This is a genomic window from Marinilabilia salmonicolor JCM 21150 (assembly GCF_000259075.1).
Lineage (GTDB): Bacteria > Bacteroidota > Bacteroidia > Bacteroidales > Marinilabiliaceae > Marinilabilia > Marinilabilia salmonicolor.
This window is the reverse complement of record NZ_AJKI01000046.1, coordinates 1-57,671: the sequence shown is the minus strand read 5'-3', so window position 1 is coordinate 57,671 and position 57,671 is coordinate 1. Positions and strand designations below refer to the sequence as shown.

Here is a 57,671-nt window from a genome sequence, read left to right as displayed (position 1 = left end):
AAGACACAACATACTAACTAGTGCCTGTCTATAAACTAAGCAAATTCTGTTTTTAGGGCTGTGTCTGTTCAGAAAGTGCCAGTTACAAGGCTTGCGAAGTCCGAAAATACGGAGTTTACTTTTCGTAAATGAGTACTTTTCGGACAAGCGTAACGCAGTAAATGGTACTTTATGGACAGACACTAACTAAGAATCCTTATGCAAACCTATTTTCATCATCCAATAAAACCAAAACCATGAAAAAGAATAAAAACTCAAGAAGAGAATTCATCAAAAAATCGGCTTTGGGTGCTGCAGGGCTCACGATAGCCGGAATGGGTATGAGCTCTAAAAGCTATGCCGGAATAATGGGAGCCAACGACCGGCTGAATGTGGCCATTATTGGCCTGGGTCGCCGGTTAGGAGCCTACATTCCCCCTATTGCCGACCCAAAAAGCAATGTCCGCTTACTGTATCTGTGCGACGTGATGCAAAGTCAGATGGACAATGCAGCCAAAAGATTTGGGGAAGTCCTTGATTACAGACCAACACTTGAAGAAGATTTCTTCAAAGTAATTGACGACAAAGATGTGGATGCCATATTTCTGGCCACCCCCGATCACTGGCACGCACCCGGAACCTGGCTTGCCAATGCTGCCGGGAAACATGTGTATGTGGAAAAACCCTGCAGTCACAACCCTTACGAAGGTGAATTACTTGTAAAGTCGCGCGACCGCTACGGGAAGGTCATACAAATGGGTAACCAACAGAGATCCTCAATCGAAACCATCGAAATCATCAAAGAAATCCACAATGGAGCTATTGGCAAACCTTACATGGCCAAAGCCTTTTACAGCAATGGGCGCGGAAGGGTCGTCAATCCCACCAAAGCAGCTCCTCCGGAAGGTCTGAACTGGGAATTGTGGCAGGGACCGGCACCCCGGAAAGCTTACGAGCACAACACCTGGGACTACAACTGGCACTGGTATGGATGGGATTATGGTACCGCCGAAACAGGCAACAATGCCGTACATGAACTGGATGTGGCACGCTGGGCTCTGCAAGTCAGCTTCCCCGAAGCAGTAATGGTCAACTCAGGCAAATATCACTGGCCGGATGATGGCTGGACGATGTATGACACCATGGATGCCACCTTTCGTTTTCCCGGAAATAAAATGATTCAATGGGATGGCAAGAGTCGAAACGCTCAGAAAACCTATGGCGCCGGACGTGGAACCATCATTTATGGTACTGAAGGTAGTGTGTGGGTTGACCGTGGAGGTTACAAGCTGTTTGACCGCAACGGCTCGCTAATCAGGGAGAAACAATCAGGCAGTAGTGAGGGTGGCACGCAACTGGGAGGCGGTGGCGATATGTCAACCCTGCATGCCCAAAATTTCTTTGAAGCCATCAGGGGCAAAGAAGATTTGCGTTCCCCAATTGATGAGGGAGCCACCAGTACGCTACTTGGACATTTGGCCAACATCTCTTCGCGTACCGGGGAGTCGCTGATATGCGACCCTAAAAACGGGCACATTACCAATAGTTACAAAGCGATGGAATTATGGGAAAGAACTTATGAAAAAGGCTGGGAACCAAAATTCTGATAACATACATCACAAAACTGCTTTTCTGATGAATACCCCGCTGGACATCGTCTTTTGGGGTATTAATCAGGAATTGGCTGATCAGGTGACTGAAAAAGTAGTCACCCAAATTATGGAATTACAAACCATTCTGGATCGATTCAATTCAGAAGCCGAAACTTTTAAGGTTAACAAAAATGCCTTTTCTAAAAGCATGGCTATCAGCCCGTTTCTCTTTAAAACCATCAGCAACGGCATGAAATATATTCAAAAGTCGGAGGGCTATTTCAATGTATTTGCCGGAAAAGTTTATGCCTCCTTAAAAGAAAAGAGTGCATTTTCAGAAAGTTCCCTTCCCATTCATCCTCCGGAAGATCTCATTAAAATAAATACGTCAAATAATACCATACAGTTTCTTCATCCTGCCGTATCCCTGGATTTCGGAGGGATAGGAAAAGGATTGGCATTGGATGAAACTTCGAAGATATTGGATGAATTTGGCATTAAAAATACATTTATCAGTTTTGGAGGCAGTTCCATTCTAACCCGCGGACATCATCCACATGGTAATCACTGGCCTTTTTCATTAAAGAATCAGGAAATTGAAGGAGAAATCTGGCCACTGAGAAATGATACCGTTTCTGTCAGCTGTGCCGGCCATGGGAGTGGAAAAACGCCACACATCCTGAATCCCAAAACGGGAGATTGTCCCCCCTCGTTTACCGCAGTCGTTCAGAGTGAAAGTGCCACTGAGGCGGAGGTTTTATCAACTGCCCTCATCGCAGCACCTGATGAAAAACATCAGGAAATAGCCAGCCATTTCAATGTGGAGAAATGGGCTGTTTTTCCAATTCATTAAAACACACAAAATCTATGCAGGATAAAATACAATCAAGAAGAGAATTCCTCAAAAAAATGGCACTCACAGGTTCGGTGGCAACGCTGGCTGCCTCGCCATGGCTCAGTGCTTTTGCGCAGTCATCTGCAGCCGGTAAAAATCCCTCAGACAGGGTAAGACTTGCTGTTATTGGCACAGGCAGCCGGGGTAAGCAGCTCCTGCGCCTCTTATTTGAAATAACCCAAAGCAGCAACCTGGAAATTGCAGCCCTTTGTGATGTTTATCAACCCCATCTGCAGGAAACGGACGAAATGTGCAAAGAACAAAACATGAATCCGGTTCTTTACAGCAATTACGAAGAATTGCTCAATAAAGAAGAAGTTGATGGCGTTATCATTGCCACACCGCTGCATCAACACGCTCATATTACCATCGATGCTATGAATGCAGGCATTCACGTGTTTTGCGAAAAATCCATGGCACGCACACTGGACACCACAAAAGCCATGTACGATGCCCATAAAGCAACCGGAAAGATCCTTCAAATCGGGCATCAACGCCTTTTCAACCCGGTTTATCTCGAGGGGATGCAACGCATACACAATGGAGATCTTGGCAAACTGGGACAAATCCGCGCCTATTGGCATCGAAACAACGACTGGCGACGTCCGGTGCCCAATAATTCAATAGAGATGGAACGTTTCATCAACTGGCGATTGTACAAGGAATACTCGGCAGGGTTGCTAACTGAGTTAATGTCGCACCAGATTCAGGTGGCCAACTGGGCACTTCAAAAGACTCCGGTATCAGTAACCGGAACGGGAAGCATCGTGTACTGGAAAGACGGCCGGGAAGTGAACGATAATGTGGCCCTCATATACTCTTACGATGATGGCACCCAGTTTGTTTACGACTCCATGACCAGCAACAAAAAATACGGTTTGGAGGAACAAATCATGGGACACAAAGGCACCATTGAATTTGAAACGAACCGTTACTACACTGAAACGCCCCCTCCTGCACCAGGCATACTTCAGTTGCTCAACGATATGGAATCAGGATTTTTTGGAAAAGTGATGATTGGGGATGCCAGTTGGGTACCCGAAACAGCTGTAAAATACAACGGGGAGCCCATCATAGAAAATACCGATTTTTATGACACTGCACTTCAATTGGAAGCCTTTGCAAAATACATCAGAGCAGGCAAAGCACCTGAAGCTCTAATCAGAGAGGGTTACAATGCCAGTATTTGGACGATGCTTGGCGAAATTGCCATTGAAACAGGAGAGAAACTAACACTTGCAGACAAATACAGGATATAGGTGAAAGAGATAGTGAGTAGTTTTTAGGCAGTAGTGATAGCTTTTAATCCCAACATGCCCAAAACACCAACGAAATCATATAAACAGAAGACTTTAAAGTGAATATAAATTTAATTAGATAAAACTAGTCCCGAATGTTCCGGACGAGTTCTCCCGAACATTCGGAAACCTTAATAAATAGATTTTATACGAATGAAACGAGCATGGCAAGGAAACCACAAAGGATCATGTATAATATTCTGACATGTGAGTTCCATCAAGCCAATAACTTAAACAAATTTTATACTGATGAAAAATATTATCATTACCCCACGAAAACTAAAAAGAGAGATTTTTATATGGCTTCTCTGCCTGGTCGCGGCCATCGGACTCAATGTCTATTCAATAATTTATTACAATACCAGCTGGAGCGAATTGTACACTCACCTGGGATACGTTGTAGTAATTAGCATTGTCATCTATTTGATCCTTTGGGTTTTTCGGGGATTGTTTTTACTGCTTCGTAAACTTAAGAAATAAGGACACCAATGTTTTTCAATTATTTTTTCACCGCCCTCGTAGCAAAAAAAGAAGGCAAATATTTGTCAATCTCTTTTTCACCATTCCAGTCATCTTCATAAAAATCAGTGATTAAAAATCCGGCATTGAGTTGTCCCCCGATTTCGTCCGTCAGGCTATGACCAAACTCCAAAGTTTCCTGGCTTTCAATCAGCTCATCCAGTTTTTCCTTGGGCAATGAATCCAAATCTGAATAGGGCTGAGAATAAATCAACTGAAATGGAACGGTTTCCTGATCCAACTGGAAAATAACGGGATTAATCAATCCTGTCATCAGAATTCCACCGGATTTCAAAACACGGGAACATTCCTGCCAGATTGGTTTTAAATTGTCCGCAAAGACTGCAGAGCAGGGATTGAAAATCAAATCGAAGGACTCATCGGCAAATACCGAAAGGTCTTTCATATCTCCCTGAACCGTTTTAATATTAAGATTGAATTCGTCACTGAGCTTTCGATCCTGATTTAATTGATTTTCGGAATTGTCGAAAATAGTGACTTCAGCCCCTAAAGCAGCCAGAATGGGCCCCTGTTGTCCGCCACCGGATGCAAGACCCAGAATTCTAAGGCCTTTCAAGTCGGGAAACCAGTCGTGAGGCACCGGCTTTGCCGGAGTCAAAACAATGTCCCAGTTTCCATTTCCGGCATTTTCAATTTCCTCTTTAGAAACAGGAATCGTCCATCGAACCTTGTTGGCGACATACTTGTCCCAAACGGTTTTATTATACTCGGTAATATTCATTGCATAGGTAGGTTTAACTTCATTTAACCCTAAATATGCACAATAAATATTAAAAATAACAAGTCCAACCATAAATTGAAATCAATTATGAGGCCGGACCATCAAAACCATGTGAACCCGGATTGAGCAATTAAACTAATGCCACTTGCCGTCCCAACATTTTTAACATTCTCGTGTGACCTGCAACCGCTTTAAAAAACGTTTTCTGAGAGTGATAGGGCAGATTATATTCAAAAGCAGTTTCTTTAACCAATTGCGACAGTTTTTTATAGTGAACATGGCTGATATTTGGGAACAAATGATGCTCAACCTGATAATTTAAGCCCCCTATCATCCAGGAAAGAACTTTGCTTTTGGGTGCAAAATCAGAGGTCGTCAACAGCTGATGAATGGCCCAGTTGTTTTCCAGTTTTCCTTCTTCTGATGGGATTGGATAAGCAGAACTTGGCACCACGTGAGCAGTTTGAAAAATGGTGGTTAGTATCAGGCCGCTGATATAATGCATAATAAAGAAGCCGCCAACAATCCAGTACCAGCCAACCGGCATTATCAAAATCGGTAATACCAGCAGAAAAAAGTAATAAATTGATTTGGCAACAATCAAATCTGTGAGATACCACTTGTATTTCTTATCAAAGGGGGCAACACCTTCATTTTTGTAATTCCTGATTCGCACAAAATCCTTCATGGTAACCCACGAAAGCGTCATCAAACCGTATAAAAACCAGGCATAAATATGTTGAAAGCGATGAACCTTAAAAAGCTTACGGTGTGGTGAAAACCTCAAAAATCCAACAGGAGCAATATCCTCGTCATGCCCCTCGATATTCGTAAAACCATGGTGCATCGTGTTGTGCTGATGCCTCCAGTTTGGTGGAAATCCCCCGAGAAGATACAGTGACTTTCCAAGCCATTTATTAACCGTTTGGTTCCTGGAAAACACACGATGATTGGCATCGTGCATCAACACCATTCCCAAACCGGCCATTCCGGCACCCATTGCCACCCAGCTCAGTATAATTCCCGGAATCGAAGTTATAACACCTGACAACATCAGCACATAAGGCAGAACATAGAGAACACCCATGAAAACCGACTGAAAAACAATGGTTTTATTACCATATTTCGAAAGGTTGTTTTCTTTAAAGTAAGCATCCACCCTCCCTCTCAAATCTTTGATGAAATCAGGATTTTTATCTAAGGGAAAAGTTATTATTTGATCTTTCATTCGTTTTAATTTTTGTAATTATCTGATAAAAAACTAATTAAAATTTCTAGAACGAATGGAACCCTTCGCTCTCGCATAATATTTTTTAATCATATTCTTTTGTGGTATTATGCTTAAATAATATCATGCTCGTTTCATAACAACTAAATTGATTATTGAACAAACATTGAATCTACTGAAAACCGTGAAACAAAAACCAAACGGCTTTATGGAAATTCCATTTTCTTACAAAGATACCCCCCACACAGAATGCTATGAAATGAAAGGGGTAAAGCAACCACGAATAATGGTAAAGAGGGCACTTATGGGATGGATATCAATAATAAAGGGCGAGTAGCACTCACCCCTAGACATCACACTACCTCTCTGACTTTCAGTAAATACTGACGCGAAACAGGCAATTTTTGATCGGTTCCCTTTAGAGATATCCAATAATTGTTGTAGTTTTTACGCAATTGATCAATGTAGTGAATGTTAACCAGGCAGGTCCGGTGACAGCGAATAAAGTTTGAATACGGAGATAGTAAAAGCTGGAGATTCTTCAAAGTATTCCGCAATAACTTCTTCTCAAAGTGTTCATCCTTTTTAAATACAATTTCCACATAATTATCTGCCGAAACAACGTAAATTATATTAGAAACAACTACTTTAATTGAATCTCTCCCTCCTTCAGATTCCAGGTCTATCATTCGGCTTAAAAGGTCCTCCTCGTACTTTTCAATCTGCTTCCGCTCCTTTTCTCTGGAAATGATTAAATCAGCATTGTGGGCTTTCAGGTTTTGAATGGTATCGTGCAAACTTATTGCAACCGGGGGAACCAATGAGATTACCAGAATTTTGAAAAAGGTAAAAAAAGACATATCCGCCATCCCTACATATCTCAAATAAAAAGTGACGGATATACTACTCAGAACCAACAGAATAAATCCACTGACATACGAAGAAAGAATCGATTCCTTTATAGGCGAACCGGAGCGGGCAAGAAAATGACTTAAAATCACATAAACCAGCATCATCAAAAGTAGGAAAATACCGGTCAGCCCCACCAAAAACACCAGACGCTTATTTAAATCGGTGAGAAATATCGAAAAAGGCTCAAAAAAAAGCATAAACATAAATATCCCGAAACAAATGCTTAGAAAAAGTCGAAGACGTTCTTTTGAACCTTCTATTAATTGAGAAAGTTGGCTGTTCATTATCTTAAAACACAATTATCCAACTAATGTTGTGGTTCACCCCGACAGATCATAAAATTTGGACATCACATAAATCTGGAATACTTATTAATTTCGGAAAGCCCTTAAAAACCGCCCTTTTTGCTTTTGGCCATCACCCCGGGCCGGAAAGCGGAGGGGACTACGCCCCGATTGTTTGTTTTTGCAAAGTGAAACCATCAAACAAAACGCACGAAAAATCCCGTTAAAATCAGCGTGCCACCTCATTATCAACCTTAGCCCTTCACCTCTTCCTTCGCTTTCACATGATTGACAATCAACCGCAGTTCATCCCATGAAACCTCATCTCCAAAGTGGTTCTTGACTTCAGTCAGCGACTCTGCCTTATTCCCGTCGAGCCAGTCAGCCACCCGATGCACTTTCTCAGCCGGAATGATCTGAAAAATATTGATTTCACCGCTTCGCACAAAATGTCCGATATGGGTAAAGATGGTTCCGGCGGTGAGTGATCGTTCCTGAGCTATAGCTTCGATGGTTTTCCCTTTCTTGAAAAGGTCAAAAGTTACCTGTTTGGTATCCACTTTTTCTTTTTTGGGTTTGGACGGAGGCATTTCAAAAGGATTCTCCTCCCTGTCCTCTCTTCCCAAATCATGTTCTTTGCAGTAATCCAGAACTATTTGGAGCACTTCGGGACCAAACTTTTCCAACTTCACTTTCCCGAAGCCATGAATCTTTTTCATTTCCTTCATCGACTGCGGCAAGGTGGCAGCAATATGCTTCATCGACTTAATCTGGAGCACCATATAAACCTCATGGTCAAGCTCTTCAGCTTTATCATCGCGCCACTGCTTCAGCCGGCTGTACAAATCTGGGTATTTCACGGACACATCTACCGCTTTGCGTGACCGGCCTGTCGATGGAACGGAACCTCCGTCAAGCACCCCTTGTGCGCGAGCCTTGAGATATTTCTTCACCTCAAATCCCTCTTTACACTGTTCATAAACCATAGATTTAATGCCAATCTCCAGTCCGAGCCGTTCAAAAGCCTGCTTCAGCGTTTTTCGCACAGCCTTATTGTCGGTCTCCAGATTGAGGTTCTCAAAAGGGGCCTTGAGACTTTCAGATGTCTTATCAGAAAACCAGTTACTCGCTTTTTGGATACGTTCCTGCAAAAAATCGTTGTTGTCGGTATCAGGATTTTCCTGCAACAAACGATTGATTTGTCCAAGAAACCTGTCTGCCACCGGCTTCATCGCACCTGTAAGCATAGTCTTCATATTCCCCAGTGATACGGGTAATTCATCTTGAACGGTTCCTTTATTTTCATATGCCACCCGAAGACAATAAGCCAACTGGCGTTCCAGAGTGCTCAGGTCAAACATTTCCTGCAACAACATAAAGCGATAATCCCGCTTGGCCTGCATCAGAGCATCGTCTCCAACAGGCTCCTCCTCCACCCTGCTGATAAATCCGGATACTTCTGCATCTGTTTTCAACGCAGAAACATTCAACGGACTCGTCAGCACCAGTCCCTCAAGCGATTTACAGCGACTCAGCGCCACATAAACCTGTCCGTGGGCAAAAGCAGCATTGGCATCAATGATGGCTTTCTCAAAAGTGAGTCCCTGACTTTTATGAATGGTAATGGCCCATGCTGTTTTCAGCGGATACTGGGTAAAGGTGCCTTCCACATCTTCCTGTATCTCCTTGGTTTCTTCATCAATCTTATAGCGGGTGTTGTCCCAACGCTCCGGCTTTACCTCTATCACATCTTCATCGCCGGGACATTTCACGAAAATTTTATCCCCGGCAATTGCAGTGATCTGACCAATTTTCCCGTTGTAGTAGGCTTTCTCAGCAGAAGAATCATTCTTCACAAACATCACCTGAGCCCCTTTCTTCAATATCAGGCTCGATTCTGTAGGGAAGTTACTATCAGGGAAATTTCCCTCCACGATTGCTTTAAAGGTGTGCGAATCTCCGGGAAGTTTGGACAACCGCGCATCATTAATTTTTCGTGCCTGATAATTATGTGTTGTCAGTGTGATGTACCCTTCTGCGTCGCCATTGACAATCTCGGGCCGATGACTTTGATTCAACAATTCCAATCCGGCGCGGTCAAGTTGGTTGTCGCGTATTTTATTGAGCACCCCGATAAACTGATCGTCCTGCTGACGAAAGATCTGTTTCAGTTCAATGCTTACATAATCGGTTTTCTGTAATGCCCTGCTTCCAAAGAAAAATGCAGAATCATAATAGGGACGTAATAAGCTCCACTCCTCATCTTTAATCACAGGTGCCAACTGCTGCAAATCACCAATCATCAGGAGTTGAACACCACCAAAAGGCAGGTTATTTCGTCTAAAACGACGCAACACCTCATCAATGCCGTCCAGAAGGTCGGAACGTACCATACTAACCTCATCAATAACCAGCAGATCGAGCGTCCGAATAATATCAATCTTTTGGCGACTGTAACGATGAACATTGCGGCCCTCCTGCCCATTTCCACCAGCAGCACCGGGAACAATAGGCCCAAAAGGCAATTGAAAAAATGAATGAATAGTTACCCCTCCGGCATTGATGGCAGCTACTCCTGTAGGTGCTACAACTACCATACGCTTGGGAAGTGTGGCTTTCAGATTATGCAGAAAAGTAGTTTTTCCGGTTCCGGCTTTTCCGGTAAGAAATACATTCTTTTTTGTCGATTCAACAAATTCGCGTGCCAGCTTAAGTTCAGGGTTGGTTTGAAAATCCATTTTATTCATATTTTGCCGTTCCAATCTTCAAAAATAGGACTAAAGAGGTGGAATTGCAAGTACAAGAGAAGCAGGTAACCCTTAATAAAATACAACCATCAGTTTATTTTAGTCAAAAATCTGTCTATTTTTGCAAAGATGGATTGCCCAAAAGGATGGTTCAATTCCCCTATTCCCAAATCAATTGAGTAATAATTCTGTTGATTTCAACAAAAAAAAATCTCCCGATGAAAAAACCGGTATTTTTAATACTCACAGGCCTTGTACTAATGACGGGCTGTTCCGAAAAAACAAAACAAGAAATGCAACCAACTTTTAAACCTGAAAACGTGAAGGTTGAAAACGGCATTATGACCCCCGAAGTACTTTGGTCAATGGGCCGTATCGGCAACTTAAGTGTTTCTCCTGACCACCAGAAAGTACTTTTTACGGTTACTTACCCAAATATCGGAAACAACAGTTTTAATACCGACCTTTTTGTGATGGATGCCGATGGAACCAACCGGCAGAGAATAGATACGCAGTTTAAAAACAACTGGTCGTTTTCGTTTTCTTTTGGAGGAAAAAAGAAAGCGGTAGAAGTAGAAAAAAAGGCCAAAAGAAATACAGTAAGTGCTGTCAACTGGCGACCCGATGGTCAAAAAATAACGTTCCTCTCCGAATACAATGGGGATCGCCAGCTTTATGAGATGAATCCAAATGGAAAAGAAGTGGTTCAGATTACGGATATCCCCGGAGGTATCAGCAATTACAAATACTCCCCCGACATGGAGCATCTGCTGTTCATTAAAAATATCAAGCTGGATGAAACCCCGGAGGATATCTATCCTGATCTCCCAAAAACCAATGCACGCATTGAAGACGACTTAATGTATCGCCACTGGGACAATTGGCATGACTACAAGTACAGCCATATATTCGTAGCCCCCTACCAGAAAGAAAGATTCATCATCGAGGCTACTGATATCATGGAAGATGAACGCTTTGATACCCCTTTGCAACCATTTGGTGGAATGGAGCAGATTATCTGGACGCCCGACGGTCAGAAAATTGCTTACACCTGTAAAAAACTGAGTGGAAAGAATTATGCCCTATCCACCAACTCCGATATATATCTCTACGATCTGGAGAACAAAACAACCATCAACCTGACGGAAGAAAACCCCGGCTATGACAAAAATCCGGTATTTTCGCCCGACGGACTGCGGATGGCCTGGGAGTCGATGCCTCGTGATGGTTATGAGGCTGACAAAAACCGACTGATGGTCAAAGATCTGGAAACCGGCCGGGTGATTGATTACACGGCCAATTTTGATCAGGACATCCATGCACCTGTATGGAACCTCATGGGGGATGCTCTCTTTTTTATCAGCAACCGTCATGCTACGGAGGATATATATCGCATCAATCTTCCGGGTGGCGACATCCATAAAATTACCGATGGAAAAAACAATTACACATCTGTAATTCCGGCTGGTGGACAACTAATTACGACCCGTATGAGTATGAGTGCCCCCACCGACATTTTTGCTGTGAACCCGGTGGATGGATCAGCTAAAAACATCTCCGCCATTAACCAGCCCATTCTGAACCAAATCAATATGGGTAAAGTTGAAAAACGATGGATAACCACTACCGATAATAAAGAAATGCTTACCTGGATTATCTATCCGCCTAATTTCGATCCGGAAAAGAAATACCCGACTCTGCTCTATTGCCAGGGAGGCCCGCAAAGCAGTGTGAGTCAGTTTTGGAGCTACCGATGGAATTTCCAGATGATGGCAGCCAACGACTACGTCGTTGTGGCCCCAAACAGACGGGGTCTTCCGGGGTTTGGTCGCGAATGGAACGAGCAAATCAGTGGCGATTATGGCGGACAAAATATGCAGGACTATTTCAGCGCCATCGACACTATGGCCAAAGAGCCTTATGTGGATGAGGAAAATCTGGGTGCCGTAGGTGCCAGTTATGGAGGGTATTCGGTCTATTGGCTTGCCGGCAACCATGACAAGCGATTCAGTGCTTTCATCTCGCATTGTGGGGTATTTAACCAGGAGATGATGTACACCACCACCGAGGAGATGTTCTTTGTCAACTGGGATCTGAAAAAACCTTACTGGGAAATGCCCGAAAAACATTACGACTTCTCCCCGCACCTCTTTGTGGAAAAATGGGACACGCCCTTGCTTGTCATTCATGGGGGCAAAGATTTCCGCATTCCCTACACTCAGGGAATGGCGGCTTTCAATGCTGCAAAACTCAGAGGTGTTCCGTCACGTTTCCTCTTCTTTCCCGAAGAGAGTCACTGGGTGCTCACTCCCCAAAACGGCATCCTCTGGCAAAGAGAATTTTTCGGATGGCTGGATAAGTGGCTTAAAAAATAGCTGGCGAGCTAATGAGTTAGTGAGTTGATGAGTTTTTTCCTCATCAATTCATCAGCTCTTTGGCTTGCATCCGGCGTCTGCGCCCCACTACAACCATAAATACAATAGAAACTGCTTTCAGCAGAAATCCGGCGTACATCAGCAAGGAGCCAATCAAAGCAGTTGATGGCTCCCCCTTCATAAAACCGCCGGTTCCCACCATGGCAATACCGGCAAAAAGCATCACCAGGTAACGTCCTCCTGCCAGAGAGCCATTAAGTAAACCCAGTGTGAGATATAATACTTTAAGTGAAATCCCGGCAATCAGCACATAGCTGTACCAATCCACACCAAAAATCCGCAATCCGACAGCTACAAAAACCAGGAATAACCCTGTAAAAAGAAAAATTTTATTGTTCATTCTTTACATTTTTCAATTAAAACTCATAAAGGCAACGGAGCACTTCATCCTCCGGCCCCCATCATTCAACAAACATAAAAGGAAGTTTATTGTTCTTTATGGTACATTGATAAAATAAAAAAAACATCCGAAGACTTTTCGCGTCAAAGTTAGAATAACAATTTTTATTTTACTCATTAAAACCATCCATGAACACAAAAAACATTCTCATCACCGGGGCCTCCTCTGGAATAGGACGCGAAACCGTTCGTTACTTCGTAGCACGCGGCTGGAAAGTTGCTGCCACCATGCGCAATCCCGAGAAAGCAGGTGACCTGGTTAATATTCCGGGCGTTGCTATTTATCCGCTGGATGTAACTCAACCCCACGGTGCAGAACAAACCATCCTAAAAGCATGGACGGACATGGACGGAATTGATGTGGTGGTTAACAATGCCGGCTACGGTGCACTGGGGATTCTGGAGGGAGCAGGCGATGAGCAAATCATCAGACAACTAGACACCAATGTATTGGGAACCCTCAGGGTTATCAGATATATTTTGCCTTTGATGCGGAAAAGAAAAAAGGGAACCATCATCAATATTTCATCCATAGCCGGAAAAATGGGGCTTCCTCTTTATTCGTTGTATCATGCCAGCAAATACGCAGTGGAAGGACTTACAGAAAGTCTATTTTATGAACTATATCCCTTCAACATTAAAGTTAAAATCATTGAGCCGGGCCCGGTAAAGACTCAATTCAACGGCCGATCCAAAGATGAAATACTACCTCCTGATGATCAAAAATATATAGCCATCTCGCAGAAGGTATCCCATTTCTACAACAAAACATTCAAATACGCGGCTCAACCCGAGGTTGTAGCCAAAGCCATATACCGGGCAGCCACTTCCAGAAGCAACAAACTCAGATACCCGGCAGGTTTTCAGGCAAAAATATTTTTATTGCTTTACCGGATTTTACCGGGAACATGGTTCCGGAAACTGACACGTGTACTTATCAATATTTGAGTAGTGTTTGTCTATAAAGTCCAACTTCTGCGTTGTTGCTCAAAATCTAAATACTCATCCCGATTGTGCTTTTTGTTGGTTTTTTGTTTAAAAAACCTTACAAAAGCTACTTCGGGACTGCGGTTTAGATTTTTCACACGCCTTGAATTTGAACTTTCTATCTCAAACACGTGAAAAACGCTTAGTTTATGGACAGACCCTAAGTATATTTGCATTTCCTGATTAAACTTTTTACATGCACAAGAGTCAATACTTTATGTTTTTTGTAATCGTACTCACAGTTCAGATACTCGTCAATCTTTATCTTACATGGCGGGGCTTCCAGGCCCTTGAAGCACATCCAAAGATAAGACCCTGGTTTATCGCATTCATGGTATTGGCCACTTTTAGCTACATCATTGGCCGAACGCTCGAAAAGAGTATGTACAACCCGCTTACCGTATCTCTGCACTGGCTGGGAGCGTTCTGGTTTGCTGTCATGCTTTACGCCACACTGCAGGTTTTGTTGATCGATATAGGCAGACTCATAAATCTGGCAATTCCGTTTATTCAAAAAATGGCCGGAACTGATTATACGCAATTCAAGTTTATCGTTGGAGCTTCAGTGGCGTCAATTACTTTCCTCGTTATCATGGCTGGTCACATTAATGCCTGGCACCCGAGGACAGCAGAGCTTAACATTGAAATCCCCAAAACGGCCAATGGATTAAAAGAGTTGCGCATTGCTGCCGTCAGTGATGTGCATCTGGGGACCATCATCGGCCCCCGAAAAACCGGAAAACTGGTCAACAAGCTCAATGCACTCAATCCGGACATCATATTAATGGCCGGAGATGTATTGGATGAAGATGTAGGCCCCGTTATTCGTCAGAACCTGGGTGATTCTCTACGAAAACTCAAAGCACCAATGGGCATTTATGCTTCCACTGGAAACCATGAATATATCGGTGGTGGAGAACCATCAATAAATTATCTTGAAGAACATGGTATAAAAGTACTTCGCGACTCTTCAGTGCTTATCGGGGATGCGTTTTATGTGATTGGCCGTGAAGACCTCCATGCCAATTTCAGCAAAGGCCAGAAAAGAAAGGGAGTGGAAGAACTTCTTCAGAATATCGATACCAACCTACCGGTAATTATGCTGGATCACCAGCCATATCATCTGGATTCTGTTGCAGGAAATGGCATTGACCTTCAGCTGTCAGGGCATACTCATCACGGACAATTATGGCCATTCGGATATATTACCAATAAAATTTATGAGGTAAGCCGTGGTTACAAACAAAAAGGTGACACCCATTTCTGGGTGAGCACCGGTTTTGGTACCTGGGGGCCACCGGTTAGAACCGGCAACAGACCCGAGGTGATTTTAATTAATTTAAAATTCCAGAATTATACCAATAGTCGGAAGAACGGTTCCTGAAGTGGTAATTAACTCCTTCAGGTCGTACTCCTGATTCTCTGCCGGTACAGATGGGTTGGCCACCACAGGTTCTCCATCGTCTCCAAGACGCTGAACCAACCGGGGAGGATTTTCATTCTGTTTGTTATAAACATTTTGTATATCCAGATACAATCCCAGAGAAAACTTTGGAAACATCCATGACTTATCCACCCGGAGATCAAGTTGATGAAAAGAGGGTAAACGCTTTTCATTAAAACGATCATAATCCGGGTATTCTCGTCCACGCACATTCCATGCCTGAACATCTCTGGATTTCTCCAGATCGTAAGGAGTGTATGGCAAACCTCCTGCAAATCGCCACTTTAGTCCAAAATCCCAATTCTTTTTAAATGATTTATTGAAGGTGAACGTCAGCAAATGCTCACTATCCCATGCTGAAGGCACATAATTTCCGTCAACATCGGTAAACTCGGCATGACTCCAGGTATAAGCCAAAATATAACTGTATCCTTTAGGCGATTTTTGTCTGACCAGTAACTCCAATCCGTAGGTACGTCCCTCGGAGGAACTGGTCACTTCCTCATCTCCAAAAGTCCCGTAATCCCCACCTTTACTGGCCATCGCTACGGAGTCCTGAACAGAGAAGGGATAATTGTCATAATCTTTCAAAAATCCCTCCAGCCCAATGCGGGTATAATTATTTGGCGTCCATTCAATACCGGCCACAATGTGATCAGCATGAATGTATTTTAAACCATTATTTTTATTCACCAATTGCCCGTCGTTATCACGATACCCCATCATAGTATAAGCCGGTAACTGAAAATAACGTCCCGAGTTAAAGGTAACGCTCACCCGGGGCATAAGATCATAGGATGCCGTAAGCCTCGGACTGAATTGGCTAAACGGATTATTCATCTCGTCGCTGTATGTATTAGCATCGAAACGCACTCCTGCCCTCACATCCAGCTTTTCATCCAGGAACTTTCTGGACACAGATCCAAATGCACCATATTGGAAAAAATCCAGATCAGAACTGTAACGAATCAATGCTTCCCGACCGTCACGAAAACTTCTTGCAAAAGTGCGGTTGTAATAGGAGGCACTTTCAAGATTCATACCTCCTTTCAGGGTATATTCACCTGGATTGCTAAAAATTTCGAACCGTAGACGGTTTTGTATTTCATCGCTGGTATAATCGGTCAACAATTTATCGGGATTATCCACCTCGTTGTCTTCGTATTTTGAAATAACATTGTTCAAATGACTGCGGCTAAGGGCCAGCACATAATAGTTTCGCTCCATGAAATGCTTAAAGCTGGCTCCCACAGTATAATTCCACTGTTCGTAAGCCGGCAGATATTGCAATGTATAGCGATTCTCTTCTGTAGGATCGGGCGACGGATTGTACTTAAACTCATCGATAGCTCCGACTCCCAGCAATGTCAATTCATTTTTCTGGTCAAAGCGTGTTTTGGTACGAAACTGAAAATCATTAAACGTAGGCAGGAAAGGCAAACCGATCTGATCAAACAAAAACTGAAGATAAGAACGACGTACAGAAAAAAGCCCTCCCGTTTTCTCTCCCAAAGGAGTGTTGGCCGACAAAGACACTTCGGATGCACCCAAAGTACTTTTGAATGATGGTTTGTCCTTGTTGGCATCAATCTGCTTAAACTCGAATACTGAACTCATGGCACCGCCCCTGTCCGCTGGGAAGGCACTGGAGTAAAAGTCCACTTCACGAATAAAGTCCACGTTAAGAATCCCAACGGCCCCTCCCGATGCTCCCTGAGTAGAGAAATGGTTCAACACAGGAATTTCAATTCCATCCAAAAAGAAACGATTCTCTGAAGGTCCGCCTCCCCGAACAATCAGGTCATTACGGAAAGAAACAGCAGCACCCACACCTGGAAAGCTCTGCAATACTTTGGCCAAATCACGGGATGCACCTGCCCCTTTTTCTATCTGCTCAATTCCTATTCGTCGCAAAGACACAGGTGTTTCACCACGGCGAACAAAACTACCGGCAGTTACCTGCACTTCCTCCAGCTGAGTCGTTTTTTGTTTCATGGCAATCTCTATGTAATTGGAACGCACTGCCGAGAGGTTAATTTCTTCCGTCAACTTGTTCTCATAACCAATGGACGATAATTGCAAACGAATAAAACCGGGCTCCAGCTCCTCGAAAATGAATTCTCCATCCTCATTGGTAGTAGTCCCGGTATTGGTGCCTTCGATCACAATATTCACAAACGGAAGCGGATCATTATTGTAGGCATCTTTAACCAATCCTCTAAGGGTCGCATTCTGGGCAAACCCCAATGAAGTAGTAAAAAGGAGAACTATAAATAATTTCAGTTTAAGTGTCATCTTTATTTGTTTAGAGTTTAAATGTAAATTATTAAACAGTAATTGCAATAAAGTTGTTCTAAAAAACAAATCAAATCTTCAAAATACACACCTCAAATCATTCAGTTTCGTGCTAAAAATGATATATTTGAGATAAAACCACATAAAAGGACTGAATGGGGCTAAAGAACAAACTAAATCCTGAAAAACTACTGGGGAGATTTCTGAGATGGCGATTACGACACATCAGTAATCGACAGTTCATAATGTTTCTCAGCATACTGGTAGGAATTGCTTCAGGTCTGGGAGCAGTAGCCATCAAAAACAGTGTTCACTTTATCAGTGTGCTGGTTCAGGATGTCATTCATGTCGAAGGACAAGGTTATATTTTCCTCATTTCCCCTATAATAGGAATTCTCCTCGCTGTACTTTTCATTAAGTTTGTACTCAAACGGCCTGTGCGGCATGGCATTCCCAATGTGCTGTATGCCCTGTCCAAACGTAAAGGCCGAATTCGTCGTCACAATATGTTTTCAAGCATTGTTACCAGCTCATTAACCGTGGGCTTTGGAGGCAGTGTGGGACTGGAGGGCCCCACGGTATCAACCGGTGCGGCTATTGGCAGTAACATCGGGCAACTGTTTCACCTCAATTTCAGGCAAATTACACTTTTGCTGGGGTGTGCTTCTGCCGCTGCCATGTCAGCCATATTTAAGGCACCCATTGCCGCCATCGTTTTTGCATTGGAGGTCATTATGCTGGATCTGACCCTGACGGCCATCGTTCCTTTGCTGATGGCCTCTGCCTCAGCCGTACTCACCTCCTATCTCTTTTTAGGACAACAAGTATTATATCCGGTAACAATTACAGAAACTTTTGAAATAAATGACCTGCTCTTCTATATTCTGCTGGGGGTTATTACAGGTTTAGTTGCTGTCTATTTCACTAAAGCTTACTTGCATATTGAGCGACTATTCGGCAAACTAAAGACTGTCCTTTCGCGCCTGATCGTCGGAGGTATCGGACTGGGAATCCTGCTTTTCTTTTTCCCTTCTCTGTATGGTGAGGGATACGATATCATTAACAGTCTCCTGGCTGGGGATATATCTTTCCTTTTTGACCAGAAACTATTCGCCGGGCTGGAATATTTCTGGCCGGCAGTGGCAGGACTTATCCTCATAATGATTGCTCTTAAAGTAGTAGCCACCTCCATCACTTTTGGAAGTGGAGGTGTCGGTGGAATTTTTGCTCCAACGCTGTTTATTGGTTCCAGTACCGGACTGCTTTTTGCAATGGTTGTCTCGAACTTAGGAATCACCGAACTATCGGAGCAAAATTTCGCTCTTGCCGGCATGGGGGGCCTCATTGCAGGAGTACTGCATGCCCCTTTAACAGGTCTTTTTCTAATTGCTGATGTCACCGGAGGTTATGAGTTATTTCTTCCTCTGATGATTACTGCCACCATCTCCTTTGCAACAGCCAAAACATTTGTAAAAAACTCGGTTTATACGCATCAGCTGGCCCAACGAAAAGAGCTACTCACTCACGACAAAGACCAGGTGGCGCTTGCACTTATGGATGTTACCAAACTCATTGAAACAGATTTCTCGGTCATCTTACCCGATGCCAAATTGGGCGATTTGGTAGAAGTGGTTTCTAAAGCGCACAGGAATCTGTTCCCGGTTGTGGACAACCGCGGTATCCTGCATGGAATGGTAAAGATGGATGACATACGAAACATCATCTTCAAACCGGATCTATATGAATCAGTGGAAGTCAAAGACCTGATGTATATGCCGGAATATTTTATCAGTCCCGACGACTCCATGGAAGATCTGGTAGAGATTTTCCGAACATCCGGACGATTCAATATCGCTGTTATTGACAAAGGAAAATACCTGGGCTTTATTTCCCGGGCCAATGCGTTTACGGCTTACCGGAATTTTGTAAAACGTTTTTCGGGAGAGTATTAGGGAGAGGCTGAGCATTTACTAAGGCATAGAGCAAAGCGCATAGGGCATGGCACATGGGAGTAAAACCTGGCTGGCAAAAATTAGAATCCCTCGCTGGAGCTATCCAAAAAGTCCAATTATGATGTCATTCTGAGCTTGTCGAAGAATCTGTTTCACCTGAAAGACAGATGTTTCGACTACGCTCAACATGACTTTTTTTTGGGGATTAATACTTTTTGGACAACACCTTCTTAAGGAATTCAAATTGCCCCTCGGTTCTGCCGCTTTATTCACAAAAAAATCCGCATTAGCGAAGTCTGTGCCCCATGCTCCTGGCCCCAGATTCTACTCAAACAGCCCTTCATCCCTGATTAGCATCAATATAGCCGACTGGGAAACAATCACATACTTCTGATTATTGAATTCTATCTCGTAGCCACTATTTTGCAGATAGACAGCAAGATCGCCCTCACGGGGCTGAAGCGGAACATAACGGACATTTTCACTCTTCGATTTCCAGGGTTCATCCTCTTCAGCAATGGCCGAAATGGGATAGCCGGGCCCTACTTTAACCACATAACCGGAGTGTACTTTTTCTTTTTCCTGCACATTGGGAGGCAGAAACAGACCAGATTTGGTTCGTTTCTCTGGCGTTTTGGGCTGAATCAGCACTCTGTCGCCCACTACAATGAACTTGCTTAAATCTTTTTCGTCAATTCCGGGAACCATTTTTTTCACCAAATATAAAAATAATCGTCGGTAAAAGGCTATTTTTGGAGTTGACTAAAAACAAAGACCAATACCAATGTTTAAAAAAGTTCCTCATACCTACGTAATTGTATTTTCACTGATAGTAATGGCAGCCGTGGCCACCTGGTTCGTTCCCGGGGGACAATATGTAGCCCCCGAAGATGGCAGCACCACCTCGATGGTCGATTTCCGTGAGGTGGAAAGTCAACCCCAGACGTGGCAGATATTTTCAGCCCTATTCGAAGGTTTCGAGAAACAGGCAGGCATCATCGTTTTCATCCTGATGATTGGCGGAGCCTTCTGGATTCTCAACGACAGCAAAGCCATTGACATGGGTATTTACTCTTTTCTGAAATTCACCCGGAGACTGGATAAATACAAAGCCATCAAACTCATTGGAGCCAATAATCTCATCATCGTCATGGTTATGCTGATGTTTTCCGTCTTCGGAGCAGTTTTTGGCATGAGTGAAGAGACCATTGCGTTTGTGGTCATTGTCGTTCCGCTGGCAATCTCCATGGGCTACGACAGTATCATGGGTGTTTCCATGGTATTTGTGGCAGCCGGTCTGGGCTTTGCCGGAGCAGTGCTGAATCCCTTTACCATCGGTATTGCACAGGGCCTGGCAGGACTTCCGCTCTTCAGTGGTTTCGAATACCGTCTCTTTTCCTGGGTTGTCATCAACCTCATTGGCATTGGTTATATTTTATGGTATGGAGCACGCATCAAAAAAGACCCGAAGCGGTCACCCGTTTACGAGGAAGATCATCACTGGCGACATGAAATAACGGAAAGCGATGCCGAAACAGGTCATAAAACTTATACCGCCTCATGGGTTGCCTATTTCCTAACCTTAGGTGCGCTGATTCTGTTTTCCATTTATTGGCCTGTGAGCACCCTGACAATTGGCGGAGGCGATGGAATAACCACCTTTTTTATTCCCGGACTCACAGCACTTTTTGCCATAACAGGATATCTTGCCCTGCGAAAATCTTCTCCTGCCTTTGTTTTGGTCATCCTCGGGTTCACCATTTTATTCCTGATAGTCGGTGTTATGGGCTTTGGCTGGTACATCATGGAAATTGCTACTCTCTTCTTTGCGATGGGCATTCTGGCCGGAATAGCCATGAACAAAAGTGCCGATGAAATCACTCACCTGTTTCTCGAAGGTGCCAAAGATATCATGTCAGCCGCACTGATTGTAGGATTGGCGGGAGGAATCATTGTCATTCTCGAAAACGGTAATATTGTGCACACCATTTTACACGCTATGGCCGGAGGAATGCAGGAAATGGGCAATGTGGCTTCTGTTGGAATTATGTATGTCATTCAGACTGTCATCAACATTGTTATTCCCAGTGGATCGGCTAAAGCGGCACTCACCATACCCATCATGGCTCCTTTTAGTGATCTGATAGGTCTTTCCAGGCAGGCTACGGTAATGGCCTTCCAGTTTGGCGATGGTTTTACCAACCTCATCACCCCCACATCAGGGGTGTTAATTGGTGTGTTGGGCGTGGCACGTATTCCTTATGTGAAATGGGCAAGATGGATTGCTCCTTTAATTGCCATTCTGATCATCACTGGTTTTCTGCTACTTATACCTACAGTCACCATGAACTTAAACGGTTTTTAACCATTTATTTTTGTTTTTTCTCTTGTCGGTTTGTTGATTTGTATTTAGGTTTACAATTAAACAGCAAACCGAAAACACAGTAACAGGGCGCCTGACAATAGCGCCAAGCAACAACAAAACAGCAAAATAGAATATCAACAAATCTTATATATGGCACGTCCCGAAAAAGTTTTGAAGTATTGCCCCAGTTGTGGCTCAGGATTGTTTAAAACAGACTCCGCCAAATCATTCAAATGCGACAGTTGCGGGTTTAAGTTCTTTATCAACAGTGCTGCAGCCGTGGCCGCTGTCATAGAAAACGAAGAAGGGCAGATACTACTCACAGTCAGAGGGGTAGAACCGGCCATCGGGGCACTTGACTTACCAGGCGGCTTCGTTGATCCCATGGAAAACGGGGAAGATGCACTAAAACGGGAATTAAAAGAAGAACTCAACCTTGAGGTCACCGACCTGTCCTATCTGGGAAGCTTTCCCAATGAATACGTCTATAATGATTATTCCGTTTTTACAACCGATTTCGGATTTGCCTGCAAAGTAAAAAGCTTTGAGAATATTAAGGTGGACGACGACATTGCTGACTTTCACTTTTTCGACCCCAAAGAGATTGATTTTAACAAAATCAGCAGTAATTCTATCAAAAAGATCCTAAAAACTTACCTGGCAGACAAAAAATAATGACGAACGAACTTATCATTCTCCTGTGGAGTGCTGCAAGTATCGGTTTTGTTCATACACTTCTCGGGCCCGATCATTATCTCCCATTTATCGTAATCGGAAAAGCAAGAGACTGGAGTCTTTCACGCACACTTGGCCTAACGGCAATTTGTGGTATAGGGCATGTATTAAGCAGCGTAATTATCGGTATGCTGGGTATACTCATAGGCATCCAGTTGCAAAAGTTAACCTGGTTCGAAGGAGTCAGGGGCAATCTGGCAGCCTGGGGTTTAATAGCATTTGGTTTGCTGTATGCCATCTGGGGTTTGCGACATTATCTCAAACACAAAAGAAAGTCCCGGCATGGTCATGAACACCAGTCTGTATCCAATGCAACTCCATGGATGCTTTTCATTATCTTTTTCCTGGGGCCGTGCGAGCCGCTTATTCCTCTGCTTATGTATCCGGCCGCACACGAAAGCACAATGGCTGTAATATTGGTTACCACCATCTTCGGAGTTGTAACCGTGGGAACTATGCTCATTGCTGTCTGGGCTGCATCTATGGGATTGTCACAAATCAGATTTCAGAAACTACAACCCCTTGCCCATCTGTTGGCAGGGATCATTATATTTGCATCAGGAATATCCATTCAGTTTTTGGGACTGTAACCCAGACACAAAAGCCACACAACCATGAAACAATCGTACGATCTAACCGGTTTTTGGCGCTTCCATGAAGAATTTGATCATGGGGAAGACCTAGGAGAAGCCCGTTTGTTTCAATCCGGGAAACAACTATCCGGACATATCGTATTCAAAGAGGTTATTCCGGAAGAGCCTCCTATGTTCATCCGGGTCACAATAAAAGGAAAAGTCGACGGGGCGCAGGTTATTTTTTCAGAATCGTCAGTAATAGTCCTCTCCGGGGCTAAAAACGCTTCTTACGAGCCGGAAGAGCGATCCGGCCTCATCAACGCCATGGGACAAATAGTTGGCTCAGGAGAAGACACCCAGGGTGTAAATGGTGTATTTGTTCTGGAACGAATTTTATAGGAACCACCAATATCGTCATCCCATTGCAGGCTTACCCTTCAAAGTTCTAAGATCCAAAGTTCTTTTGGAAAACAAAAAATTCTTACACTTCAAACTTTCCTTTAAAAGAAATTTTTCGTAAATTTTATGACACTGAACCGATAGGAGGTGTTGTTCAGTGAGTGGAAAAGCGCAAGCCTGAATTGTTTTACCCTCAAAATACCAGACCTATGAGACGTGTATTACTCCTTACCGACTTTTCGGAGATTGCCCGGAATGCAGCTATCTATGCACTGAAAATGTTTGAAAAAGAACAGGCACATTTTGAATTGCTGAATATTTATGATGTTGAATTCAGTGGCAGTCCCTACATCATGCAGGTAAAAGAAGAAATGGCTGAAGAAAGCATGCGCGGTTTGCGAAAAGAACTGTCCCTGCTTCATGCCAAATTCCCAAATGCACGCATAGAACTGGCTTCCAGATTTGGAGCCATGACAGAAGTTTTAAAGAAAGAGATCAACGACTACGAACCGGAAATAATTATATTGGGCTGCAAAGGAGAAAGCGCCCTGGAACACTTCCTGTTGGGAAGTACTGCGCTTGAAATCATCAAACACGTCCATTTTCCTATGCTGGTAGTTCCCAAAGAAGCAAGATTCGAGGCACCCGACAAAATCGCTTTTGCCACAGACCTTAAAGATGTGGACATTTCCAAAATGGTGGGGCCGCTCACCCACCTCATTAAAGCCTACAACAGTGAACTCTTATTTCTGAATGTGCTGGAAGAGGAATATATTAACCGTATTGAGGCTGAAGAAAAGATTGCAGCTCATTTTCCTGGTATAAAACTCAGTTTTCACTTCATCGACAATGAGGGAGATTTATGTAAAAGCATATTAAAATTCATGGATGAAAACGATGCAACCCTGCTGACACTGATCAGGCATCACCACAGTTTTTTCCAACGCATCTTCAATCCTCACATCATCAAAAAAATGGTGAGACATCCGCACCATCCAATGTTAATTTTGCATGAACAAGGTTAGGAGCTTTCTTCATTTTGCTCATTTATTTTATGAGAGTTTATGCTTAAAGGCAGAAAATGTCGCGGCTGTACGCCCCTGGACGGGGTTTCCAGGCTAGCTGTGACTTTATAAACTTGAACGCATGGTTATAGGTAAAACAAAACCTAAATAGGCTTTAAATGCCAAGGCTGGCAGATGATAGCTTTGTTGTGGTTTCGGCTTTTTATTGTTCAAATTGGATTTTCTGATTCATCAATTCTACATTAAAATTGATTTTTGCATTCAATGCTCTGAATACCTTTAAAATTGTTTCAAATCGTGCGTCTGTTAGATTATTTTCAATTTTAGAAATTTGGGCTTTTTTCACACCAATCATTTCTCCAAGTTGAGCTTGTGTCAAATGTTTGTCTTCTCGTATTCTTCTTATTGTCTGCCCCAAAATATCAAGACGAAGTTCTTCTTCAAAATTATCCCGTTTCTCAGTGCCAATCTCGCCGATGTGCTTATCAATCATTTCGTCAAGGCTTTTCTTTCTTAATCTATCGCTTTTCATAACCCGTTATTTTTTTGTTCAAAATATTCTTTCCGTATTTCTTCTGCTTTTTTTATTTCTCCTTTTGGGGTTTTCTGCGTTTTCTTAACAAATCCATGAGTTGCCAAAACTAACGTTTCTTCATTTTCCGTTTTATCCCAAAATGCAAGAAGTCGGTATTGATTCTTATTGTATTTGGTTCTTAGTTCCCAAATCAAATCATTTAGTTTCTTGAATAATTCTGGGTCATTTACTATTTGGGCTTTCCTAGCGTTATAGAGGATTTTTTCTCTCGTTTTATCATCCAGAGATTCAACGAAATCAATCGCTTCCCCAAGTAGTTCAATTTTAAACTTCTTATTCATTCATCTTTTTATACGAAGATACAAGTTTCTTAATTAGGAAACAATTGGAAGTGGATTTTTCTTTAAGCTGAACCACAACTAAACTATAACATTACCCTCACCTACTTCAGCCCCTCAACTTTTAGCTTTAACAAATTATATGTCAGACTTCTATCTCAGCTTTTCAGTATCTCTTTAAACGCCCGATTAAAGACATCTTCAATGGTTTCTGAGAGAATTTGCTCTTCCACAGAATCCTCTACCGAAGTCTCCACTTTTGCATCCCAGTGTTTCAAATGCCAGTCTTCATTTTCGTACTCCAGCGAAGTCATATGGTCTACCCAATCTCCCGAATTAAGATAAGTGATGGCCCCTGAAGGGGATTTAATACGTTTCTTTGCCGGCCGATGAATGTGCCCGCAAATGGCATAATGATAACCTTTACGAATGCCCAGACGGGCCACCATAGCTTCAAACTTGGTTACCGGCTCTTTTTTCCCACCTTTGACTTTATCCTTTATTTTAGCAGCAAGAGAGATGGGGTTGCGTCCAAAGAAACGAAGCACTGAATTAACCATGCGATTGATGCCGGCCAGAATTCCGTAACCGGCGGCTCCCATTTTCGCCAACCACTTGGAATGGTGCATCACCACATCGAACACATCTCCATGAAAAATCCAGGTAGATTTCCCGTCAAGGGTAAGCACAACCTTATTGTCAATACGAAGATGGCCAAAATCGACACCCGTAAAACGGCGTCCTACCTCATCATGATTCCCGGGAATAAAAATAATTTTCGTTCCGGTCTCGGCCATTTTAAAAAGGTAACGAATCACCCTCAGGTGAGAAGCAGGAAAGTAACGTTTTGAGAAACGCCAGAAGTCAATAATATCGCCATTCAACACCAATGTTTCCGGCTGAATGGTCTTCAGATAAGCATAAAGTTGGTTGGCTTTGCTGCTGATCGTTCCCAGGTGTGCATCTGAGACGACTACAGCTTTTAGTGGTCTTTTTTCACTCATATATCTGGCTTATAGCAACAAATATATAAAACTTTTAAGCAGGGAAAGACCCGATAAAAGGAGTTAACAAATCTATAACGATTTGTAAGCACCAAGAATCCTGTCTACCAACTGCCCTTTGGCCGGGTCCATCTGCATACGTTCCGGTTTCTCCTCAAACCAGCGAATGGTTCTTTTAATACCCTCACTAAATTTAATGGTTGCATGATAACCGGGAACAAAGCGTTTTATTTTTGAGTTATCGAAAATAACGCTCTGAGCCTTATCTCCCAACAAGCCTCCATACGAATGCTCATCATATCGGGCAATGAAATCAGATGCAATATGAACCGCCTTAAGTGGGGCTCCGGCTGCTTCGGCTACCAATTCAAAAATCTGGTTCCAGTTCATAATTTCATCCGATGTAATGTGAAAACTATGCCCGATGGACTGACGATGGCCCAGCAAACCATTAAATCCTTTGGCAAAATCATCAGAATGGGTAACTGTCCACAGAGAAGTGCCATCGCCATGAACAATCACCTCTTTGCCTTTACGAATGCGATCGATAATGGTAAAATCGTTCCAACCACACAAAGGAACCGGTATAACTGTATCATAAGTATGGGACGGCCGGACAATGGTTATGGGAAATCCTTCTTCCCGATATTTCCGCATCAGGAAGTCTTCACAGGCAATTTTATCGCGTGAATACTGCCAGTAAGGATTGTAAAGAGGCGTTGATTCGGTAATTACAGGATGTCCGCCCGGCTTTTGATAAGCAGATGCAGTACTAATGAAGATATATTGCCTGGTTTTGCCGTGAAACAACTCAAAATCCCGCTGCACATCTTGCTCAGTAAACGCAATCCAGTTGACCACCACATCCCACTCATGCCCCTGAACAGCTTCTTTTACAGACGCCGAATCGGAGTGATCGGCGACCAGACTCTTTACTCCCGGGATTTCAACCTTTCTGGTTCCACGGTTCAACAGATATAAATCAAACCCCATTTCTATGGCCAGTCGACTGGATGCTGTACTAATATTTCCGGTTCCACCGATGTAAAGGACTTTCATGGTTATAGATTTTAGTTTTTAGTCAGTAGAAAAAAGCGGCGAATTCCTGCATTAAAAATTCGCCGCTTTCTATATTATTGAACCTGGTTAAGCGTCAGAATACTTATATCCTGCTCAGGATCTAATATCTTACTGATCTCCAGATCAACCACCTTGCTTTCGCCCGGGAGCAAATCAAAGAAGTTATCAGTGAAAAATCCATTGCCATCCGGAGTATCCAAAAATACATTTCCTGCCAGCACATCAGATGAAAGGGTAAGCTGATAACCTTCTTCGGTTTTCCTCGCGGAGAGTTCAACCTTAGCCTCCGGAAGTTTCAACTCTTTGGGGCGATGCAGGTAATACAGATTATCTGCCACTACCTGCCCTCCGGAAACAAACTCAATGACAAAAACCAGCTCACGGCGATCGGCTTTACCAATCAGATCATCGACATTCTCATCGAACACCAAACCGGAAGAGTTGCCGGCAGCGGTGACATCAGCAACCTTGCTATAGATTTCGTTTCCTGAAAAATCCATCACTCTGACATTCAATTCTCCATTAACTTCAGAAAGCAAATCATTTACCGCATATACCCTGAACCTTCCTTCCTCCTCAACCGGAGCAACAATAATGGCTTCATTGGCATCTCTCACAGCATAATGCGCGGCCTTCCATCGACCATAGTAATCAACGGTTGACCAGGAAATCGTAGGCCAGCTATCGTTAAGCTGCCAATAGAGAGATCCCATGGTGTGCGGCATATTGCGACGATGGGCTTCCAGCGCCATCTTGTAGGCTTTAGCCTGCAGTAGCTGACTCACATATACGAAATCTCCAAAATCTTCGGGGAGATTATAATATTGATCCATATACCAACGAATCATGTCGTTCCCGTCAAAATCAGGACGAACATAAGGCATTTTCCCACGCTGTCGGTGACGCATTACTTCCGTATCCCAGTCGCGGTCGCCTTCTGCAGTGAAAGCTTCGATGGTATGGATGGATGGAAAAGATTGCAAACCATACTCACTGACAAAACGCGGCAGGTCCTCGCCATAAGCGGAAAATGGCTTTTGACCGAACCAGATGGTCCAGTCGTGCTCATCGCCCGATTTCCGATCGGCTTTGCTACCATCGAAAGCCAAGGGAGAGGAAGGCCAATAGGTGGTTTTCGGGTCAAATTCCGAAACCGCATCCGGCAAAATCTGATTAAATATGGTCTTGTAAGTATTCCAGACAAATTCTTTTACATCAGGATCATACATCTCACTCCATCCCCATTCGTGCCAACCATGATAGTTCTCGTTGTTCCCGCACCAAAGCGCAATAGATGGGTGATTGCGCAGACGTTTAACATTGTACTCCGCCTCTTTTTTTATGTTTTCCAGATGGGCCTCATCGCCCGGCTGAAGCGCACAGGCAAACATAAAATCCTGCCACACCAGAATTCCGTTCCGATCACATAGATCATAGAGATAGTCTTCACCATAGATGGCACCGCCCCAAACACGCACCATATTCATATTGGCAGCCACCGCATTGCCTATTAACCGGTCGTAACGAGCCTTATCTGCAACAGGCGTCAGTGTTTCCGGAGGAATAATATTGGCTCCTTTCATGAAAACAGGGACTCCGTTCAATTCAAAATAAAAAGAATGACCAACCTCATCGGACTCTTGAACCAGCTTTAGCGTACGAACGCCGTAATTGAGCTGATGATAATCAAGCACCTGATTTTTGGACGACAGAGCAAAATTAAAATCGTAAAGATAAGGTTCGCCCAAACCATTGGACCACCACAATTGAGGGTTTTGAATTTCAAACTCGAAAGGCACATTGTTGATTCCTGCATCAAGATTTACAGCTTTTTCAACAACCGGACTATTTTCATCTATCGAAAGAGAAAGATGATATTCGCCTGCTTTTTCCGTTTCGAGAGTAACAGTTCCCGAAAGTTTAGCTACGTTGTCACTGACCTCTTCCGTTACAACATAAACATCATCGATTATGGCTTTATTCCAGGCCACCAGTGTCACCGGACGCCAGATTCCGGAAGTCACCAAACGCGGCCCCCAGTCCCAGCCAAAATGGAAAGGAGCTTTGCGTGTAAAAACGTTGGTTCTTTCCCCTTCGGGAGCCTGCTCATTAATTGCAGGAATGGCATATTCAAGTTGATTGAGTTTCTCCATCCCCTTTGCTACCGGAGAATGAAAATATACGCGAAGATGATTGGTTCCTTCAACAAGATATTTCTTCACATCCAGATCGTAACCAACAAACATATTGTCAGCTTCCAGAATTTTTTTATCGTTCAGGTAAACATCTGCATAAGTATCCAGACCTTCAAGCTGAAGCTCAATCACATCAGAGGCCGGCAACAGATTCTTTTCCACCTCAAAGGACGTTCGGTAAACCCAGTCCGCATCTTCAATCCACTGAACATCGTTTTCGTTCTTTCGGTAATGCGGATCTTCAATTTTGTCATTGGCCAGCAGGTCGGAATGAACCGTACCAGGAACATTGGCGGGCATCCAGCTATCGGAGCCGGCTTTGGAAAACTCCCACCCCTGATTGATCTCAATTTCGACAGGTGGGTTTTCCACCCTGGATTGACAGGAAGTAAAACCCAAAAGTCCCATAAAAAACAGTGTTAGTGTAAAATAAATTTTGTTTGAACCCATCATAACCGCAGAATATATTTTATTAATATACAGATATTTATCAGAAACAAATAGCATAATACCATTAGTAAATGATTGCCATCACCTTCTTTTTTTTAATTCAGGTTAAAAATATCAACACTAAAATTCGTAAACAAATAGGAAAATTGCAAAACATTACACTATCCGATACAATCCTATTCAGTGGTTATGAGTATAATCGACAAATATGTCAAACGCTAAGGGCTATTGCTCTTCAATTTCTTTTATCATTCTTAAAGCGGCATCACGAAGAGGCTTATATTTATAATACCAACGCACGAGGCCAATACCAATGGCGAGTCCCATTAATGCCCAAAAAACTACCTGCACCCCAATAAGATCAGCACGATTAACTGTTCCAAAGCTTAATCCGGCATTCAGGAAAATAATAGCAAGAAATATCCAAACGGTTTTGAGTTGAAAAGGCTGGTATCTATAGGCAGCTTTCTTCAACATAATAAGGGTAGGTAAAGAATAATCCACATTTTTGTACTCTTGGTAATAATTCCTAAAGAATAATGCAAATATTACCATGGCTATAAAGCAAAATCCCCCACTTATTTTATCTGAGAAAGGCACTACATCAACTGTAAAATGAAGAATCAGCATAATCAAGTAAAAAAAGGCAAAAACCCAATAAACAATTTGAAACCCCTTACTTAAACGACTGTATTTTTGATCTTCCTGTTTAAGTTTACCAGTTAACTGATCTATTCCTGAGAATGAATTATTATTGTGGAACATAATCTTTTTGTTTTAGTTTGTTTTTTAAATGAATCTTGATTCGGTGAATCTTAGTCTTCACATTAGATTCGGTAATTCCTATCACCTCTGCAATCTCTCTCATCGATAGCCCTTCAAGCATCAGGGATATCAATGCTTTGTCCACAACCGACAACAAGTTTAATTCCCGTTGAAGAATCTCAAACCGGTCTTCCTCCATCTTTTTGTGAATAAGATCTGCATCATCAAGAACATTGCTCAAATGGAGAGAGTCTGCCGAAACCAATAATTTCATATTCCGGTAAGCTTTTCCGGTGTATTGCAAAGAGGTATTCACAGCGATGCGGTATATCCAGGTACTTACAGCAGCCTCACCACGAAAATTATCCAGGCTCTTCCAAATATTAACGAGCACTTCCTGGCACATATCCTGCTGATCGTGAACATTGGAGTTGTAGTAGGCACAAATACGACGAATACGGTCGCTGTTTTCAGCAACTATTTTATTAAATAACTCTTCCTTTTTCAAAGCTCATCAATTTGATTTTCTTATTTAGTTTCTGTCCATAAAGTACCACTTGCGTTGTTACGCTTGCCGCCAAAATACTCATTTACGATTAGTAAACTCCGTTTTTGGCGGCTTCGCAAGCCTAGCAATTGGCACTTTCTGACCAGAAACAGCCCTTAAAACAGAATTTGCTCAGTTTATAGACGGACACTATTTAGTTCCTAAAGTTGGGAAAAGTTACAAATGAAAGGGTGTTTTTTTAATTATTTTTAGAATCGCAATAGTCCGTTAAAAAAACCGTAAACGCAGAGACGCAATGGCGCAAAGATCTTATTATGAGTGTTTTAAATACCGCACCGCAGGTCGTGTAAATAATTAATTACCAGCCAATTGCGAAGGCTAAAGCAAGTATTGACAAATGGATTACTTAAGAAACTGTTTAAATTTCACACAGAGTATAAAATCAGAGTGAGTAAACCAATTGAGTAACAACAGAGAGGAGAAGTCCAGAAATTCTCGGGAATTTGTGGTGTTATAGATCCTAAAGGAAATGTTATAGGAGACAACCTGTCTTCCGGCTCAGAATTACTTTTTGCAAACCTGAATCCAACCCTTTTAAATAAAATTAAGTCTTCGCGCATGGGCCATTTTCTGGCACACAGACGTTCAGATCTATACTAAATTGATTCTAACCCCCGACTTGGTTTGGATGAGAAAAACAACAACAAAAACTGAGCGGCCATCACAAAATTTGTAATCACCTCAACGAAGGAATTGAAATAAACAAAAGATTCAAAAGTGTATTGTCCATTTTGGGTTATTGTTTTCAAGGTGAAATTATTTCCGAGACTTCTTGTTTTTTCTTTTCTTTTTATCCTCCAGTTCATCAGCCTCGTCCATCAGCGCCTGCCAATCCGTGTCCTCTACCCCTGACATATTGAGTGTTTCCTGGTACGCGCCTTTTTCTATATCAATCTGTGTAATTTTCCGGTTCAGGAAACTTTCGATGGCCTCCAACCGCTCTTTTTCTTCAGGACTACAAAACGCAATGGCCAGGCCTCTTTTCTGGCCACGTCCTGTTCTGCCCACACGATGCACGTAGTTTTCAGTCTCTTCGGGGATATCATAATTGATAACGATATCGACATCAGGGATATCAACTCCACGTGCACTCACATCGGTAGCAATAAGAATCTTATTCTTACCCGATGAGAACTGCTCCATTACCTGGTTTCGTTCCGTTTGATCCTTATCACTATGAATGGTCTGACTCTGCAAATTCACACGCTCCAGCGCTTTCATCACCCGTTCTGCACGCACCTTGGTGCGAACGAAAACCAAAATCTTTCCTTCCGGATGTTCACGAACAATACGTTCCAGAAAAAATCTTTTATCATCCATTTCAATAAATGCCACCGAGTGGTCTATCTTTTTGGAAACAGGATCATTGGGGGAGATCTGTATTCGCACAGCTTTATGAACCAGCGAGTAAGCCATATCTTTTACATACTTATTGATGGTAGCTGAGAAAAACAGCACCTGTCTCCGTCGGGGTAATTTTTTGATCAGCTGATTCATATCGTGCTTAAAACCCAGCTCAAGCATGTGGTCTGCCTCATCAAGAATCAGTGTTTCAACAGCTTCAAGCGACAGATGGCCCTGACTCTCCAAATCAAACAAACGGCCCGGAGTGGCCACAACCACATCCACCCCCTGCCTCAGTTTTTCAATCTGCGGATCCTGATCAGCTCCGCCATAGATCCCTGCTATTGTCAGAGAGAGACCAAAAGACAGTTCTTCAAAGACCCGGCTAACCTGTATGGCCAGCTCATGGGTGGGAACCATCACCACACAACTAACTGCATTTTTGTCCTTTTTCCTGCTCCGGGTAATCAACCTCTGGATTACAGGAAGCGCAAACGCCACAGTTTTGCCGGTTCCGGTTTGAGCAACGGCCAGGACATCCTCCCCACGCATGATTGGAGGAATAGATTTATACTGAATATCTGTAGGTCGATTAAAACCAAGTTTCCGAAGGTTACTCTTTATATCTTCTGAAAAACTATATCTTTCGAACTTCATTCTGTATTATTATTTTGATATCGGTATTTAACCCATTTCTGCTCGTAGCTTGCAGCTCATTGCCACGCTCCATGTTCCCAGCCCTATACGCCCCTTATCTCCTTCACCCGGCCCACAATTCCGGATGTTAACCGAACCTTTATACCATGAGGGTGAAACGCACTTTTGGTTAGAATTTGTTTGACAACCCCGGTTGTAATAGTGCCGGAACGCTGATCTTCCTTTTTTACAACATCAACCTCCGTACCTGGTTGAATATTCGCTCTGTGCTGTCCGTCCATTAACTTTTTATCTTTTCAATTTAAGCGCAAAGTTAGGGTAATTTATTTTGCCTGGAATAATTTCGTATCCGTCCAGATGAATCTAAAAATATGAAATTCCAAAACTCTTTAAAGCCTGCGCATTGAGTTCATCTATATCGGCAAATAATTTCACAAACATTTGTGTATCGGATAAATCAGAACTGTCCTTCTTTAACAGGTTTCTTAATTCAAGCACTTTAAAGTAAAACGATGGAGACTCTAATTTAAATGGTAATGTCTCAAACTGTTTTTCAATGGCAATCTTCTTGTGTTTAAAAACACGAATAGCTTCCAGGGCCGAATCAAAATCCAATTCCTTTTTTTCAATGGATTTCAAAAGTCCGCACTCAAATTTCCCACACTGTTTGGGTCTTTGAGAATATATTTTACATCCATCGCACCCAAGATTATTACAGGGAAGCAAAAAGAAACCTGACATCTCAAATTCTTCTATATCCATCAAAACGCTCAGCTTTGACAGCTCTTCTCTACCAAGGTCTACAAACCCAATCAGGCTTCCATCGCAACACAAGCCGCAAGACAAACAAATATTTATTAATTCACTGATGATTTCTGAATTTTAAAAGGTGGTTGAACTAATCTGAACTATTTATACAATGAATAAGTTTTCATATTAACAGGCCACGAATGTAACTAAAAAAATGACCGTTCCGGCATGCATTGAAATTAGCCATTAATTAGTGCCCGTCTATAAAGTCAGGATAGTTTGTAAAAAGTCATGTGTCTGGTTAGAAAGTGTCACCCCTGCCGGGGCTGGTCCCTCATAAAAAAAAAACGGATAATGACCCGGCTCTCTGCTCCATGCCCTCTGCCCCATGCTCTGGGCCCCCATATAAGTTTTCCCGAAAATTGTGTAAAACATCCCATGAGGTATTCTGTTATATTTGTAACAAAACATAAAACGCAAAGACGCCAATACACAGAGAAAAGAATGATGGAAATATTTATAACATTAATAAAACTCTGCGGCCTCAGCGTCTCCGCGTTTAAAAACAAAACAAATGCTCAGAAACGTCACGAATATCATTATGACTTGCCTGTTGTTGATTTCAACAACAGGGTTTGCTGTTTCTAAGCATTATTGTGGAAGCGACCTGGTTTCGGTAGAACTAAAATCAGAAGCTGATCCCTGCTGTGACGATGGCATGTGTTGCCATACCGAAACACAGTTTCTGCAACTGGAAAATGACTTTTTAGCCGTTTCCCCACAAACAAATCTGGAGCATATTTATGCTTCTGATCTTATTCTTACCTCATCCGAAGTTGAGATTTCTCTTCCGGAAGCCGGCTTTATCACTTCATTTAACGATTCCGATCCGCCGCCCCGCGGCCTGGGTACTCGCCTGGCATTGCAGCAGGTATTTCTGTTGTGATACCTTAAACGCATAGGCGCAAAGATGCAGAGAAATAAATAAGGAGATTTTCATTTTTAAGCTACCAACAGGCAGAAGTTTGAGAGGCAGAAGACAGAAGAAAAATAATTGACCAATAAGATCATCTTCCAATATTCTGAGGAAAGGTTGCCTGATAAGCAAACATCTAAGGAACATCTTCTAAATAATTGCAATACAGGAATTTTTATTCTGAATCAGATAAAACGCTCTGCTGACTTCATGCAATCTCTGTTATTAAACTCTTTAAAAGAAAGAGTTGTTTCCCTCATATTGGCAGAGAAGGATTGTATTTTCTCATTTAACCAAAGTATTCTTTGAGTCTTTGAACCTCTGTATTTAAAATTAACAAAGAAACATAAGTAATATTTGGCGGATCAGCGCTCAGCTCTGCTGCTTTGCTCGTCAAAGAATCCGCAGCACCTACAAACCACATCATATATGCTAAACAGGATTATTAAATACTTTCTGGAAAACAAGCTGGTCACCATGCTGGTGCTCATCAGTCTGGTTACCTGGGGGGTGGTAACTTCCCCGTTTGGATGGAAAATTGACCCCTTACCCTCCAATCCGGTACCGGTAGATGCTATCCCGGATATTGGCGAGAACCAGCAAATTGTTTTCACCGAGTGGAAAGGCCGGTCGCCTCAGGACATAGAAGACCAGATCACTTATCCACTTACCACTTATTTACTGGGAATTCCGGGAGTCAAGAGCATCCGAAGTTCCTCCATTTTCGGATTTTCCAGCATTTACGTCATCTTTGAGGAAGACGTAGAATTCTATTGGTCACGCTCCCGTATTCTGGAGAAACTCAACTCCATACCGTCGGGACTATTGCCGGAAAGCGCTCAGCCCACACTGGGGCCCGATGCCACAGCACTGGGGCAGGTTTACTGGTACACCCTTGAGGGACGTGACAAGGAAGGTAACCCTACAGGAGGCTGGGACTTACACGAAATCCGGACCATTCAGGATTACTATGTGAAGTATAGTCTCAATTCAGCCAAAGGCGTATCAGAGGTGGCTTCCATCGGCGGCTTTGTCAAGGAGTACCAGATTGATGTCAATCCAAGTGCACTTAAGGCCTACAACATACCTTTGTCGAAAGTCATGATGGCAGTGAAGAAATCGAACCGCGATGTCGGAGCCAAAACGGTTGAGATCAACCAGGCAGAGTATCTGGTGCGAGGTATTGGCTACATCAAAAACATCGAAGACATAGAGCAGGCCGTAGTATCTGTGAAGGATAATGTTCCGGTACGGATAAGCGATGTGGCCAAAGTGTCGCTGGGGCCGGCCTCGCGGCGCGGAGCGTTGGACAAAGACGGTGCAGAAGTGGTGGGTGGCGTTGTTGTGGCCCGTTATGGAGCCAATCCCCTGGAAGTCATCAACAATGTAAAAGACAAGATAAACGACATTGGCCCCGGATTGCCGAGTAAGACTTTAGCAGACGGCACCGAAAGTCAATTAACCATTGTGCCGTTCTACGACCGGTCAGGCCTGATTTATGAAACTCTTGGGACACTGGAAACAGCCTTATCACTGCAGATTCTCATCACCATACTGGTAATTATTGTGATGATATACAACCTGCGGGCTTCGGTTATGATATCAGCATTGCTACCCATTGCCGTGCTGATGGTGTTCATAGCCATGCGCTACTTTGGGGTAACCGCCAACATCGTAGCACTTTCTGGAATCGCCATTGCCATTGGCACGATGGTCGATTTAGGGATCATACTGTCTGAGAACGTGATCAAAAATATTGAAGAAGCACCGCCCGAACAGAAGTTGATCACCACTGTTTACAAGGGTGCGTCAGAAGTATCCTCAGCCATCCTGACAGCAGTATCTACTACCATCGTCAGCTTCATTCCGGTATTTACCATGCAGGCTGCCGAAGGAAAATTGTTTGGCCCGCTGGCATTCACCAAAACATTTGCGCTGGTTGCTGCTCTATTTGTTTCGTTACTGATTCTTCCTACTCTGGCACACTGGTTTTTCGGATTCCGAATCAAAAACCGCAATGTGTCCAAATGGGGCAATGTGGCACTTGCAGTTGTTGGATTAGTGGCACTAATTTTTGGCGCTGAATGGGGCGGTACAGTATTGCTGCTTTTCGGTATCACCGGATGGGCGAACCAACATTACAGTGTGTCCTCTCGTGAAGATAATAAATGGTACCACTACCTGCTGAAACATTCGGCATTGATCATCTCAGTGCTGGCAGTAATCTGGATTCTGTCCACCTACTGGTTACCGCTGGGACCGGCCAAAAGCACGTTTACCAACATCCTGTTTGTAGCCCTGATGGTGGCACTCATTCTGGGATTCTTTATCCTTTTGGAGAAATTTTACAAACCAATATTACGATGGACGCTCGAACACAAAGCCACATTTCTGGCAATCCCTGGATTCCTCATAGTACTCGGATTAACTGTCTGGATGGGCTTCAACACCATGTTTGGATTCATCGCCAAAGGTTTTGATCAGCTCGGATGGAATGTCCGTACCACCACGGTGTGGTCAGGGCTGGCCCACTCCTTCCCCGGCATTGGCGAAGAATTTATGCCATCGCTCGACGAGGGAAGTTTCCTGCTGATGCCCACATCCATGCCTCACTCGGGAATGGAATACAACCTGAAGGTATTGAAGCAGCTCGATATGCTGGTCACCAGCATTCCTGAGGTGGAACTGACCGTTGGAAAACTGGGACGTGTGGAATCAGCACTTGACCCTGCGCCGGTATCTATGTACGAAAATGTGATCAACTACAAACCGGAGTATGCACTGGATGAACGCGGGCACCGTACGAGGTTCCGCACCGATGATGAAGACCGTTTCATCACCAGTCACGGGGACACTTTGAACAATCAGGAAGCACTTGAGAAAGGCATCACCAAAGCCGATTTGATTCCCGATGAAAACGGGCTGTTCTTCCGCAACTGGCGTGAGGAAATTCAGACTCCGGATGATATTTGGGACGAGATTGTAAAAGCCACCAAAATACCGGGTGTCACATCCGCACCTAAGTTGCAGCCCATCGAAACACGTCTGGTGATGTTGCAAACGGGTATGAGAGCTCCCATGGGAATCAAGGTTTATGGCCCCGACCTCAAAACCATTGAGGCGTTTGGAATGAAACTGGAATCCATCCTGAAAGAGGTACCATCGGTAAAAGCCGAAGCCGCCTTTGCCGACCGCGTCATCGGGAAGCCATACATACATCTGAACATCAATCGTAACGCGATTTCAAGATATGGCTTGAATGTGGAAGATGTTCAGCAAACTATTGAAACGGCCATTGGCGGCATGAAGATTTCTACCACAGTTGAAGGCCGGGAGCGATTCCCGGTTAGGGTGCGTTACCCCAGGGAACTGCGGGAAGACCCCGAATCATTGGGTAAGATTCTGATGTCCACCCCCACTGGAGCGCAGGTTCCGCTAAATCAGCTGGTGAATGTGGAATATGTTCGCGGCCCCCAAATGATCAAAAGTGAAGAGACCTTTCTCACCAGCTACGTACTGTTCGATAAGCGGGAAGGCTTTGCCGAAGTGGAAGTGGTTAACGATGCACAAAATGCGATTCAGACCGAAATCGACAGCGGAGAGCTGAAAGTTCCATCTGGTGTGAGCTATAAATTCTCCGGAAACTATGAAAACCAGATAAGGGCCGAGAAGCGGCTCTCCATCATCGTTCCCGTGGTGTTAATCATCGTCTTTCTGATACTCTATTTCCAGTTTAAGTCGGTGACCACCTCGTTGATGATCTTTACCGGTATTGCCATGGCTTTCAGCGGTGGATTTATTCTGCTCTGGTTTTACGGACAGGATTGGTTCATGAATTTCCAGGTCTTTGGCACCAATTTGCGAGAACTGTTTCAGATGCAGACCATTAATCTCAGTGTGGCCGTTTGGGTGGGCTTCATAGCCCTTTTCGGACTTGCCACCGACGATGGAGTTGTTATGGGAACATACCTGGATCAGAGTTTCCGTCGCCATAAACCCGAAAGCATTGGTGCCATCCGTGGAGCCATTATGGATGCAGGCCTGCGTCGTATTCGCCCGGCAGTGATGACCACAGCAACAACAATTATTGCGTTGCTTCCGGTACTCACATCCACCGGAAAAGGCTCCGATATTATGGTGCCAATGGCCATCCCAGCATTTGGAGGGATGATTGCAGCAGCTGTAACCTATTTCATTGTGCCTGTGCTGTATAGTTTGAGGGAGGAAAACCGCCTCCCCCCGACCCCCTCCGAGGGAGGGGGAGAAAAAAGACAGGTAGCCAACAAAAAAGAATAATAATATGAGATCAAAACAATTAATACTTATAGTGGGATTAGTCTTTCTGGGATTGACAGGCAGCATTGCCCAATCCCTGGAGGACTATTTCCGCACTGCAGCAGAGAACAATCCCGGCCTGCAGGCCAAATACAAGACATTTGAAGCGGCTCTTCAAAAGGTTCCTCAGGTGAGCTCGCTGCCCGATCCCACATTTACGTTCGGGTACTTCATCTCACCGGTAGAAACCCGCCTGGGGCCTCAGGAAGCCAAATTCTCGCTTTCGCAGATGTTTCCATGGTTTGGGACACTCAAAGCAAGGGAAGATGCTGCAACCCTGGCCGCAGAAGCAAAATTTCAGGAGTTTGTGGATGCCCGCAACCAACTTTATTACGAGGTGGCTGCTGCTTACTATCCGCTTTACAAACTCAGTGAGTGGAAGCAGATAGAGCGGGAGAACCTCGAAATTCTGAATTCATACAAGGAGATTGCCACCCGTAACTTTGAGAATGGCAAAGGTGCCATGGTAGATGTCCTGAGAGTGGATATTATGCTGAAAGATGCTTCCACAAACCTGGAAATTCTCAACCAGGAGGAGAAACCTTTGCTCACCAGGTTCAACAAAATGCTGAACAGGTCTGCAGAGGAAAAGGTAACCATCGAAGTGGTGGAAAAGACAGACACAATGACGGTTCATTTAAACAAGGATTCGCTGATGGAACAGCATCCGGTTTTGAAGAAGCTGGAACTGATGCGTCAATCAAGTGAAGCTGAAGAAACAGCTGCCCGAAAAAACGGATACCCCAATCTGGGGCTCGGCCTTGACTATGTAGTGGTAGGCGGACCCACAGATATGCAGGTGGAAGACAGCGGCCGGGATGTGATCATGCCTATGATATCGGTCTCCATCCCCATTTTCAGGAAGAAATACAATTCCGCGGTCAAAGAAGCACAGCTAAAACAGGAAAGCCTGGCACTCCAAAAAAATCAGTTTACCAACAATCTGATTTCAAAATATGAAAGTGTTTGGTTTGACATCAACAAACAAGAGCAACTCATCAGGCTGTATGATCAACAAATCGATGAAACCCGCCGGGCCCTGAAACTGTTGACAACAGCCTATGCCAATTCGGGGAAAGATTTCGAAGAAATTTTGCGCATGCAGCAGGAGTTGTTGAAATACGAAAAGAAAAAAGTCGATGCCATAAGCAAGTATAAGACCGCTGTGGCAAGGATGGATTATGTCTTGGGGGCCCCCTAAATTCCCCTAAGGGGGACTTTCCTGACCACAATCACTGGCAAGGGGGGCATCGCAAAACGATGAACAGCAGATAATAAAAAGTAAAGACGCAAAACATTGCGCCTCAACAACAAAACTAAACGCCATGAACAATAATAAAGTAAAGACGCAAGATCTTGCGTCTCAACGAAAAAAAACAATAAAAACCACAGGAATCACCCTGGCAGCGGGGATATTACTTGGCTGGCTCCTGTTTGGCGGCTCGGGAGGAGAACAGGCGCAAGAAGAGACCTCTCAGCACGATCATACAGCCGAAGAAACTACATGGACCTGCTCCATGCACCCACAAATCAAGCAACCCGATCCGGGTGATTGTCCCATCTGCGGAATGGAGCTGATCCCGTTGGAAGAAGATGATGGAGGAGCTGATCCAGGAGAAATAAGAATGTCACCTACAGCGATGCAACTGGCAAGCGTTCAAACCCAAAAAGTTACAAAAGGAACTGCTCACAAAACAGTGCGCCTTGACGGTAAAGTAGAAGCTGATGAGCGGGAAGTGTACTCCCAATCCTCGCATGTGCCGGGAAGAATAGAAAAACTGACCATCAATTTTACGGGACAGTATGTAAAAAGGGAAGCCCCTGTTGCTTATGTCTATTCTCCAGATTTGGTAACTGCACAGGAGGAACTATTCGAAGCTCGGTCTATCAAAGAGGCTCAGCCGGAACTTTACAGGGCATCCTATGAAAAGCTCAAAAACTGGAAACTCACCGATGCACAAATTAAGAATATTCTTGACTCCGGAGAGCCTCAGGAACAATTTCCGGTTTTGGCAGATGTATCCGGCTATGTAACAGATAAGCTTGTTAACATGGGGGATTACATAAAGCGCGGACAAGCCATTTACAAAATAGCTGATCTATCATCAATATGGATTTTGTTCGACGTTTACGAAAGTGATATTCCATGGATCGAGGAAGGCAATGAAGTAACTTTTACGGTCTCCTCCCTCCCGGGTGAAACATTCTCAGGCAAGATTGATTACATCGACCCGGTAATTAATCCTAAAACAAGGGTGGCCAAAGCCCGTGTGGAAGTCAACAATTCCAATCTTAAGCTAAAACCGGAAATGTTTGTTTCTGGTGAAGTTGAGGCCGGCCTCAGCAATGAGGAAGAAAACATCGTTGTTCCGCAATCAGCAGTCATGTGGACAGGAAAACGTTCAGTGGTGTATGTCAAAAAGAGCTCTGAAGACAACGTAAGCTTTATTATGCGAGAAGTATTGTTGGGACTTGATCTGGGCAACAGCTATATTATAGAAGAAGGGCTGGAAGCAGGAGAAGAAATTGCCGTCCATGGCACCTTCAGCATTGATGCTGCAGCGCAATTAAGCGGAAAACCCAGCATGATGAGTCCTGAAGGAGGAGAACCTGCCACAGGACACGATCATGGCACAATGTCCTCCGGGGAAATGGAAAGCATGAAAGAGGCAAGTCAGAATCCTGAAGACCAGGAAATCCCAGACTACGAATCACCACTGCAATTTAAAAAGCAACTGACGGCATTTTTTGATCAGTACATTGAAATGAAAGATGCCATGGTGGCCTCCAACGCTGAATTAGCAGCATCAGAAGCCAAAGAGGCCCTTAAGGCGCTTGGAAACATCGATATGGCTCTGCTCAAAGGAGATGCTCACATGTTTTGGATGGAAAATCTTGACAAAATGGAATCTGCATTGACAACCATTAGCGAATCTGATGATCTGGAATCACAAAGAGCAGCTTTTGTTGATTTCAACCCTTTTTTATACAGCAAAGTCAAAGCTTTCGGACTGGACGAAAAAACCGTTTATTTTCAGTTTTGCCCCATGGCTAATGACGACAAGGGAGCTTACTGGCTGAGTACCGAAGAGAACATCCGCAACCCCTATTATGGAGATATGATGCTGGAATGCGGAGAGGTGAAAGAGACATTAGAGTAGAGACGCAAAATTATGAGTCTCTCAATCCCAACCCACATTTATTAAATCAATTTTTAAACACAAAAACAAGAATGTTATGAAACGTAAAATGTTAAGTCTGTTAACCATGCTGCTGATTGGAACAGTAGCGGTATTTGCACAAAGCAAAACCGAGAAATTTGAAGTAAAAGGAAATTGCGGCATGTGTGAAAAACGCATCGAAAAAGCTGCAAAGTCCGTTGAAGGAGTTACCGAGGCAGAATGGGACAAGGAAACCATGATGGCAAAAGTGGTCTTTGACGATTCTGAAACTTCACTGGATGCAATTCAAAAAGCAATTGCAAAAGCCGGTCATGACACCGGAAAGCACAAAGCTTCTGATGAAGTTTACAACAATCTTCCCGGATGCTGCAAGTATGATCGTTCCGAGTCGAAAGATGACAAAGATGATCACCACGGGCACCAGCACTAAGAGCACGGGGCATGGAGCAGGACCTCATGTGCCTTGTCCATGCCCCATGCCCCCTATCCAAGATCCCTTCAAACAATCCCTCAGTCCACTTGTTCCACTTACAAAAGCACTGATTATGAAAAACTTCACTTCAACAAAACTCATTTTCCTGCTTTTGATTGCTACTGGTTTGAGTGCCTGTAATGCACAAGGAAAAAGTAATGCCCAAAACGGATCAGGCAATGCAAGCAGCGATTTTTCGCCTGATATTGAAATCGAGTTGACCGCTCAACCGGTTGCTATGCAACTTCTGGACGGTCCAAAAACAAATATTTTCCAATATGAAGCCAGGCTTCTTAAAGGGAACGACAGCAATCTCTCAGAAATACAAGGGTCTTACCTTGGTCCGATCATCCGTGTAAAGCATGGACAAAAAATCAGGGTTATTTTTAAAAACAATCTTCCCAGTGAAAGTATTATTCACTGGCACGGATTACACATTCCTCCTGAAATGGACGGACATCCCATGCACGCTGTTGATAATGGCGAGCAATATGTGTATGAATTTACGGTGGTTGACCGTCCGGGGACCTACTGGTTTCATCCCCATCCCGATAAAATCACCGGTCCTCAGGTATATCGCGGACTGGCAGGATTATTCATCATTGAAGATGAGAAGAAGCAGTTACCTTCAGGAGCATACGACCAACCTTTGGTTATTCAGGACAGGTCTTTCGATTCAGACAATCAGCTGATTTATTTAGAAGGTAGTCCTATGCAAAGAATGCAGGGCTTTCTGGGAGATCAGATTTTCATCAACGGACAAAAGAAATTGACTCAGGATGTTAATAAGGGCACTTACAGGTTTAGAATTCTCAATGGTTCCAATGCCCGCATCTACAAGCTGGCATGGAGTGATGATTCAGATATTAAGGTCATCGCCACCGATGGAGGGTTGCTCGAAAAGCCTCTTAACAAACCTTACCTAATGCTGGCACCGGGAGAGCGGGTAGAGATTTGGAAGAATTTCTCAGCCTGCAACTCAGGCGAAAAAATAACGCTCGAAAGCCTAACCTTCAACTCAGGAACCTCCATGGGCCGCATGGGTAGTGGCGGAATGATGGGCAACATGGGAGGAGGCATGATGGGAGGAAATTCCTCTTCCGAAAATGGAGAAGCCATGCCATTGTACACCTTTAATGTTACCGGGGATAAAGGAAAATCTCTGGAACTTCCACAAACACTCTCTAAAATTGAGGAGATTGCTGCTGTTGATGCCATAAATTATGATTCTCCAAAACAGTTTCATTTCTATCATGAACGCATGAACTGGGTCATCAATGGCGAAACCTTTGAAATGGAAGAAGTTGCTGACTGGGAAAAAGTTAAACTCAACACCACAGAAGTCTGGCAGTTCATAAATGGCGATGATGGAAGTGGAATGGGCATGATGCAGGACATGATGCAACTCCCCCACCCTGCACACATACACGGCCTGCAATTTCAAATCATCGAACGTGACATCTCAGAAATGAATGCTGATGTTTGGAACAGCGTAAAGGATGGCTTCATAGATAAGGGCTGGCAGGACACCTTCCTATTGATGCCCGGAATGAAGGTAAAAGTTGTTATGAGTTTCAGGGACTTTACCGGCAAATACATCTATCACTGCCACAATCTGGAGCACGAAGACATGGGTATGATGCGGAATTACGAGGTACTGCCTTAGACAATATTCTAATTAAAAAACAAAGACTATGATGCAAGGATTTGGACATGGCTGGGGCATGGGCTTTGGCTGGATTATCGGAATTGTCATTTTACTGCTAATCCTCTGGCTGGCCTTCAGGACTTTTCGCCCCGGCGAAACAAATCAGACTTCTTCTATCCAAAAATCACCTTTAGACATATTAAAAGAGCGCTTCGCCAAAGGTGAAATTGACAAAGAAGAGTTTGAACAGCGAAAAAAAGATTTAAAGAATTAGGTGTGGCGGATTCTTTAACAAGTAAAGCAGCAGTGCTGAGCACCGATCTGCCACATAAAGCCCGCAGACACCATTCAATAATACAATTCACACGGGGAGACCACTGAAAAATTCAATAATCTAAAAAACTCCTTTTATGCAACACGACCATAAAGACCACACTTCATCTCAACACAATCATGGTCACGATAACCAGAAAGAGCATCAGGACCATGATCATCAACATAAAGACCACTCAAAACACAACCATGACGGGCACAATCATCAGCACCACCAGGGAGACCATAATGGACATGGTGATCATGAAGGACATGGCGGCCACGACCATTCCCAACACCATGCCATGATGATCAAAGATTTCCGGAAACGCTTCTGGATTTCCCTTGCCCTCTCTATCCCTATTTTGATTTTATCCCCCATGATTCAGGGTCTCCTGGGCTTTGAGTTTTCACTGACTCAGGGCGCAGACAAATATCTTTTATTTGGCCTTTCTACCATCGTTTTTTTCTACGGTGGCTGGCCCTTCCTTACCGGATTAGTTGACGAGTTGAAAAAGAAACAACCCGGTATGATGACCCTCATTGCGGTGGCCATCACCGTTGCCTGGGGATACAGCACTGCTACTACTTTCGGACTTGAAGGAAGTACCTTCTTCTGGGAGCTGGCAACCCTGATCGATATTATGTTGCTGGGACACTGGATTGAGATGAAATCAGTTATGGGCGCATCTCAATCGCTTCAAAAGCTTGTAGCCCTCATGCCATCAGAAGCTCATCGTCTTAAAGATGGAGAAACCGAAGATGTAAAGGTGGATCAGCTGAAAAAGGAGGACAAAGTTTTGGTTCGTCCGGGTGAAAAAATTCCTGTAGATGGTGTGATCACAGAGGGAGAAAGTAGTGTAAACGAGTCGATGGTTACCGGAGAATCCAAGCCGGTTAAGAAATCCAAAGATGACAAAGTAATAGGCGGGACCATCAATGGCAATGGTTCGCTCACCGTTGCGGTAGAGCAGATTGGTGAAGAAGCTTACCTCAAGAAAGTCATCAATATGGTGAAGGAAGCCCAAAATAAAAAGTCGAAGACCCAGAATCTGGCAGACCGCATAGCTGCCTGGCTTACCATCATTGCCCTGACCATTGGTTTTGGAACGCTGGCGACCTGGCTTATTGTAGGTGAAAGTTTTGTGTTTGCACTGGAACGGATGGCCAGTGTTATGGTAATAACCTGCCCCCATGCTCTGGGACTGGCAGTACCTCTCGTGGTAGCCATTTCCACCTCATTATCGGCCAGTAAAGGTTTGTTGATCCGCAACCGGACAGCATTCGAAAACTCACGCAAAATATCGGTTCTGGCGTTTGACAAGACAGGAACACTAACTAAAGGAAACTTTGCTGTTAGTCGGTATGAATCCCTTTCTGATAAATATGAGAAAGAAGATGTCATCAGACTTGCCGGGGCTTTAGAATCTAAATCGGAACACCCGCTGGCCACAGGAATCATACAAAAAGTAAAAGAACTTGATCTTAAAGTCCAGGAAGTCGAAGATTTCAACGCCATCAGCGGGAAAGGTATTGAGGGCATGGTTGAAAATCAAAAAGTGAAGGTGGTCAGTCCCGGCTACCTTAAAGAAAACAATATAGAAATTCCGGAAAACCAGGAAGAAAACCAACAGGAAACAGTGGTTTATGTTCTGGTAAATGACAAGGCAGCAGGGGTTATTGCCCTGGCTGATGAGATCAGACCCGAATCATACAAAGCCATTGAAACACTGAAAAAGAATGGCATTAAGGTGATCATGATGACCGGGGACAATGAAAAAGTGGCAAAAGCAGTAAGCGACGAACTCAAGTTAGATGACTATTTTGCAGGCATTTTGCCCGATCAAAAACTGGAGAAAGTTAAAGAATTGCAGGATAAAGGCGAATTCGTAGCCATGACCGGAGACGGGATCAACGATGCCCCTGCCCTTGCCACTGCGAATATAGGAATAGCTGTAGGATCGGGAACCGATGTGGCTGCCGAAACGGCAGATATCATATTGGTAAACAGCAATCCACAAGACATTGCGTCACTCATCACCTTTGGTAAAGCCACTTATCGCAAAATGATTCAGAATTTCGTCTGGGCCACAGGCTACAACGTAGTGGCCATTCCGCTGGCAGCTGGTGTTTTATACAGTGCAGGCATACTGATTAGTCCGGCTGTAGGTGCAGTTCTTATGAGTTTAAGCACGGTTGTTGTGGCCATTAATGCACAGCTGCTGAAGCGCAAGCTGAAGTAGAAGCACAGAGCATGGAGTCTGGGGCATAGAGCATGGCGCAACAGCTATGTACACCGTGCTCTTTGCTCCTTGCCTCACCTCTTATTGTTGAACACTTTAAAATCAATTACAATGAACTATTACATCGAAACAACACTCAACACAGACTTTGAATCTGCAGTAGAAAAAACCAAAGCAGCCTTAAGCGAACAGGGCTTTGGCGTACTATCTGAGATTGACATTCACGAAAAGCTGAAAGCAAAGCTGGATGTGGACTTCAGAAAATATAAAATTCTGGGAGCCTGTAATCCGCCCAATGCCTATAAAGCCTTGCAACAGGAAAACAAAATAGGCACCATGCTCCCCTGTAACGTCATTGTGCAGGATTTGGGTGACGGCAAAACGGAAGTAGCAGCAGTTGACCCGGTAGCGTCTATGATAGCTGTTGAGAACGACAAGCTGGCTCCCATTGCAGAAGAAATTAAATCGCTGCTTGAGAAAGCCATCAAAGCCCTTTAAGAGCCAGCCATTTTCTGTTTTACCCAAAATCCGCAAAGAATGATTGAAAAATCGCGGTAATCCCTGCGGATTCGATTAAGTAAATCATCTCATTTGGACTCATACTTCACCCAAATAAGTGATTTTCTAAATCGGGGTTAACCTATTTCCTACAACGGTTTTTAAAGAGAAATGTAAAACATTTGCGGAAATTTGAGGTTCAGAAAAATAGTTGACAACACCTCCGTTTTGCACGAACTTAGTGATTGCCCAGAGCTGGCGACAGATCATAGGGCCATCGGAATTGTTATTCCGTACTGTTTCCGGCTCCGGGTTTCATCCGTATAAAATTTGTTTATTAAGGTCGGATGGAATTCGCATACAAGAGTTTTTTTACGTTAAGACACATATTTGTTTCATCAAACAACAGAAAAGAAAGGAGGTTGTGGAGAATGGTTTCAATATCAGCAATAACAGGGCTTTCCATTTTCTGGATTCTCTCAGCCTTATTACTGGTCCTGATCGTTTGGCTGATTCTTAAAATGGCCGGAGGAGAATCTGAATTCAATTCCGTAATCTCGCGGATAAGAAAACGTTACTACGAGGGCGATTTTGAAGATGAAAACGTAGATGAGCGTTTGCATCATCTGATTTAAGCTCCACTCAGGAAACTCTTTTTCGCCACTAAAACTCAAAACAACAAGGTCCAAAGTCAGCCTTTCCATCTTTAAGTTGCTTTAGGTTTTAGTGGCTTTTAAAACAAAATCACCTTTTCAATTGACTGACTCTACTCTGAACCAGTCAATATCTGCATTCCCGGCATCATTGATCATCCCGTCGCGCAGGGCAAAGTAGCCGATCTTAGCACCAATCCAACGACCTTCAACAGCCTGAAAAGGTTGTCCCACAGTTTTAAACCGACGACCGTTTTCACTGAAACTAAAAGAACACTCAGCCTCATTATTAACTTCAATACGCAGGTAAATAGTATTGTTCTTCACTTCCTCTTCGAACAAGACTTCTTCTTCACCCCCTTTTCGGGCTCCATTACAACGAACCACCCGGGCCATCAATTGTCCCTCTTTTTGCATCAGAGAAATATACTGGTATGAGTCACCCATCACAATAAATCCAAGTTCTTCACCATCGAAACGATGATTGAACGTAAGTTTGGTCGTGACCATAAATTCATCAGAAGGGAATTTCTGCAACAACATATTGGGCACACCCCACAGGTTTTGAGCTCCTTCGGGCCGTGGACGACAGTTAAGCCGATAAAATCCCAGATTACCGGAAGGAAAACCATATTTCAGTTTAGGATTGGCATGCCATTGCCATTGCACCCCGGTGGTATGTCCATTAAATTCATCACGATCCGGGGGTGTTACAATCCTCCATTCGGTATCGATATCAGGCTTTTTATGAGTCAACACCGGTTCGCCAACACCATTGCCATCAAAGTCCTGCCCCATCACAGGCCATCCTTCTTTCCAACTCATGGGCTGCATGTGAACGATGCGGCCATAGGCTGCCTTATCCTGAAAATGCAAAAACCAGTACTCTCCTTTCTGTGTCTCTACCCAGCCACCCTGATGAGGGCCATTGATATCTGTTGATCCCTGCTCAAGAACCCGCTTAACTTCATACGGACCGAAAGGACTTTTTGATCTCAACGCCAGTTGCCACCCTTGCGTAACCCCTCCTGCAGGAGCAAAAATGTAATAGTAATCATCATGTTTGTAAAACTTAGCCCCTTCCACTGTAGGATGGTCATCATGACCATCGAAAACCATCACGGGTTCTCCGATAAGGCTCTTTCCATCAGGTGTCATCTCCTGCACAATCAACACCGATTTTAGTCCGGCACGGCTCCCGGCAAAAGCGTGCGTCAAATAAGCCCTGCCATCATCATCCCAGAGTGGACTGGAATCGATAAGTCCTTTCGCGGCTTTCACCAAATGAGGCTTACTCCATGGTCCGTGTGGATCTTTCGCTTTAAGCATATAAATACCGAAATCAGGATCACCATAATATATGTAGAATTCACCATCATGAAACCTGAAAGAAGGAGCCCATACACCATTTCCATGCTGAGGGTCTGAGAAATGCACTTCAGGATATTGAATGGGTAAAGCATGCCCTATCAATTCCCAGTTGACAAGGTCTTTGGAATACAAAATGGGCAATCCGGGCACACAGTTAAAACTCGAAGCCGTCATATAGTAATCATCCCCCACACGACATACATCAGGATCGGAATAATCGGCGTGAATGATAGGATTTTTGTAGGTTCCGTCACCCTGATCAGCGACCCACACTTCTGAAACTGGCCCATTCTGAGCTTGGACAATGGGAAAACCCACCATCAGAAGTGCCAGTGATTGAAGTAGTTTATTCATTATACTTTGTTTTATTTTTTTATTACTTAAACACTAAAAAAGTTCAGAATTGGGTCTATAGGCTGGAAACTGAATGTTAGAGATTAATAGAGAGGCTGTTAGCTCATTGCTCATTGCTGAAATTTGTGATATTACACCATTAATCCAGAATCAGAACAATTCAACAACCAGCACAGAATCGCGGAAACACGAAACTCAAAACTCAAAGTCCCCCCTGGGAGGATTTAGGGGGCCCTGAAAATCCCAGTTGTCCTCCCCACTGAATATATTTTCCGGGGTATATTTCTTCGCTTCATCATCGGTTAACTGATGAGACCAGGGCACACGATCCGTGAGAGCTGCTCCCGGGCCATGAGATTTATATTCTGCATAATAAGCCGTTTTCTCTTTGTCTTCACTGCTCCAATTGTGCCATCCCTCCGGCTTAATGTGTTTATCCAGAAAACAATTCACAAAAACGGTCTGCGCATAAGGTCTCCAGGGACGTCCCAGGTAAAATGAATTTTCAGGGGTGTCACCTGTTATTCGACAATTTAGGAAAACAAACCCATATTCAGTCTCTTCATCTGTTGAGGCTGCAGTAATGTAACCATGGTCTTTGCAGAATATCTCACACTCATCGAAAACGGCGGTTGACCAGCCAAAAATAAAATCCACAGTGCCTTCAATGTAGCAGTTTTTGTAATACTGCCGACTGTTCTTCCCATGTGGATAGAGCGTATCCTGATGACCAAGAAATCTGCAGTTCTCAAATACAATTCGATCTCCGTCCACCCGAACAGCCACCGCCTGTCCGACAGCTCCTGCGGAATTTTCAAAGGTAATATTGCGGGCGGTAAAGTCATTTCCAAAGACAAAGAACCCCGAAGAGCCTGTAGTGCCCATCTCCTCGCCAAATTGATTCAATTTTGAAGCATAATCATCATTGGTAATAATGGTCTTCAACTTATCTTCTCCAATAAAAGTCACATTGTTTTTTGAAGCGGGAAGCACCAGTTTTTCTTTGTAAACACCGTTCTTAATGAAAATAGTTGTGCGTTGTTTCCTGAAATCAGGTACCGCATTGATGGCTTCCTGAACTGTTTTAAAATCACCGGAACCATCTCCAGCCACAATAAAATCCTGAGCAGATGTGCCAGAAACAAACATAAAACCAACCCATACAAAAATCCACTTGAGCTTCATAAAACATCAATTTTGGTTTTCCTATTTATATTGCGATACAATTTTACAACCAACCAGCCATTTTGATGGGTTACAAATTGTCTTTAAAGTGTGTACAAATAACCTCCCGGAAAGAAAACCTGAACATTCATCTAATTTTTCATGACAAAATTCAGATTTCAGCCGTTTGAGCTGTATCTTTGTCTCAAAATAGATTTAAAAATCAATAACGAAGGACTGTGAGTCACAAAAGAGAAGTCATTTTAGTTAATATCAGCGGTGAGGACAAGCCCGGTCTTACCTCAGCCCTCACCGATATCCTGGCCCAATACAATGTGAACATTCTGGATATCGGCCAGGCCGTTATTCATCAGGATCTGGGTTTGGGTATCTTATTTGAAGTGCCTGAAAAATCAGAATCCTCTCCCATATTAAAAGATCTCCTTTTTAAAGCTTATGAGATCGGTCTCAATGTGAAATTCACCCCCATTACAGAAGAACAATATATTGACTGGGTGGGTCGCCAGGGAAAAGAGCGTTATATTATTACGCTTTTGTCACCCAAGCTAACAGCCATTCAGCTGGCTGCAGTCACAAAAGAGATTGTAGATCAAGATCTGAATATCGATATAATTTCAAGGCTTAGCGGCCGAATCCCCCTTGATGACGCTCAGGGAAAAGTAAAATCTGTCGTCGAATTTTCAGTAAGGGGAACTCCAACCAATATTGAGAAGATGAAAACCCGTTTCATTGAGATCGCTGGATCAAGCGGAGTTGACATCGCTTTTCAGGAGGATAATATTTATCGAAGGAACCGAAGACTGGTCTGTTTCGATATGGACTCCACACTTATCCAGGCTGAAGTGATCGATGAACTTGCCCGTAAGGCCGGAGTTTATGATGAAGTCAGTGCCATCACAGAATCAGCAATGCGGGGCGAAATTGATTTTGATGAAAGCTTCAGACAACGAGTGGCATTGCTGGAAGGTCTCGAAGAATCGGTAATGCAGGAGGTTGCAGAATCACTTCCCCTCACCGAAGGAGCCAAAAGACTATTTCAGGTACTCAAAAAATATGGTTACCGAACGGCTATTCTTTCAGGTGGGTTCACCTATTTTGGGAATTATCTGAAAAGCAAGCTCAACATCGATTATGTTTTTGCCAATGAGTTGGAAATAAAAGACGGAAAGCTTACCGGTCGCCATATTGGAGAAATTATCAATGGACATAAAAAAGCTGAACTATTAAAACTCATAGCCTTCAAAGAAGATATCAATCTGGCACAGGTAATAGCCGTAGGTGACGGCTCCAATGATTTACCGATGCTCCGGGAAGCAGGCCTGGGAATCGCGTTCCATGCCAAACCCAAAGTTAAAGCATCTGCAAGACATGCCATTTCAACCATTGGGCTGGATGCCATCCTATATCTGCTGGGATTTAGAGACCGGGAGATTAATTTATAAAAAATAACGTTGCCGTGGCCATAAACTGTTAGAATTAATTAATGAGAAGTCTGACAGGCAGAAGGCAGAAGAAAAATTCATTAAAAAGGAGATGCACTAAAAAGTGTGTCTCTTTTTTTTTGTAACAAAAAACACATAAAATCAATCTATTTGTAACTTTTTGAAAAGTTTTTGTATCATTTTATAAGTTTTTTATTGGTATTTTGTATTAATTCATTACTTTTGCTTCTATAATAATTACAATTAATCAATCACAGAAAAAATTAAAAAACCGACTACCATGTGTGGATTTGCTGTTTACACCGGAGATGACCAGATGCTGAGGTTGCAGATGGCCCATGATTTCAGGAGCCTGCAATACCGGGGGCCCGATAACACCATCATGAAAGACCTGGGCAATAATGGCTGGATAGGCTTTCATAGACTGAAAATAATGGATCTCTCCAATAATGGTAATCAACCGTTGGAATACAAGCACATTAAGTTGGTATGCAACGGAGAAGTTTACAACTTTAGGGAAATTCGGAAAAGCTTCGAAGGAACTTTTGACTTTCAATCCTCAAGTGATTGTGAAGTAATGATCCCCCTTTATCTTGAAAAGGGAATAATCGGGATGTCTCAGTCTTTGGACGCCGAATTTGCCTGCGTCATATACGATGAGAAGAAAAATAAATATATGGCAGCACGTGATCCAATTGGGATTCGCCCATTGTTTTATGGATACACTCCCGAAAAAGAAATGCTGTTTGCCAGCGAAATGAAAGCACTTCATCAAATCTGTGAAGAAATACATCCATTTCCTCCGGGTTATTGCTATGATGGAAAAGATTTCATCAGCTATTGCGACATTGCCAAAGTAGATCAGTTCCATGATGATGAACAGGACTCCATTTTTAAAGAAATCAACCATCGACTGACACGTGCGGTGGAAAAGCGCATGGATAGTGACGCGCCTCTGGGTTTTTTGCTAAGCGGAGGGCTTGACTCAAGTTTGGTATGTGCTTTGGCAGCCCGTATGACAGATAAGCCTATCCGTACCTTTGCTGTCGGTATTGAAGATGGCCCCATCGATACCAAATATGCCCGTCAGGTAGCTGATTATATTGGTGCCGACCATACAGAAGTGCTTTTTTCGCGTCAGGATATCTTTGACACACTGAGCACTTTGATCTACAACACCGAAACATGGGACATCACGACCATCAGGGCTTCTATGGGGATGTATTTAGTGAGCAAGTACATACACGAAAATACAGACATTAAGGTCTTGATGACCGGTGAAATAAGTGATGAAATTTTCGGTTACAAATACACCGATTTTGCTCCAACGCCAGAGGCATTTCAGCAAGAAGCCGAGAAACGATTGAAGGAAATATATATGTATGACGTTCTCCGGGCCGACCGTTGCATTTCATCAAATGGCCTGGAAGCGCGTGTCCCGTTTGGAGATCTGGATTTTGTTAAGTATGTAATGGCTATTCAACCCGAAAAAAAGATGAACTATACGGGCATTGGCAAATACCTGCTGCGCAAAGCGTTTGAAGGAGACTTACTACCTCACGATATTCTTTACCGGGAAAAGGCCGCCTTCTCTGACGCCGTTGGACACAGCTCTGTGGATTATCTGAAAGGCTACGCCGAAGATCTTTACAGCGATGAAGATCTTCAGCGGGCAAGGGCAAAATACACTTTTGCCACTCCAATATCCAAAGAATCCTTGATGTACCGGGATATTTTTGAAAGTCACTTCCCCGGAAGGGCCGATCTGATAAAAGATTTCTGGATGCCTAACAAAACATGGGAAAACTGCGATGTGGATGACCCAAGCGCAAGGGTTCTTCCCAACTATGGGAAAAGCGGAGAATAGCCCCTAAGGCCCCCTAATCCCCTCAAGAGGGACTAAGAAAAGGGAGTTTGAGTTCACCCTGTGAATAGGCATGCAGGAACAGTTGTCACAAAGTTCTGAAATGAAAGTACCTCAGTCGCGGATGCAGAGGGCAGGTCCCTGAAAGGGGCCAATTTAAATAACCCCGGGTAATGACCCGGGGTACAAAGGACAAGTGGACCGGGTCCCCGAATGGGGGCCAACAATTAATTTTGAGGACAAAAGCAAAGTCCATTTTCGACTTACTCAAACAACTAAGTAAAACACACAAAACACACGCTTTTAGGTGGTTGCATTTTCACATAGATAAAAAAACCAGTTCATTAATGTTAGAGGTTTTGGACTCGGATAAGTCCGGAGGCCTAAGGGTGTTGACTTCCCTGAAGCTTCCGGTTTATTGAATTGAACAGACAAAATACCGTAGATACCTAAACTGTGAGAATGAAAATCCGGAACACCCGTTATTAACCGGCGGGAATGGTTCCGGATTTACTATTTTTAAACCGAATGTGAGGCAACAATATCTTAATCTCTTTTGCGTCGTCTTCTTTTTTCCACCACACCACAAAATTTACCACTGCCTCAACTGGCAGATATCCTTTTTGATTCAAATCATCAATAAAGTTCTGAAATCCTCTGGAAAACTTCAGCAAAACATGTCCTTTTGTGTTGCAGCAATCATAGCCGTCAATTCGTAAAATGGCTCCTGCTTTAATCCCGCTTATCTCCCGCTGTTTATTCCGATAATAATCGAGCCATACATCACGATGGGTCAACTGGACTGTCAATATTTCCGGCATCTGCCACATCCTTCTATCAGAATACACTTTTAATCCGTCCACTGAAACGAGGTTATCAAGCCAACTACCTTTCAGATGAATGGACAATTGATTTTTTGCCACAAGAGACCTGATAAAGTCACCAATATAGAGATAATCCACCCTGAAATCCTGTCCCCATGAACTGAAACAGTGTGCCTCATCAATTACGAAACGGACTACATTTCGCCCCAGCAGGGCCCGTTCGATCGTGAGAGACCGCAGTGACTCCGGCGAAATGTACAGCAATGAAGCGGATCCATCCTCCACTCTTTCCAAGGATTTGCTTCGCTCTATGGGATCCAAAAGTCCGTTAATAGTTACCGCCTCAGTGATGCCCAGTTTTTCGAGGTTATCCACCTGATCTTTCATCAATGACTGCAGGGGTGAAATCACTACCGTAAGTCCCTTTACTGACTGCCCCTGAAGAAGTGCAGGCAACTGAAAAGTCACCGATTTGCCCCCACCTGTAGGAAAAACTGCCAATAAGGAGTTTCCTTGCAGTGCAGCATCAGCAGCTTGCTGTTCCAGTGGCTTCCTATCATAACTCCGGAAAGAATCAAAGCCAAAAATTTCTTTTAAGCCATAAAGCGCATCCAGCTTATTTTTGCAATACCCACATCCTTCAAAACAAGGCTTATTCCTCATAATTGCAAATACTTTTTCCACCTCCGGCAAACTCCTCAAAACCCAGGGAGGTGTAATAGAATAACGACTCTCACTATTGATCAGTGACAAGGCATAAGCCATTTCAACAGGATATTCATCCACCAGTTTTTCCACTGGCACATGTGCACATATCTGATTTGAAAAAACTTTTCGTATGATTCCCGCCAGGTCATTTTCTATGGTGGAGTAACCAATATATCTGAAAAAAGCAGAAAACCCGGTTTTATCATTAAGCAGCAAGTAAAAGATTTCTTTCAGCGATTCAGACAGAAGATAAAAAGCAGAAATTTCATCGTCTAATAATATACGCGCTTTAATAGCATCGTTTAGTGGATTGTTGGCATCATCATACTCCAACTTATCATCTTTCACCAGTGAATGATAGGGTTTGGACGGAAACAACAGCGGAGACCAGAATAAAGTATCGATGAGGTGTTGGCTACCGAAGCCCAGTGGTTCCAGATATTGTTTAAGAAACATCCAGTCATGTTTCACAAAATTGTGCCCACATAAAAACGGCTTTTCTTTTAGCAAAGGTAAGAGATCAGAAACAGAGGCAGAATGAACCTGTCGTCCTTCCGCGTCAACATATCCTACATCAAGAATTTTACCGGTTCGGACATCGGTTTCAACATCTATAAATGCAATGGTGTTCATAGTCTGCTGAATGCACAGGTCATAGTTGTAAACAATCAAATATAACTATTTTAGTCCTAAACCCCTCATACAACAATAAAGATGACGCATTCAATGAACTGCCAGATTATTTATTCACCTAAGACAAAAAAAATAAATATGTGACACGAAACACACTATCAATCATCAAACCAACAAAAAATCGGAAAATCTTTCCATTCCAGGAATAATTCAAGGCCAAAAAAACACTTTGAACGATGGTCTTTTCCATCTTTTTCCTATCTTTGCACCGCATTTGAGCAAAATGGTCCGGTAGCTCAGCTGGATAGAGCAACAGCCTTCTAAGCTGTCGGTCGTGGGTTCGAATCCCGCCCGGATCACAAAATATAACCGCAATTCTTTATATTAAAAGGAGTTGTGGTTTTTTGTTTTTATGGCTGCACCCTGATTTGCACCCTTAAAATATTTTGCACCCTTTTTGTATCCAAATAGTTTAATC

45 protein-coding genes and 1 tRNA gene are annotated in these 57,671 nt (G+C 43.5%); 26 read left to right on the top strand and 20 right to left on the bottom strand.

The window, feature by feature from the left end:
- Positions 1-236 precede the first annotated feature (236 nt).
- The 4 genes from W7W_RS0118920 to W7W_RS0118905 all read left to right on the top strand — a co-directional run bounded on the left by W7W_RS0118920 (position 237) and on the right by W7W_RS0118905 (position 4,244).
- Entirely contained in the window at positions 237-1,586 is a 1,350-nt protein-coding gene (locus W7W_RS0118920; protein WP_029510673.1) for a Gfo/Idh/MocA family protein, read from the top strand.
- 28 nt (positions 1,587-1,614) lie between these two features.
- Positions 1,615-2,424, top strand: a complete 810-nt coding sequence (locus W7W_RS0118915; protein ID WP_238532145.1) for an FAD:protein FMN transferase — start codon at positions 1,615-1,617, stop codon at positions 2,422-2,424.
- Between the two features lie 14 nt (positions 2,425-2,438).
- A complete protein-coding gene (locus tag W7W_RS0118910; protein ID WP_010665217.1) occupies positions 2,439-3,725 on the top strand; it encodes a Gfo/Idh/MocA family protein in 1,287 nt (428 codons plus the stop codon).
- 288 nt (positions 3,726-4,013) lie between these two features.
- Positions 4,014-4,244, top strand: coding sequence for a hypothetical protein (locus W7W_RS0118905; protein ID WP_010665216.1), 231 nt, complete (start codon positions 4,014-4,016; stop codon positions 4,242-4,244).
- Positions 4,245-4,263: 19 nt separating this feature from the next.
- On the opposite strand, the gene W7W_RS0118900 is transcribed toward W7W_RS0118905, so the two are convergent.
- From W7W_RS0118900 to W7W_RS0118875, 4 genes are all read right to left on the bottom strand, one after another.
- Complete coding sequence (locus W7W_RS0118900) at positions 4,264-5,025, bottom strand: class I SAM-dependent methyltransferase (protein WP_025007087.1); 762 nt, start codon at positions 5,023-5,025, stop codon at positions 4,264-4,266.
- A gap of 130 nt (positions 5,026-5,155) precedes the next feature.
- Positions 5,156-6,253, bottom strand: coding sequence for a fatty acid desaturase family protein (locus W7W_RS0118895; RefSeq protein ID WP_010665214.1), 1,098 nt, complete (start codon positions 6,251-6,253; stop codon positions 5,156-5,158).
- A 353-nt stretch (positions 6,254-6,606) separates the two neighbouring features.
- Positions 6,607-7,362: a LytR/AlgR family response regulator transcription factor gene (locus tag W7W_RS0118885; protein ID WP_159102782.1), complete on the bottom strand. Its 756-nt coding sequence runs from the start codon at positions 7,360-7,362 to the stop codon at positions 6,607-6,609.
- A 341-nt stretch (positions 7,363-7,703) separates the two neighbouring features.
- On the bottom strand, positions 7,704-10,187 hold the full coding sequence (locus W7W_RS0118875) for a helix-turn-helix domain-containing protein (protein WP_010665211.1): 2,484 nt from the start codon (positions 10,185-10,187) through the stop codon (positions 7,704-7,706).
- Between the two features lie 302 nt (positions 10,188-10,489).
- On the opposite strand from W7W_RS0118875, the gene W7W_RS0118870 reads away from it, so the two are divergent.
- Positions 10,490-12,571, top strand: coding sequence for a S9 family peptidase (locus W7W_RS0118870; protein ID WP_010665209.1), 2,082 nt, complete (start codon positions 10,490-10,492; stop codon positions 12,569-12,571).
- A gap of 43 nt (positions 12,572-12,614) precedes the next feature.
- Here the strand turns inward: W7W_RS0118870 and W7W_RS0118865 are convergent, their stop codons facing one another.
- Positions 12,615-12,971, bottom strand: coding sequence for a hypothetical protein (locus W7W_RS0118865; protein ID WP_010665208.1), 357 nt, complete (start codon positions 12,969-12,971; stop codon positions 12,615-12,617).
- A 188-nt stretch (positions 12,972-13,159) separates the two neighbouring features.
- Between W7W_RS0118865 and W7W_RS0118860 the strand changes: the two genes are divergently transcribed.
- Both W7W_RS0118860 and W7W_RS0118850 read left to right on the top strand, forming a co-directional pair.
- Positions 13,160-13,978 carry an SDR family oxidoreductase gene (locus tag W7W_RS0118860; protein ID WP_010665207.1) on the top strand — a complete coding sequence of 273 codons (819 nt, stop codon included), beginning with the start codon at positions 13,160-13,162 and terminating at the stop codon, positions 13,976-13,978.
- A 235-nt stretch (positions 13,979-14,213) separates the two neighbouring features.
- Positions 14,214-15,401 carry a metallophosphoesterase gene (locus W7W_RS0118850; protein WP_025007084.1) on the top strand — a complete coding sequence of 396 codons (1,188 nt, stop codon included), beginning with the start codon at positions 14,214-14,216 and terminating at the stop codon, positions 15,399-15,401.
- Here W7W_RS0118850 and W7W_RS0118845 read toward each other — a convergent pair.
- The gene (locus tag W7W_RS0118845) at positions 15,357-17,756 is read right to left on the bottom strand and encodes a TonB-dependent receptor (RefSeq protein WP_010665205.1); all 2,400 of its coding nucleotides are present in this window, start codon (positions 17,754-17,756) and stop codon (positions 15,357-15,359) included. The genes W7W_RS0118850 and W7W_RS0118845 overlap by 45 nt on opposite strands.
- 155 nt (positions 17,757-17,911) lie before the next feature.
- Here W7W_RS0118845 and W7W_RS22515 point away from each other — a divergent pair, with 155 nt between their 5' ends.
- Positions 17,912-19,708, top strand: a complete 1,797-nt coding sequence (locus W7W_RS22515; protein ID WP_010665204.1) for a chloride channel protein — start codon at positions 17,912-17,914, stop codon at positions 19,706-19,708.
- A 324-nt stretch (positions 19,709-20,032) separates the two neighbouring features.
- Here W7W_RS22515 and W7W_RS0118830 read toward each other — a convergent pair whose 3' ends face one another.
- Positions 20,033-20,416, bottom strand: coding sequence for a co-chaperone GroES (locus W7W_RS0118830; protein WP_010665203.1), 384 nt, complete (start codon positions 20,414-20,416; stop codon positions 20,033-20,035).
- 76 nt (positions 20,417-20,492) lie between these two features.
- On the opposite strand from W7W_RS0118830, the gene W7W_RS0118825 reads away from it, so the two are divergent.
- From W7W_RS0118825 to W7W_RS0118805, 5 genes are all read left to right on the top strand, one after another.
- The gene (locus tag W7W_RS0118825; protein WP_010665202.1) at positions 20,493-22,073 is read left to right on the top strand and encodes a YfcC family protein; all 1,581 of its coding nucleotides are present in this window, start codon (positions 20,493-20,495) and stop codon (positions 22,071-22,073) included.
- 150 nt (positions 22,074-22,223) lie between these two features.
- Positions 22,224-22,748 (top strand): NUDIX domain-containing protein, encoded by a 525-nt coding sequence (locus W7W_RS0118820; protein ID WP_010665201.1) that lies wholly within the window; start codon positions 22,224-22,226, stop codon positions 22,746-22,748.
- Entirely contained in the window at positions 22,748-23,398 is a 651-nt protein-coding gene (locus tag W7W_RS0118815; protein WP_010665200.1) for an urease accessory protein UreH domain-containing protein, read from the top strand. The genes W7W_RS0118820 and W7W_RS0118815 overlap by 1 nt, the downstream gene beginning before the upstream one ends.
- A gap of 24 nt (positions 23,399-23,422) precedes the next feature.
- Entirely contained in the window at positions 23,423-23,782 is a 360-nt protein-coding gene (locus tag W7W_RS0118810) for a hypothetical protein (RefSeq protein WP_010665199.1), read from the top strand.
- Between the two features lie 209 nt (positions 23,783-23,991).
- Positions 23,992-24,807 (top strand): universal stress protein, encoded by an 816-nt coding sequence (locus W7W_RS0118805; RefSeq protein ID WP_010665198.1) that lies wholly within the window; start codon positions 23,992-23,994, stop codon positions 24,805-24,807.
- Between the two features lie 202 nt (positions 24,808-25,009).
- On the opposite strand, the gene W7W_RS0118800 is transcribed toward W7W_RS0118805, so the two are convergent.
- From W7W_RS0118800 to W7W_RS0118750, 10 genes are all read right to left on the bottom strand, one after another.
- Complete coding sequence (locus tag W7W_RS0118800; protein WP_010665197.1) at positions 25,010-25,339, bottom strand: helix-turn-helix domain-containing protein; 330 nt, start codon at positions 25,337-25,339, stop codon at positions 25,010-25,012.
- Entirely contained in the window at positions 25,336-25,683 is a 348-nt protein-coding gene (locus tag W7W_RS0118795; RefSeq protein WP_010665196.1) for a type II toxin-antitoxin system RelE/ParE family toxin, read from the bottom strand. The genes W7W_RS0118800 and W7W_RS0118795 overlap by 4 nt, the downstream gene beginning before the upstream one ends.
- Before the next feature lie 155 nt (positions 25,684-25,838).
- A complete protein-coding gene (locus W7W_RS0118790) occupies positions 25,839-26,684 on the bottom strand; it encodes a UDP-2,3-diacylglucosamine diphosphatase (protein ID WP_010665195.1) in 846 nt (281 codons plus the stop codon).
- A gap of 72 nt (positions 26,685-26,756) precedes the next feature.
- The gene (locus tag W7W_RS0118785; protein ID WP_010665194.1) at positions 26,757-27,743 is read right to left on the bottom strand and encodes an SDR family oxidoreductase; all 987 of its coding nucleotides are present in this window, start codon (positions 27,741-27,743) and stop codon (positions 26,757-26,759) included.
- Between the two features lie 74 nt (positions 27,744-27,817).
- Positions 27,818-30,367: a glycoside hydrolase family 2 protein gene (locus W7W_RS0118780; protein ID WP_234408846.1), complete on the bottom strand. Its 2,550-nt coding sequence runs from the start codon at positions 30,365-30,367 to the stop codon at positions 27,818-27,820.
- Positions 30,368-30,634: 267 nt separating this feature from the next.
- Complete coding sequence (locus tag W7W_RS0118775) at positions 30,635-31,174, bottom strand: hypothetical protein (RefSeq protein ID WP_010665192.1); 540 nt, start codon at positions 31,172-31,174, stop codon at positions 30,635-30,637.
- Positions 31,161-31,682, bottom strand: coding sequence for an RNA polymerase sigma factor (locus W7W_RS0118770; protein WP_010665191.1), 522 nt, complete (start codon positions 31,680-31,682; stop codon positions 31,161-31,163). The genes W7W_RS0118775 and W7W_RS0118770 overlap by 14 nt, the downstream gene beginning before the upstream one ends.
- 816 nt (positions 31,683-32,498) lie before the next feature.
- Entirely contained in the window at positions 32,499-33,743 is a 1,245-nt protein-coding gene (locus tag W7W_RS0118760) for a DEAD/DEAH box helicase (protein ID WP_010665190.1), read from the bottom strand.
- Positions 33,744-33,826: 83 nt separating this feature from the next.
- A complete protein-coding gene (locus tag W7W_RS0118755; protein WP_010665189.1) occupies positions 33,827-34,024 on the bottom strand; it encodes a YwbE family protein in 198 nt (65 codons plus the stop codon).
- Between the two features lie 82 nt (positions 34,025-34,106).
- The gene (locus W7W_RS0118750; RefSeq protein ID WP_157202512.1) at positions 34,107-34,589 is read right to left on the bottom strand and encodes a YkgJ family cysteine cluster protein; all 483 of its coding nucleotides are present in this window, start codon (positions 34,587-34,589) and stop codon (positions 34,107-34,109) included.
- 478 nt (positions 34,590-35,067) lie between these two features.
- On the opposite strand from W7W_RS0118750, the gene W7W_RS0118740 reads away from it, so the two are divergent.
- The 10 genes from W7W_RS0118740 (at position 35,068) to W7W_RS0118690 (ending at position 48,794) form a co-directional block, all read left to right on the top strand.
- On the top strand, positions 35,068-35,439 hold the full coding sequence (locus tag W7W_RS0118740; RefSeq protein WP_010665187.1) for an HYC_CC_PP family protein: 372 nt from the start codon (positions 35,068-35,070) through the stop codon (positions 35,437-35,439).
- Between the two features lie 459 nt (positions 35,440-35,898).
- The gene (locus W7W_RS0118730; RefSeq protein ID WP_010665186.1) at positions 35,899-39,765 is read left to right on the top strand and encodes an efflux RND transporter permease subunit; all 3,867 of its coding nucleotides are present in this window, start codon (positions 35,899-35,901) and stop codon (positions 39,763-39,765) included.
- 4 nt (positions 39,766-39,769) lie between these two features.
- A complete protein-coding gene (locus W7W_RS0118725) occupies positions 39,770-41,005 on the top strand; it encodes a TolC family protein (protein WP_010665185.1) in 1,236 nt (411 codons plus the stop codon).
- A 124-nt stretch (positions 41,006-41,129) separates the two neighbouring features.
- Entirely contained in the window at positions 41,130-42,965 is a 1,836-nt protein-coding gene (locus W7W_RS0118720; protein WP_010665184.1) for an efflux RND transporter periplasmic adaptor subunit, read from the top strand.
- A gap of 76 nt (positions 42,966-43,041) precedes the next feature.
- Positions 43,042-43,416 carry a heavy-metal-associated domain-containing protein gene (locus W7W_RS0118715; protein ID WP_010665183.1) on the top strand — a complete coding sequence of 125 codons (375 nt, stop codon included), beginning with the start codon at positions 43,042-43,044 and terminating at the stop codon, positions 43,414-43,416.
- A 115-nt stretch (positions 43,417-43,531) separates the two neighbouring features.
- Positions 43,532-45,124 carry a multicopper oxidase family protein gene (locus tag W7W_RS0118710; protein ID WP_010665182.1) on the top strand — a complete coding sequence of 531 codons (1,593 nt, stop codon included), beginning with the start codon at positions 43,532-43,534 and terminating at the stop codon, positions 45,122-45,124.
- Between the two features lie 28 nt (positions 45,125-45,152).
- Positions 45,153-45,380, top strand: coding sequence for an SHOCT domain-containing protein (locus tag W7W_RS0118705; protein ID WP_010665181.1), 228 nt, complete (start codon positions 45,153-45,155; stop codon positions 45,378-45,380).
- Positions 45,381-45,516: 136 nt separating this feature from the next.
- Positions 45,517-47,661, top strand: coding sequence for a copper-translocating P-type ATPase (locus W7W_RS0118700; RefSeq protein ID WP_010665180.1), 2,145 nt, complete (start codon positions 45,517-45,519; stop codon positions 47,659-47,661).
- 111 nt (positions 47,662-47,772) lie between these two features.
- On the top strand, positions 47,773-48,159 hold the full coding sequence (locus tag W7W_RS0118695) for a DUF302 domain-containing protein (RefSeq protein WP_010665179.1): 387 nt from the start codon (positions 47,773-47,775) through the stop codon (positions 48,157-48,159).
- Positions 48,160-48,590: 431 nt separating this feature from the next.
- Positions 48,591-48,794: a hypothetical protein gene (locus W7W_RS0118690; protein ID WP_010665178.1), complete on the top strand. Its 204-nt coding sequence runs from the start codon at positions 48,591-48,593 to the stop codon at positions 48,792-48,794.
- Positions 48,795-48,911: 117 nt separating this feature from the next.
- Here the strand turns inward: W7W_RS0118690 and W7W_RS0118685 are convergent, their stop codons facing one another.
- Positions 48,912-50,537, bottom strand: a complete 1,626-nt coding sequence (locus W7W_RS0118685; RefSeq protein WP_010665177.1) for a glycoside hydrolase family 43 protein — start codon at positions 50,535-50,537, stop codon at positions 48,912-48,914.
- A gap of 195 nt (positions 50,538-50,732) precedes the next feature.
- The gene (locus W7W_RS0118680; RefSeq protein ID WP_010665176.1) at positions 50,733-51,722 is read right to left on the bottom strand and encodes a pectinesterase family protein; all 990 of its coding nucleotides are present in this window, start codon (positions 51,720-51,722) and stop codon (positions 50,733-50,735) included.
- 218 nt (positions 51,723-51,940) lie between these two features.
- Here W7W_RS0118680 and serB point away from each other — a divergent pair, with 218 nt between their 5' ends.
- Entirely contained in the window at positions 51,941-53,164 is a 1,224-nt protein-coding gene (gene serB, locus W7W_RS0118675; RefSeq protein ID WP_010665175.1) for a phosphoserine phosphatase SerB, read from the top strand.
- A 280-nt stretch (positions 53,165-53,444) separates the two neighbouring features.
- The gene (asnB, locus tag W7W_RS0118670; protein WP_010665174.1) at positions 53,445-55,031 is read left to right on the top strand and encodes an asparagine synthase B; all 1,587 of its coding nucleotides are present in this window, start codon (positions 53,445-53,447) and stop codon (positions 55,029-55,031) included.
- Between the two features lie 482 nt (positions 55,032-55,513).
- On the opposite strand, the gene W7W_RS22510 is transcribed toward asnB, so the two are convergent.
- Positions 55,514-57,232, bottom strand: coding sequence for a DEAD/DEAH box helicase (locus W7W_RS22510; RefSeq protein WP_010665172.1), 1,719 nt, complete (start codon positions 57,230-57,232; stop codon positions 55,514-55,516).
- A gap of 246 nt (positions 57,233-57,478) precedes the next feature.
- Here W7W_RS22510 and W7W_RS0118650 point away from each other — a divergent pair.
- Positions 57,479-57,552: transfer RNA gene (locus W7W_RS0118650), tRNA-Arg, on the top strand.
- The last annotated feature ends 119 nt before the right edge of the window (positions 57,553-57,671 follow it).

Bases quoted from the DNA above. Each gene is read 5' to 3' on its own strand.
- W7W_RS22515 (WP_010665204.1), top strand. From the start codon at position 17,912: ATGGGGCTAAAGAACAAACTAAATCCTGAAAAACTACTGGGGAGATTT.
- W7W_RS0118730 (WP_010665186.1), top strand. From the start codon at position 35,899: ATGCTAAACAGGATTATTAAATACTTTCTGGAAAACAAGCTGGTCACC.
- W7W_RS0118805 (WP_010665198.1), top strand. From the start codon at position 23,992: ATGAGACGTGTATTACTCCTTACCGACTTTTCGGAGATTGCCCGGAAT.
- W7W_RS0118885 (WP_159102782.1), bottom strand. From the start codon at position 7,362: ATGCTTTTTTTTGAGCCTTTTTCGATATTTCTCACCGATTTAAATAAG.
- W7W_RS0118875 (WP_010665211.1), bottom strand. From the start codon at position 10,187: ATGGATTTTCAAACCAACCCTGAACTTAAGCTGGCACGCGAATTTGTT.
- W7W_RS0118680 (WP_010665176.1), bottom strand. From the start codon at position 51,722: ATGAAGCTCAAGTGGATTTTTGTATGGGTTGGTTTTATGTTTGTTTCT.
- W7W_RS0118710 (WP_010665182.1), top strand. From the start codon at position 43,532: ATGAAAAACTTCACTTCAACAAAACTCATTTTCCTGCTTTTGATTGCT.
- W7W_RS0118910 (WP_010665217.1), top strand. From the start codon at position 2,439: ATGCAGGATAAAATACAATCAAGAAGAGAATTCCTCAAAAAAATGGCA.
- W7W_RS0118685 (WP_010665177.1), bottom strand. From the start codon at position 50,537: ATGAATAAACTACTTCAATCACTGGCACTTCTGATGGTGGGTTTTCCC.
- W7W_RS0118780 (WP_234408846.1), bottom strand. From the start codon at position 30,367: ATGGGACTTTTGGGTTTTACTTCCTGTCAATCCAGGGTGGAAAACCCA.
- W7W_RS0118915 (WP_238532145.1), top strand. From the start codon at position 1,615: ATGAATACCCCGCTGGACATCGTCTTTTGGGGTATTAATCAGGAATTG.
- W7W_RS0118815 (WP_010665200.1), top strand. From the start codon at position 22,748: ATGACGAACGAACTTATCATTCTCCTGTGGAGTGCTGCAAGTATCGGT.
- W7W_RS0118845 (WP_010665205.1), bottom strand. From the start codon at position 17,756: ATGACACTTAAACTGAAATTATTTATAGTTCTCCTTTTTACTACTTCA.
- W7W_RS0118850 (WP_025007084.1), top strand. From the start codon at position 14,214: ATGCACAAGAGTCAATACTTTATGTTTTTTGTAATCGTACTCACAGTT.
- W7W_RS0118810 (WP_010665199.1), top strand. From the start codon at position 23,423: ATGAAACAATCGTACGATCTAACCGGTTTTTGGCGCTTCCATGAAGAA.
- asnB (WP_010665174.1), top strand. From the start codon at position 53,445: ATGTGTGGATTTGCTGTTTACACCGGAGATGACCAGATGCTGAGGTTG.
- W7W_RS0118820 (WP_010665201.1), top strand. From the start codon at position 22,224: ATGGCACGTCCCGAAAAAGTTTTGAAGTATTGCCCCAGTTGTGGCTCA.
- W7W_RS0118795 (WP_010665196.1), bottom strand. From the start codon at position 25,683: ATGAATAAGAAGTTTAAAATTGAACTACTTGGGGAAGCGATTGATTTC.
- W7W_RS0118700 (WP_010665180.1), top strand. From the start codon at position 45,517: ATGCAACACGACCATAAAGACCACACTTCATCTCAACACAATCATGGT.
- W7W_RS0118865 (WP_010665208.1), bottom strand. From the start codon at position 12,971: ATGAACAATAAAATTTTTCTTTTTACAGGGTTATTCCTGGTTTTTGTA.
- W7W_RS0118775 (WP_010665192.1), bottom strand. From the start codon at position 31,174: ATGTTCCACAATAATAATTCATTCTCAGGAATAGATCAGTTAACTGGT.
- W7W_RS0118860 (WP_010665207.1), top strand. From the start codon at position 13,160: ATGAACACAAAAAACATTCTCATCACCGGGGCCTCCTCTGGAATAGGA.
- W7W_RS0118690 (WP_010665178.1), top strand. From the start codon at position 48,591: ATGGTTTCAATATCAGCAATAACAGGGCTTTCCATTTTCTGGATTCTC.
- W7W_RS0118695 (WP_010665179.1), top strand. From the start codon at position 47,773: ATGAACTATTACATCGAAACAACACTCAACACAGACTTTGAATCTGCA.
- W7W_RS0118720 (WP_010665184.1), top strand. From the start codon at position 41,130: ATGAACAATAATAAAGTAAAGACGCAAGATCTTGCGTCTCAACGAAAA.
- W7W_RS0118830 (WP_010665203.1), bottom strand. From the start codon at position 20,416: ATGGTTCCCGGAATTGACGAAAAAGATTTAAGCAAGTTCATTGTAGTG.
- W7W_RS0118715 (WP_010665183.1), top strand. From the start codon at position 43,042: ATGAAACGTAAAATGTTAAGTCTGTTAACCATGCTGCTGATTGGAACA.
- W7W_RS0118800 (WP_010665197.1), bottom strand. From the start codon at position 25,339: ATGAAAAGCGATAGATTAAGAAAGAAAAGCCTTGACGAAATGATTGAT.
- W7W_RS0118785 (WP_010665194.1), bottom strand. From the start codon at position 27,743: ATGAAAGTCCTTTACATCGGTGGAACCGGAAATATTAGTACAGCATCC.
- W7W_RS0118905 (WP_010665216.1), top strand. From the start codon at position 4,014: ATGAAAAATATTATCATTACCCCACGAAAACTAAAAAGAGAGATTTTT.
- W7W_RS0118790 (WP_010665195.1), bottom strand. From the start codon at position 26,684: ATGAGTGAAAAAAGACCACTAAAAGCTGTAGTCGTCTCAGATGCACAC.
- W7W_RS0118895 (WP_010665214.1), bottom strand. From the start codon at position 6,253: ATGAAAGATCAAATAATAACTTTTCCCTTAGATAAAAATCCTGATTTC.
- W7W_RS0118825 (WP_010665202.1), top strand. From the start codon at position 20,493: ATGTTTAAAAAAGTTCCTCATACCTACGTAATTGTATTTTCACTGATA.
- W7W_RS0118755 (WP_010665189.1), bottom strand. From the start codon at position 34,024: ATGGACGGACAGCACAGAGCGAATATTCAACCAGGTACGGAGGTTGAT.
- W7W_RS0118920 (WP_029510673.1), top strand. From the start codon at position 237: ATGAAAAAGAATAAAAACTCAAGAAGAGAATTCATCAAAAAATCGGCT.
- W7W_RS0118725 (WP_010665185.1), top strand. From the start codon at position 39,770: ATGAGATCAAAACAATTAATACTTATAGTGGGATTAGTCTTTCTGGGA.
- W7W_RS0118760 (WP_010665190.1), bottom strand. From the start codon at position 33,743: ATGAAGTTCGAAAGATATAGTTTTTCAGAAGATATAAAGAGTAACCTT.
- W7W_RS0118705 (WP_010665181.1), top strand. From the start codon at position 45,153: ATGATGCAAGGATTTGGACATGGCTGGGGCATGGGCTTTGGCTGGATT.
- W7W_RS0118870 (WP_010665209.1), top strand. From the start codon at position 10,490: ATGCAACCAACTTTTAAACCTGAAAACGTGAAGGTTGAAAACGGCATT.
- W7W_RS0118740 (WP_010665187.1), top strand. From the start codon at position 35,068: ATGCTCAGAAACGTCACGAATATCATTATGACTTGCCTGTTGTTGATT.
- W7W_RS0118900 (WP_025007087.1), bottom strand. From the start codon at position 5,025: ATGAATATTACCGAGTATAATAAAACCGTTTGGGACAAGTATGTCGCC.